This is a genomic window from Achromobacter sp. SX5 (assembly GCF_056711425.1).
The window spans coordinates 4,153,445-4,211,115 of record NZ_CM160041.1 but is presented as its reverse complement, the minus strand read 5'-3'; the positions used below and the strand labels follow the sequence as shown (position 1 = coordinate 4,211,115).

The window sequence follows — 57,671 nt, the reverse complement described above, 5'->3', positions numbered from 1 at the left end:
TCACGACGGACAGGCAGATCGCGTCGGAGGCGGTGGCGGATCGCGCAGGCGCTGGCGCTTCGGAAAACAATGCGTGCATGGGAGCAATCGATAATGCGATGCACCACTCTAATCGGCCGCCCGCGACAACATACGGTCCGCAAAATTACATTTCTGTCTGGTTCGAGACGCGCGCGCCCCAGGCCTTTCCGCCCAGCACTTCCACCGCCTCGAGCGTCATGAGGCCGATGTCCGTGACCTGCTCCAGCGAGGCGGCGAAGGCGCGCAGCTTCGCCTCGGTGTCGACGATCTCCACCACCACCGCGCGGTCGTTTTCCAGCACGTGTCTGCGGTGGATCTGCGCGGCATGGCCGAAGCCCAGCAGGGCTTCCAGCACGGTCACGCCGCCCAGCCTGGCGTCGCGCGCGGCCGAGGCGATGTATTCGAACACCCGCCGGTCGCCCACGTAGGCGGATTCGTCGGTGTAGATGCGCAGCAGTTTCATGTCGGATGCGTTCACAATGCTTCTCCCGGTTGCGGCCGGACCGTGCCGGCGGGCCCGCCTTCCTCTTCCTTCTTCGATCCCAGCACCACCCTGGCGATGGCCGGCAGCACCAGCAGCGTCAGGATCGTCGCGGCGATCAGGCCGCCGATCACCGTCGTCGCCAGCGGCTTCTGCACTTCCGCCCCGGTGCCCATGGCCAGCGCCATGGGCACGAAGCCGATGGCCGGCACGAAGCCCGTCATGATCACCGCGCGCATTTTCTCCTTCATGCTTTCGCGGATGGCGTCGGCCAGCGGCAGCCCGGCTTCGGTGTGGGTGCGCACGGCCGACATGACGACCAGGCCGTTGAGCACCGCCACGCCGGCCAGGCAGATGAAGCCCACCGCCGCGGAGACCGAGAAATTGATGCCCGTCAGCGCCAGGGTGTAGACTCCGCCGGCCAGGCCCAGCGGCACGGCCAGGAACACGGCCAGCGCGCGGCCCAGTCCGCCCAGGGCCATGTAGAGCAGTCCGAAGATGGCCAGGAAACATATCGGCACCACGATGGACAGCCGCTGCGAGGCCGCCTGCAGGCTTTCGAACTGGCCGCCCCATTCCAGGTAATAGCCGGCGGGCAGCTGCAGCTGCGCGATCTTGGACTGCGCTTCCTGCACGAAAGAACCGGCGTCGCGGCCCGCCAGGTTGACCTGCACCACCACGCGCCGCTTGCCGTTCTCGCGGCGAATCTCGTTCAGCCCTTCGGTCAGGCGGATCTGCGCGACCCGGGCCAGCGGCACCTGGCGGCGCAACTGGCCTTCGGTTTCGGGCAGCAGGATGGGCAGCGACTGGATGTCGTCCAGGTTCTTGCGGGTCGCTTCGGGCACGCGGACCGTGATGTTGAAGCGCCGGTCCCCTTCGTACAGCAGGCCGGACGGACGTCCGCCCAGGGCAGCGGCGATGGTGTCCGAGACGTCCTGGATGGTCAGGCCGTAGCGCGCGATCTCCGCGCGGTCGAGCTTGATGTCCAGCGTCGGCGCGCCGCCCACCTGGTCGGCCTTGACGCTGCCCGCGCCGGGAATGTCCTGCAGCACGCGCACCATGTCATTGGCGGTCTGCTGCATCTTGTCGAGATCGTCGCCGTAGAGTTTGATCGCGATGTCGCCGCGCACCCCCGCGATCAGCTCGTTGAAGCGCAGTTCGATGGGCTGGCTCACTTCGTACAGATTGCCCAGCTGGCCGCCGGCGGCCTTCTCGATGCGCTCGATCACCTGCGCCTTGGTGGTGACGCCGTCGGGCCAGGCTTCCTTGGGCTTGAGGATCACGAACGCGTCGGAGACGTTGGGCGGCATCGGGTCGGTCGCGACTTCGGCCGTGCCGGTCTTGGAGAACATCAGTTCCACCTCCGGCAGCTGCTTGATCGCCGTCTCCACCTTGCGCTGCATGGCGAGCGACTGCTCCAGGCTTACCGACGGCACGCGGGTCGAGGCCAGGGCCAGGTTCTTCTCGTCGAGCTTGGGGATGAACTCCGAACCCAGCAGGCCGAAGGCGGGTATGGCCGCCAGGAAGAACGCCAGCCCGGCGAAGATGAACGGCCAGGGGCGCGCGATGGCCCGGTCCAGCAGCGGCAGATAGCGCGCCTTGGATTTGGCGATGAGCCAGACTTCCTTTTCCGCCACGCGGCCGCGGATCAGGATCGCGACCAGCGCGGGAACCAGCGTGATCGACAGGATGAACGCCGCGATCAGCGCCAGCATGATGGTGATCGCCATCGGGGAGAACGTCTTGCCCTCGACCCCGGTGAACATGAGCAGCGGCGCGAAGGTCAGCAGAATGATGAGCTGCCCGAACACCGTCGGCTTGATCATCTCCTGGGCCGCGCGCATGGTCTCTTCCAGGCGCTCGCGCAGGTACAGCAGCCTGCCTTCCTGCTCCTGCCTGTGCGCCAGCCTGGCCAGGCTGTTCTCGATGATGATGACCGCGCCGTCGACGATCAGGCCGAAGTCCAGCGCGCCCAGGCTCATCAGGTTGCCGGGCACCTTGAACGCGTTCATGCCCATCGCCATCATCAGGAACGAGAACGGGATCACCAGCACCGCGATCAGCGCCGCCCGCCAGTTGCCCAGCAGCAGGAACAGCGAGGCCGCGACCAGGATCGCGCCTTCGGTCAGATTGCGCTCCACGGTGGCGACGGTGGCCGACACCAGCTTGGCGCGGTCCAGCACGATTTTCACCTCGACGCCGGGCGGCAGGCTCTTGGCGATCTGGTCGAGCTTGGCCGAGACGTCCTCGGCCACCACGCGGCTGTTCTCGCCGATCAGCATGAGCACCGTGCCGATGACCGCTTCTTCGCCGTTCATGCTGCCGGCGCCGGTGCGCAGGTCGCCGCCGATCTTCACGTCGGCGATCTGCCCGACCGTGATCGGCACGCCGCCGCGCGTGGCGGCCACGGCGCTGCGGATCTGGTCCACCGAACGCACGCGCGCATCGACGCGCACCAGATAGGCTTCGCCGCCGCGGTTGTAGTAGTTGGCGCCCACCGCCAGGTTGGCCCGTTCCAGCGCCTCGCCCAGCTCGCTGTACGAGATGCCGTAGCTGGCGAGCCGGGTCGGATCGGGCTCGACCACGAAGGTCTTGGCGTAGCCGCCGATGGAGTCCACGCTGGCCACGCCGGGCACCGCCTTGAGCTGCGGGCCGACGATCCAGTCCTGCACGGTGCGCAGATACCCGGCCTGGCCGACCTCGTCGGTCAGCAGATCGCCCTCGGGCGTCAGATATGCGCCGCCGGGCTGCCATCCGGGCTGGCCCGCCACCGCCTCGGCGCCGGCGCCGTCGGGATTGCTGTAGCCGACGGTGTACATGATGACTTCGCCCAGGCCCGTCGTGACGGGGCCGATCTGCGGCTGCACGCCGTCGGGCAGGCTTTCCTGCGCCTTGATCAGGCGTTCGCCGACCTGCTGGCGGGCGAAGTACAGATCGGTTTTCTCGCTGAAGATCGCGGTCACCTGGCTGAAGCCGTTGCGCGAAATCGAGCGGGTCGATTCCAGGCCCGGTATGCCGGCCAGCGAAATCTCGACCGGATAAGTCACCAGTTTTTCGATCTCCACCGGCGACAGGCGCGGGTCCACGGTGTTGATCTGAACCTGGTTGTTGGTGATGTCCGGCACCGCGTCGATGGGCAGCTTGATCAGCTGCCAGACGCCGAGCGCGCCGATGGCGATGAAGATGAACAGGACCGCCCAGCGCGCGCGTACCGATAGGGCCATGAGGCGTGCAATCATGCTTTATTCCTCCTCGCCCGCGCCCTTGGCGAGTTCGGCCTTGAGCAGGAACGCCTGGCCGGTGGCGATGGTCTCGCCGGCGGACAGCCCCTTGGCGACTTCGATGCGGCCGGCGCTGCGCGGCCCGATCGTGACGAAGCGGGCCTTGAAGCCTTCGGCGGTGCGGATGAACACCGCGTCCTTGCCTTCCAGCGTCTGCACCGCCTCCTCGGGAATGACGATGCCGGCGGAAGCCGTCTTCTTTTCTGGAAAGATGCGCACGCGCACCGCCAGTCCGGGCTGCAGCGAGCCGGCCGCGACGTCGATGACGGCGGTCGCCTGGCGGGTGGCGCTGTTGAGCGATGGCGTGACCGAGCGGACCTGCGCCTCCAGCGTGGCGTTGCCGGGCAGTTCGACGACCGCGCGGTCGCCGGCGGCGATGCGTGCGGCGTCGCCGGGCAGGATGGCGGCCTCGACCTGGATTTTCCGGGGGTCGGCGATCCGGAACAGTTCGGCGTCGGGCTGCACGTAGGCGCCCAGGCTCGCGCTTTGCGCGGTGATGCGGCCGTCGATCGGGCTGGCCACGGCCACGCCCTGGCCGTCCTTGGTGACGTTGGCCACTTCGGCTTCGACCTGCGCGCGGCGCGCATCGGCGGCGGCGGCGCGCGCCTCGGCCTGGGCCTGCTCCAGGTCGACCCGCGCCGAGACCTGCTGCTTGTAGAGATACTGCTCGCGCGCCAGATTCTTGCGCGCCAGTTCGGCGCGCGCGTTGGCGGCGGTGCGCGCGGCGGCCAGCTGGGCGGCATCGCGGCTGGCGACCACCGCCAGCGCCTCGCCGGCCTGCACCGGATCGCCCAGCCGCTTGAGCACCTGCGTCACCGCGCCCGCGGCGCGGGCGGTGACGACGGCCTCGCCGCCGGGCTGCGGCGCGACGATGGCCTGCGCATTGATCTCCGATTGCAGGCCGCCGGCGCGCAGCACTTCCGTGGTGATACCTGCCTCGCGTATCGCTTCCTCGCTCATCGCCAGGCTGTCGGCGGGGGCCGGTTCGGCGGCGGCCGCCGCCGCAGCAGCCGGCGCGCTGCCGGCGACGGCCGCGGCGGGCGCCGTATAGCGGGCGAGGGCGAAGCCGCCGGCGCCGGCCAGCAGCACGGCGCCGATCACGCTGCGGATCAGGCGCTTGTCATATGGATTCATTTCCGGTCTCCGAAACAGTTGTGCAGCGGGCGCCATGCTCAGCGGCCGATGATGCGGTCGATCTCCGCGCGGGCGAGAAAGGCCTCGCCCAGCACGTTCAAGTAGGAGATGTTTCCCTGCGTCAGGGTGCGCTGCGCGTCCAGCACTTCCAGGTAGTTCATCTTTCCCGCGGCGAAACCGGTCCGGGCGGCCTCGTACGCTTTCTGCGCGCCGGGCAGCACGGCGTCCCGGTACTCCCTGGCGGACGCCGCGGCCAGGTCGTAGCGCGAGGCCGCCTGCAGCAGCGCCGTGCCCAGACGCGCCTGAGTGTCGCGGTAGAGATCCTGGGCCTTGTAGGACCGCATCGAGGCGGCGTAGACGTTGCCCTGGTTGCGGTCGAACAGCGGCAGCGGAATGGAGACGCCGAACTGCCCGCGGTTGCGCCCCATCTGGTTGTCGCGCGCCACACCCACGCCCACGGTCACGTTGGGAAAGCGCTTGGTCTTTTCCACTTCCAGCTCGGCCCGGCTGAGTTCGACCGACGCGCGGCCGGCCTCCATGCGCGGAGACTGGCCCAGCGAGGCCTGCAGCTCGTCGAGCGACGGCCGGGGCGGCAGGCTGTCCAGGCTGGCCGAGACGCGCTCGAAGTCGGGCGCGCTGTCGCCCCAGTTCAGGGCAAGCGCGCGGCGCGCGTTCTCCCAGTCGTTGCGCGCCTTCTTTTCCGCCAGGCGCGCATTGCTCAGCTCGACCTGCGCGCGGGTTTTTTCCAGCGGCGCGCCCTTGCCGGATTCGACCCGCGCGGCGGCGATGCGCAGCGCGTTCTCGGCGATCTGCCGGGTTTCGTCGGCCACGCGCATGTTCTCCTGGGCCACGGCCACCTCAAAAAATGCCGTCGCCACCGCGGCGCGCAGATCGGATTGCGCGGCCTGCACGTCCAGCCTGGACATGTCGCGGGCGAGGCTGGCGGCCTTCACCCGCGCGCCGCGCTTGCCGCCGGTTTCTATCGGAATGTTCAGCATCGTCGTGGTGGTGCGCGTCGCGCGCTTCTGATCGTCCACGTTGATGTCGATGCTGGGGTTGGGTATGAGCCCGGCCTGCGTCACCAGCCCGTCGGCGGCGCGCGATTCATTGCGCGCGGCGGCCAGCATGGGATTGCGTTCCAGGGCCCGGTCCATCGCCTGTTGCAGCGTGATGGCGCCGCCCTGATCCGCCGCCGCGGCCGCGGCTGAAAGCGCGCAAAAAACGGCGCCCGTCATGAATTTCCTGATACGTGGGGAAAGCATAGTTACGTTCCGCTGGAACTGCAGACCGCTGGTACTGTATCGAAGCGTTCCCGTCAGAATGTCGACGTCAGCATGACAAATTTGTCGGATGTTCGTGGCCCTGGCGGACGCTGACCGATTTGTAATCTGGTGGAACGGCGCCTGACGCGATTGCGTCTGTAAGATGTCGGCAATCGATGAGGACTGTTCATGATTCATCCCCGCCGATCGTTGCGGCGTTGGCTTTCGCGCTGGCTGGTGTTGCAGACTTTCGCCGCGCTGGGGCTGGTGTGCGCGGTGGTCTATATCTCCGTCGACCTCAACCTGATGTTGCGCCAGAGAATTCACCTCGAAGAAAGAAAAGAGGTGATCGTCCACCTGGTCCAGGAATTCGATTCCTACGGCGACCTGTCCAGCCTGAAGCACAAGCTGGAGGATTTCTTCTATGGCAAGTCCGAACTCAGCCTGCGGCTGAACGTCAATGGCGAACTCGTCACTTACGGCCCGGACGTGTCGCTGCTGGACGCCGGGGATCTCAAGCTGACCCGCTTCACGCTGGCCATGCCCGGCCGGCCCGACATGCGCATGGAGGCGCAACTGCTGCTGGACGCGTCATCCGACCGCCATCTGCTGTCGATGCTGGCATGGACCCTGTTCGCCTGCGCGCTCGGGGGCGCCCTGATCGTGTCGGTGATCGCCGACGTGCTGGTGCGCCGCGCCCTGGACCCGCTGCGCGACGTGGGCCGCCAGGCCGAACAGCTGTCGCCCGACCGCATAGGCGAACGGCTGGACGAGAGCGGCCTGGCCGAGGAGCTGCAGCCGCTGGTGCGGCAGTTCAACCAGGTGCTGCAGCGCCTGGAACGCGCCTACGTGCAGATGGAAGGATTCAACGCGGACGTGGCGCACGAGCTGCGCACGCCGCTGGCGACGCTGGTGGGCCAGACCGAACTCGCGCTGTCGGCGCCGCGCTCCAGCGAAACGCTGCGCGAGATGCTGGGCTCCAACCTCGAAGAACTGCAGCGCATGTCCGGCATCATCAACGACATGCTGTTCCTGGCGCAGGCCGACGGCGGTGCGACGGCGCGCTCGCGTCAGCCGGCGGACCTGCGCGAACTGGTGCGGGAAGTCCTGGCCTACCACGAGGCCGAAGCGCTCGACGCCGGCGTGAGTTTCGCCATCGTGGGCGACCGGAGCGCGGAGGTGGACCGGACCCTGTTCCAGCGCGCGGTCTCGAATCTGGTGTCGAACGCCGTGCGCTACGCCTATCCCGACACGCAGGTCGAAGTCCATATCCAGGACATCGGCGACAGCCAGGTCCGCATCGCGGTGAGGAACATCGGCGATCCGATAGACGCCGAGCATCTGCCGCGGCTGTTCCACCGTTTCTATCGCCTGGACTCGTCCAGGGCCAGCGATACCGTGCATCACGGGCTGGGCCTGGCGATCGTGGCGGCCATCGCCCGCATGCACGGCGGCCAGTCGTATGCGGCGAGCGACGCCGCCGGCACTACCATCGGCTTCAGCGTCGACCTCGGGCGCTAGCGGACGGCGCGGTCCGAACCTTGCAGCGACATTACATTTTTCGCGGCGCAGCGTGTCATATTCGTAATGCACATGTCTGCCTTTTGACGCTGGCGCGGGAATAAAGTTTTCAGTACCGACTATCGGCGTGGGCGCGCATCGCGCCGGCGCCGGCGTCGCGCCATTTCGGAACTATTCAGGCCGACCGGATGAAAATACTGATAATCGACGACGAGAAAAAACTAGCGGACATAGTAAGACGCAGCCTGATGGAGAACGGCTACCTCGCCGATATCGCGCTCGATGGCACCAGCGGCCTGCAGCTGGCGTATGAAGTGCAGTACGACCTGATCATCCTGGACATCAATCTTCCCGACATGGAGGGGTTTGAAGTCCTGCAGCGCATTCGCCAGAACGATGCCGTGATGGTCATGATGCTGACCGCGCGATCCAGCCTGGAGGACCGCGTTCGGGGGCTGGAGCAGGGCGCCGACGATTACCTGCCCAAGCCGTTCGCGCTGTCCGAACTGCAGGCCCGCGTGCTGGCCCTGCGCCGCCGCGGCGCCAGCGTGGAGAACGGGCGCGGCCCCAACGTGCTGCGCGTGGCCGACCTGGAGCTGGACCTGCTGCGGCGGCGCGTGATGCGCGCCAACGCGCGCATCGACCTGACGGCAAAGGAGTTCTGTCTGCTCACCATACTCATGCGGCGCCAGGGCGAAGTGGTGTCGCGGCTGGTGCTGGCCGAGCAGGTCTGGGACATGAATTTCAGCAGCAACACCAACGTCGTGGAGGTGGCGGTGCGGCGCCTGCGCTCCAAGATCGACGATCCCTTCGACACGCGGCTGCTGCATACGGTGCGCGGCATGGGCTACACGCTCGAACACCGCTCGGACTGAACGGGAGCGGCGCGAGGCCGCTCCCGGTTTGCTGCTTAGAACGAGTGGCGCATGCCCACCAGCGCTTCGGTGGCCTTGGCGTCGCTCAGGAACGCGAAGTTCTTGGTGTACGAACCCACGGCATACAGGCTGGTGCGCTTGGACAGGCTGTAGGTATAGCCCAGCGCGAACGTATTCGACGTGGAGTCGCCGCCGGTCAGGTCGCGGCCGTTCGGATCCACGCGCTGCCACGATGCGAACATGCCGCTGGAGGCGCCGGTGGGAACCGACACGGCGAGCAGGTACGAGTTGGTGTTGAAGTTGTTGAGGAAAGCGTTCGACGGCGTTCCGCGGAAGCCGTTGATGGCGGCCCCGGACGGCAGCCCTTTGCCTGCGAACCAGCCGTCGGTCGCGCGTTCATAGGCCGCGGCGATTTTCAGCGCCTCGAAGTCATAGGACGCGCCCACGGTGTACGCGCGCGGCGTGGCGCTGGTCTGGGCCGAACTCAGCTTGTTGGAGGGATTGAGCTGCTCGTACGAAACGAATGCCATCAGCGGGCCGTTGTTGTAGCTCAGGCCGCTGGTGATCGCGCGGGTATTGTCGGCGGTGGCGAAGCCGGTCTGGGCCGCGGTCTGGTCGTTGGCGTTGAAGGCATAGCCGGCGGAGAAGCGGAAACCGCCGCCGAAGCTCGAGGACTCATACAGGGCCAGGTTGTCGTAGCGGACCCAGTACGAACTGCTGAAACCCAGCCCGCCGCCGGTATTCAGCTGGGTGAAACCGCCGCCGAAGTTCGAGCCGAACATGCCGGCCATCATGCGCGTGGCCACGTTGTACTGGCGGCCGAGGCGGAATTCGCCCCAGTCGGCGCTGCCCAGGCCGATCGTGGCGTTACGGCCGAACAGGCGGCCGCCCTGCGACGAACTGCCGTTGGTCGAATCGAAGCCCGACTCCAGCTGGAACGAGGCATACAGGCCGCCGCCCAGGTCTTCCTTGCCGCGCAGGCCCCAGCGCGAACCGGCGGTCTGGCCGGTGGTGGCGCCGAAGCGGCTGGCCTTGAAGTCGCTGCTCACCCCGGTGACCGGGTTGGTGTACGAACCGTCCACCTTGGCGAAGCCGATACCGGTATCGATCTTGCCGTAAAGCGTGACCGACGTTTCCGCGTGCGCCGCCGCGGTCGAGAGCGTGGCCGCCGTAGCGGCCAACAGGATGGTCTTTTTCACGATTGCTCCTTGATAGATTTGGGCTGCTTGCTTGCGCCAGGCCGGCAGAAGGAGCGTCGGGAAAAAGAAGAGCTGTCATTCACGATGCAACTGCCCGATCCACCGGCCTTGGCTTTTGCCAGTGTGGGTAGCGGCATTCGTCAATCAGCCGACATGGGAATTACATATTTGTTCCGATATGGTTATCTTGGCCGCGGAGCATATCCGACGCCATCGTCTAAGTCCTTGTTTTTGCAGGGGAGCCAGGCGACCCGTCGGGAATGGGCGCGAGCGTCCGATATTCAAGCCGCTGTAAGAGCAGGGCAGTTTTACTGTCGCAAATCCACCACGAACAAATAATCCCGCGCGGCCCGATCATGACCAAAAAGTAATTTCCCCGTCGGGATTTTGGCAGAACCGGATAGGTAGACTTTTTCCTACGCGCTGTCGTCGGCCTGATATCCGGACCGATGACGGATGATGAAACTGCCTACAGGAATGCCCTATGAAAAACTCTCTGAATATGCTGCTGGCCATTATCGCGATCGCAGCCGCGCCGCAAGCCATGGCCCAGTCCGCGCCCCGCGCCGTGGTTCAGGATGCCGCCCGCTCCGCGCCCCAGCGCGAACTCTCCCGCGCCGAAGTCCAGGCCGACCTCGCCCTCTGGAAACGCGCCGGCGTGGCGGACTTCTGGAACCGCGAGCTGACGCCCGATATCTATAGCAGCGAATACCGGGCGGCTTATGCGGAGTACCTGCGACTGCGTTATGGGCCGGCATATCAGGAAGAACTGCAGCGGCTGCAGTAATGCATTTTGATTGAGTGAATGAAAAAGGGCGGACCGGTTATGCGGTCCGCCCTTTTTTAAATCTCAGGAGTGAATATTATTCGTCCAGCTTGCGAGCCGATTCCAGCGCTCCCGCCGCGGCCTCATAAATTCCGCCGTCACGGCGGCCCACGACCAGGACGACTATGTCCGGCGGGATTGCATTATCCCTCACCAGATATACCAATCTATAGCCGACGCCGCGCAGCTTGATCTTGTAGCAACCAACCAAGGGCGGATGAAGTTGCGACCCAGGCAACCGGGGAGTGTCCAGCAGTTCTTCAGAGCCGCTTTGAACAGGGTTTTGATGGAGCCATCCAACGCGTCCCATTCCTGCCTTGCCTCTGGAACAAAGAAAAGCCTGTATGCCGCTTACAGCTCGTCAAGGCTGACTTCGACGGCCCAATCGACCGATTTCAGGCGCGAGCGAACCAACGATTCGAGCTGGCGCCCATCGTACAGCTCAGCCATCTGCGCCATGAGTTCCGGTGAAACAGTGTAGAAGGCCGGACGATTGTGGTTTAGCACCGCCACCGGCTGCCCCTGGGCATCTTCGACCACCTTGCCGGGATTCTGTTTGAACTCGGAGATACTGACGGTCAGCAAGCTATGGATGCGTTCCATGCGTCACCTAAATAGGACTAAATTTAGAGCTACTTTGGCTGAAGAAGCGTGTAATTCCGAGCATGAGAGGGGAAGGCATGGGAGTGGCAGCGTGTATGGATCCTGCGGGCTGACGTGCCCCCGGAATGTCCGTACAGATACCAAAACGTCGGTTGCGCCATGTGGCGACAACTGAGACAGTTTTAGACAGAAAAGGGCGGATCGGTTAACCCGTCCGCCCCTGTCCTGTACTGTCTAATGCTTGCTAATTTGGTGGAGCCGGGGGGAATTGAACCCCCGTCCGCAAGCCCTCCGCAACCAGTTCTACATGCGTAGTCGATCTATTTGGTTTTAACCCTGGACTTAGCCAACCGACAGGCCGGACCAGAGCGATTCACGTAATTTAAATTTGAACCGTGTGACCCCAGTTCAAACCGATTCCTTGTAAATGTCGCTGCTGCGGTTCGAGGGTTGCCCCCCTAGGAAGTTGCCTTCCTCCGCCTGACCCAAGGACAGATCAGTGCAGCGGCTCACCGCTTAAGCGGCGAGAGCGAAACGCTCGTCGTTGGCGTTTGTAGTGTTCCAGTGGATTAACGAGCGAACTGGTGCTCGGCATGCCCTGAGTTGTTTCGCGACCCACGTCGAATCCGGATCGGCCCCAAGTAAGACCTATTGTACTGGGAAATCCCATAGCCTGCACGGTTTCCCGTGCAGGCGTGGCCCGGGGGAGACAGCGCCGGTCAGGCCGGGTTCGGGCAGGCGGCCTTGGCCGCCGGGCGGGCGCGGGAGGCGGCCATCAGCAGCAAAGCCAGACCGACCGAAAGGCCGACGATGGCGGCGGCGGCCCAGCCCAGGGCGCCCAGGCCGTACTGGTCGATGACGTGGCCGCCGACCACGGCGCCCAGGCCGATGCCGATGTTGGCGCCCGAGATATTCAGGGACGCGGCAAACGCCGGCGCTTCGGGGGCGGATTTCATCAGCCGCACGTGGCAGACGATGAAGAGCGCCGCCTGCGCGATGCCCCAGACGCCCAGCGCCACGGCCAGCAGGCCGTGCGAGGCCATGACCGGCGCCAGCGCGGCCAGGCCGGCGGCCATCAGGCTGGAGAAGAGGGCGGTGGCGCCCAGCGGGCTGCGGTCCACCAGGCGGCCGCCCAGGGTGTTGCCGACCAGGCCGACCGCGCCGAACGCCATCATGGTCCAGCCCACGATCTGGCCGTTGAAGCCGGCCAGCCGCTCCAGCATGTCGGCCAGGTAGGTGTAGGCGGTGAACATGCCGGTGAAGACCAGCAGCGAAAGCAGCACGTGGCCGACCACGATGGGGCGGCGCAGGATGCGCAGCTGCGTAATGAGCCGGACGCCGTCGCCGTGCACCCGGATGCTGGGGAAGGCGAAAAGCAGCAGCACGGCCTTGGCGAAGGCGACGGCCGACAGCACGGCGAAGGCGGCGCGCCAGCCGAAGGCGTCGGAGATGAGCACGCCGATGGGAATGCCGAACACCGTGGCGGCCACGATGCCGAAGGCCACCGTGGAAATGGCGCGTCCGGCGCGGGCCGGGCCGACCAGCTCGACCGCCGTGGCGCTGGCCAGGGACCAGAACACGGGCAGCGCCAGCGCCGGGACGAAGCGGGCGACGGCCATGACCCAGATGTTGGGGGCGACCGCCGCCAGCGCGTTGGACAGGCCGAAAAGCAGCAGCACGCCGATGAACAGCCGCTTGCGCTCGATGTTGGCCATGAGCGCGGTCAGCAGCGGCCCGGTCGCGGCCACGGTGAAGGCGAACAGCGAGACCAGCAGGCCGGCCTGGGACACGGTGACGTCCAGGTCGCGGGCCAGTCCCGGCAGCAGTCCGACGATCAGGAATTCCGTCGTCAGGATGGTGAAGCCGGCGGCGGAAAGCAGCAGGATGGGCAATAGCATGGGCGTTCTCGGGCGCGACGCACCGCGGCGCGCGGACAGGCGATGGTGAAGGGAGGGCGGCGCCGCGTCGGAGATTGCGGCGAAGGCTTCGGGTAGACCCTGATGCCGTGCATGGATCACACTTTAAGTGACCGGGCTATCAGGATAAAGATGGCGATTGCGGAAAGATTATTCCGTCTACCAGACTAATTCGCCTGACCGGCGCCGGGACCGGGACGGGCGCGGCCCGTCCCTTCGGGCGGCCCTAGCGCAGGTCGCTGGGCAGCAGGGGCTCGATGGCCGGCCACAGCTCCGCGGGGGAGTGGGCGCAGGTCTCGGCTTCCCAGGTCGTGATGTTGTCGTCTTCGCCGACGTAGCCGTAGGCCGCGGCGACGGCGGGCATGCCGGCGGCGTGCGCGGCCTGGATGTCGCGCAGGTCGTCGCCGACGTAGACGCAGCGGTCCACGGCAAAGCCGGCCTCGCGCGCGGCGTGCTGCAGCGGCAGGGGATGGGGCTTGGCGTGCGCCGTGGTGTCGCCGCAGACCAGCACGGCGCTGTCGCGCGTCAGGTCCAGGTGTTCGACGATGGGCAGAGTCAGGTAGGTGACCTTGTTGGTGACGATGCCCCAGGACAGGCCGCGGCGGCGGATATCGGCCAGCAGCTCGCCGATGCCGGGGAACAGCTTGCTGTGGACGGTGGAGCCGGCCGCGTAGTCTTCCAGGAACTGCAGGCGGGTGGGCTCGTAGTCGGGATCTCCGGGCTTGAGGCCCAGCGCCACGCGCAGCAGGCCGCGCGCGCCCTGCGAGGCCACCGGACGCAGCAGTTCGTAGGCCATCGGTTCCAGACCCTTGCGGGTGCGTTGGCGGTTGGCCGCAGCGGCGAGGTCGGGGGCGGTGTCGGCCAGCGTGCCGTCGAAGTCGAACAGGATCAGGGCGCTCATTTGCGGGTAGCCATCAGGTAGTTGACCGAAGTATCGGATGACAGGGAGTAGATCTGGGTGATCGGGTTGTATTCCATGCCGCGCATGCCGACCGGCTCCAGGCCGGCGCCGCGCGCCGCCGCCGACAGTTCGCTGGGCTTGATGAACTGCTCGTAGCTGTGGGTGCCGCGCGGCAGCAGGCGCAGCACGTATTCCGCGCCCACGATGGCGAACAGGAAGGATTTGGGGTTGCGGTTCAGGGTGGAGAAGAACACCCAGCCGCCCGGTTTGACCAGGGTCGAGCACGCGCGCACGATGGAGGCCGGGTCCGGCACGTGTTCCAGCATTTCCATGCAGGTGACCACGTCGTAGTGGCCGGGCCGTTCGGCCGCCAGCTCTTCGACCGGGACCTTGCGGTATTCCACTTGCACGCCGGATTCCAGGCCGTGCAGGCGCGCCACCTTCAGGGATTTGTCGGCCAGGTCGATGCCGGTGACCGCCGCGCCGCTTTTGGCCATGGACTCGGACAGGATGCCGCCGCCGCAGCCCACGTCCAGCACGGTCTTGCCTGCCAGGCTGCCCGCGCACTCCTGGATCCATTCGAGCCGCAGCGGATTGATGGCATGCAGCGGCTTGAACTCGCTTTCGGGGTCCCACCAGCGGCTGGCCAGGGCGCCGAACTTGTCCAGTTCGGCCTGGTCGGCGTTGACGGCGGGGCGGGCGGTGTCGTGGGTTTGCGTGGTCATGGGCAGTCCAGCGTAAGGCGACGCTATATATAGAGGGGCTCCTGCGCGCCTGGCGAGGAGGGGCGCCGCACCGCTGCACCAAAAGGGTGCGCAGGCGACGAAAAAAAGGCCTCGCTATGCGAGGCCCCTTTATTGTAGCTAGTCCGGCAATTACTTGCGGCTACCCACGATTTCGATCTCAACGCGACGGTTCTGGGCGCGGCCTTCCTTCGTCTTGTTGGAAGCGATCGGGTTCAGCTCGCCCTTGCCTTCCGTGTAGATACGGTTGGGGTCGATACCCTTGCTGACCAGGTAGCTCTTGACCGAAGCGGCACGACGCTCGGACAGCTTCTGGTTGTAGGCTTCGGTGCCGATCGAGTCGGTGTGGCCCACAGCGATGATGGTTTCGAGGTCGATGCCGTTGGCTTGCTGGGCGACTTGGTCCAGCAGCTGGCGGCCTTCGGGCTTCAGGGTCGACTTGTCGAAGTCGAAGAACGTGTCGGCGTTGAACACGACCTTGGCCGCCATCGGGGCGGGCTTCGGCTTCTGTTGCGCAACCGGAACGCCGTCGCAGCCGGGGATGCCGGTGGCCGGGGTCCAGAACGCATCGCGCCAGCACAGTTCGTTCGTGCCGTTCTTCCAAACGTCACCGAACGGATTGCGCCAGTTGTCCACCGTGTCGGGATAGGTCTGGGCCGAGGCTACACCCGAGGCCGTGACGGCGGCGAAGGCGAGCGCCAGAGCGAATTTGGAGGGTTTGTTCATGTTTCTCCTCGTTGAGCTTGAAGCTGGATAAGTGACTCGCAGCGAACCCCCGCCGCATATCAGGAAAACGGGGCCAGTATAGCAACGCCAAGAGCTGGTTCAAAGGAATAGCTACTGGGTTTCCTGCGTGCTGGAAACAATCTTAAGGCATTTGGGGGGCTTTGGCTTCCCTGGACAGGCGCATTGACGCTGGATATGACGTTTTCGGCGCTCCATCGGTTTTCCATGTTGGTTTTTGACAACAGGCCCGCAGGGCGCGGGCGGACGCGCCGGCGGCCGGGTCTGGATGTCGTCCGGCCGGGCCCGCCGGCGAGCGCCCCGGGGCGCTCCTTCTGACCGCTCGGTGAATCGAATGATAGAATTTCCTGTTTACCCGGCCCGGGTTCCTCCTTACACGATTCTGTCGTTATATATATGGATTCCTTTGCCAAGGAGACGCTTCCGGTATCGCTGGAAGAAGAGATGCGCCGCAGTTACCTCGATTACGCGATGAGCGTGATCGTGGGTCGGGCGCTACCGGATGTGCGGGACGGCCTCAAGCCCGTCCACCGGCGCGTGCTCTACGCGATGCACGAACTGAACAACGACTGGAACCGCGCCTACAAGAAGTCGGCGCGTATCGTCGGGGACGTCATCGGTAAGTACCACCCCCACGGCGACCAGTCCGTCTACGACACCATCGTCCGCATGGCGCAGGATTTCTCCATGCGCTACATGCTGGTGGACGGCCAGGGCAACTTCGGCTCGATCGACGGCGACAACGCCGCGGCGATGCGTTACACCGAAATCCGCCTGGCCAAGATCGCCCACGAGCTGCTGGCCGACATCGACCAGGAAACGGTGGACTTCGGCCCCAACTACGACGGCAGCGAACAGGAACCGCTGCTGCTGCCGTCGCGCCTGCCCAACCTGCTGGTCAACGGCAGTTCGGGCATCGCGGTGGGCATGGCCACCAACATTCCGCCCCACAACCTGCAGGAAGTGGTCGACGGCTGCCTGTACTGCCTGCGTAATCCGGCGTGTTCGGTCGACGAGCTCATGGAGCTCATCCCGGCGCCCGATTTCCCCACCGGCGGCGTCATCTACGGCATGTCGGGCGTGCGCGAAGGCTACCGCACCGGCCGCGGCCGCGTGGTCATGCGCGCCAAGACCCACTTCGAGGACATGGAGAAGGGCAACCGCCAGGCCATCGTGGTCGACGCGATTCCCTACCAGGTCAACAAGAAGACGCTGCAGGAGCGCATCGCCGAGCTGGTCAACGACAAGAAGATCGAAGGCATCTCCGACATCCGCGACGAGTCCGACAAGGACGGCATGCGCCTGGTCATCGAGCTCAAGCGCGGCGAGGTCCCCGAGGTCGTCCTGAACAACCTCTACAAGAACACGCAGCTGCAGGACACCTTCGGGATGAACCTGGTGGCGCTGGTCGACGGCCAGCCGCGCCTGCTCAACCTGAAGCAGATGATCGACTACTTCCTGCAGCACCGCCGGGAAGTGGTCACGCGCCGCACGGTGTTCCAGCTGCGCAAGGCCCGCGAACGCGGCCACGTGCTGGAAGGCCTGGCCGTGGCGCTGGCCAACATCGACGACTTCATCGCCATCATCAAGGCTGCGCCGACCCCGCCGGTCGCGCGCCAGGAACTGATGGCGCGTTCCTGGGATTCGTCGCTGGTGCGCGAGATGCTGTCGCGCGCCGACGGCGACACGCCGGGAGGCCGCGCGGCCTTCCGCCCGGACGACCTGGGCGCCGAATTCGGCCTGCAGGGCGACGGCCTGTACCGCCTGAGCGATACGCAGGCCCAGGAAATCCTGAACATGCGCCTGCAGCGCCTGACCGGGCTGGAGCAGGACAAGATCGTCGGCGAATACAAGGACATCATGTCCACCATCGCCGATCTGCTCGACATCCTGGCGCGCCCCGAGCGCATCACCACCATCATCGGCGAGGAACTGCAGGCCATCAAGGCCGAGTTCTCGACCGGCGCCAAGGACTCGCGCCGCTCGGAAATCGAGCTCAACGCAACCGAACTCGACACCGAAGACCTGATCACGCCGACCGACATGGTCGTGACCCTGTCGCACGGCGGCTACATCAAGAGCCAGCCGCTGTCCGAATACCGCTCGCAAAAACGCGGCGGACGCGGCAAGCAGGCCACGGCCATGAAGGAAAACGACTGGATCGACCAGCTCTTCATCGCCAACACGCACGACTTCCTGCTGTGCTTCTCCAACCGCGGCCGGGTGTACTGGCTGAAGGTCTGGGAAGTGCCGCAGGGCACGCGCAATTCGCGCGGCAAGCCCATCGTCAACATGTTCCCGCTGGCCGACGGCGAGAAGATCACGGTGGTGCTGCCGGTCAAGGAATTCAGCGAAGACCACTACGTGTTCATGGCGACCTCGCGCGGCACGGTCAAGAAGACGCCGCTGTCGGACTTCTCCAATCCGCGCAAGGCCGGCATCATCGCCGTGGACCTGGACGACGGCGATTACCTGATCGGCGCCGACCTGACCGACGGCAAGCACGACGTCATGCTGTTCTCCGACGCCGGCAAGGCCGTGCGCTTCGACGAGAACGACGTGCGCCCGATGGGCCGCAACGCCCGCGGCGTGCGCGGCATGATGCTGGAAGACACCCAGACCGTGATCGCGCTGCTGGTCGCGGGCGACGAAACCCAAAGCGTGCTGACCGCCACCGAGAACGGCTACGGCAAGCGCACCCCGATCACCGAGTACACGCGCCACGGCCGCGGCACCAAGGGCATGATCGCCATCCAGACCAGCTCGCGCAACGGCAAGGTGGTGGGTGCGGTGCTGGTCATGCCTTCGGACGAGATCATGCTGATCACGACCGGCGGCGTACTGGTGCGCACGCGCGTCTCGGAAATCCGTGAAATGGGCCGCGCCACGCAGGGCGTCACCCTCATCAACGTCGACGACGGCAGCTCGCTGTCGGGCGTGCGCCGGGTCGTGGAAAGCGACGCGGACGATGACGGCGACCTCGACGAGGACGGCCAGGGCACGGATGGCGGCGACGGCAACGGCGCAGCCGACACGACGGATTCGACCGAACCTACGGAGCAATAATGGCCCGCCCCTGGAACTTCTCGGCAGGCCCCTCGGCCTTGCCCGAGGTGGTGCTGCAGCAAGCCGCTGCGGAAATGCTGGACTGGCACGGCAGCGGCATGTCCGTGATGGAAATGAGCCATCGCGGCAAGCACTTCGTGCAGATCTGCGATGAAGCCGAATCGGACCTGCGCGACCTGCTGCAACTGCCGGCGGACTACGCCGTCATGTTCATGCAGGGCGGGGGTTCCGGGGAAAACGCCATCGTGCCCATGAACCTCATGGGGCGCCGCGGCACGCCGGCGGCCGACTTCGTGGTCACGGGCCACTGGTCCAAGCGTTCCTACAAGGAAGCCGGCCGCTACGGCAGCACGCAGCTTGCGGCCAGCAGCGAGCAGGCCGTCGAGCTCGACGGCCGCGAGCAGGCCCCGCTGACCTGGGTGCCGCCGGTCGAGACCTGGCAGGTGCGCAAGGATTCCGCCTATCTGCACCTGTGCAGCAACGAGACCATCGGCGGCGTCGAATTCATGGACTGGCCGGACACCGCCGCGCTGGGCGCGCCCGACGTGCCGCTGGTGGTGGACGCCTCTTCGCATTTCCTGTCGCGTCCCATGGACGTGACGCGCTGCGGCCTGCTGTATGCGGGCGCGCAGAAGAACGCCGGCCCGGCGGGCGTGACCGTCGTCATCGCGCGCCGCGACCTGATCGGCCATGCCCTGCCGATCTGTCCGTCCGCGTTCGACTACGCCAACGTGGCCGCCGAGCACTCGCGCTACAACACGCCGCCCACTTTCGCGATCTACGTCGCGGGCCTGGTGTTCAAGTGGGTCAAGGCCAACGGCGGCGTGGCCGGCATGGAAGCCGCCAACAAGGCCAAGGCCGACCTGCTGTACGGCTACCTGGACAGCACCTCGTTCTACCGCAATCCTGTACACGCGCCGGTGCGTTCGCGCATGAACGTGCCGTTCGTGCTGCGCGACGAATCGCTCAACGAGGCCTTCCTGCAAGGCGCGGACGCCGCCGGCCTGACGCAGCTGAAGGGCCACAAGAGCGTGGGCGGGATGCGCGCCTCCATCTACAACGCCGTGCCCCTGGCCGCCGTGCAGGCGCTGGTCGAGTATCTGAAGGAATTCGAGCGCCGCTATGGATGATGAACTGCAAAGCAAGCTGCTTCCGCTGCGCCAACGCATCGACGCGCTGGACGCGCAGATCCTCGAATTGCTGACGCAGCGCGCGCGCGCCGCGCTCGAAGTGGGCGAGGCCAAGCACGCCGCGCACGCCGACGGCCCGGTGCTGCGCCCCGAGCGCGAGGCCGACGTCATCCGGCGCCTGCAGCAGACCAACCCCGGCCCGTTCCCGAACGCGGGCGTGGCGGCCGTGTGGACCGAGATCATCTCGGCCTGCCGCGGCCTGGAACGCGGCATGACGGTCGCCTTCCTGGGGCCGCAGGGCTCGTTTTCCGAACAGGCGGCGATGGAGCATTTCGGCCATGCCGTGCAGCAGCTGCCGTGCGCGTCCTTCGATGAAGTGTTCCGCGCCGTCGAGGCCGGCCAGGCCGACGTGGGCATGGTGCCGGTGGAGAACTCCACCGAAGGCGCCGTCAACCGCAGCCTGGACCTGCTGCTGAACACGCCGCTCAAGATCCTGGGCGAGCGTTCGCTGGTGATCCGCCATTGCCTGATGTCGCAGTCCGGCAGCATGGACGGCATCAAGACCATTTCCGCGCATCCGCAGGCGCTGGCCCAGTGCCAGGGCTGGCTGACGCGCCACTATCCCGGCGTGCCCCGCGTGGCCGCGTCCAGCAATTCCGAGGCCGCGCGCGCGGCCGCGTCCGACCCCTCCATCGCCGCGATCGCGGGCGAGGTGGCCGCGCCCGCCTGGAACCTGAAGATCGCCGCCGCCGGCATCCAGGACGACCCGCAGAACCGCACCCGGTTCCTGGCCATCGGCAATATCGAGCCGCTGGTCAGCGGCCGCGACAAGACCAGCCTGATCCTGGCCGTGCCCAACCGCGCCGGCGCGGTCTACGAAATGCTGGCCCCGCTGGCGGCCAACGGCGTGTCGATGACGCGTTTCGAATCGCGTCCGGCCCGCACCGGCCAGTGGGAATACTATTTCTACGTCGACGTGCTGGGCCACCGCAACGATCCGAACGTCGAACGCGCGCTTGCCACCCTGCAGGCGCAGGTCGCCTACCTGAAAGTGCTGGGTTCCTACCCGGCGTCGTGAGCCTCCACAACATGACCACCGCATCCAAGCCCCTCGCCGCCCCGGCGCACGTCAGCGCCATCGCCCCCTACCAGGCGGGCAAACCCATCGAAGAACTGGCCCGCGAGTTCGGGCTGGATCCGGCCGGCATCGTCAAGCTGGCGTCCAACGAAAACCCGCTGGGCATGCCCGGCTCGGCGCGCGAGGCCATGCTGGCCGCGGCCGAATCGCTGGCGCGCTACCCCGATCCCAACGGCTTCGATCTGAAGGCCGCGCTGGCCGAGCGCTACGGCGTGCCGATGAACTGGATCACGCTGGGCAACGGCTCCAACGACATCCTGGAAATCGCCGCGCTGGCGCTGCTGGAGCCGGGCGCTTCCGCCGTGTACGCGCAGCACTCGTTCGCGGTGTACCGCCTGGCCACACAGGCGCGCGGCGCGCGCCACATCGTGGTGCCGGCCAGGGACTACGGCCACGACCTGGACGCGATGTTCGACGCCATCGCCGACGACACCCGCCTGGTGTTCATCGCCAACCCGAACAACCCCACCGGCACCTTCGTGCCGGGCGAGCAGGTCGCGGCCTTCCTCGAACGCGTGCACGCCGCCCACGGCGAGCGCGTCACGGTGGTGCTGGACGAGGCCTATAACGAATACCTCGATCCCGAGTTCCGTTTCGACAGCACCGAGCTGGTGCGCCGCTATCCCAACCTGATCGTCTCGCGCACCTTCTCCAAGGCCTACGGCCTGGCCGGCCTGCGCGTGGGCTTCGCGGTGGCGCAGCCGGCCCTGACCGACCTGCTCAACCGCGTGCGCCAGCCGTTCAACGTCAACACGCTGGCGCAGGCCGCCGCCGTGGCCGCGCTGGGCGACGCCGCCTACCTGCAGCAGGCCTACTCCCTGAACAAGGCCGGCAAGGCGCAGCTGTGCGCCGCGTTCGAGGCCCTGAAGCTGCGCTACGTGCCCAGCTACGGCAACTTCGTGCTGGTGCACGTGGGCGATGCGCCGCGCATCAACCTCGAACTGCTCAAGCGCGGCGTGATCGTGCGCCCGGTGGCCGGAGACGGCTTGCCCGAGTGGCTGCGCGTGTCCATCGGCTTGCCCGAAGAGAACCAGCGTTTCATCGACGCGCTGGGCGCCATCCTGTCAGCATGAACGACGCTGCACTGTCTTCCGATCAGGGGGCCGCTGGCCCCCTGATTCCTGTATTGGCCGTCGTCGGCGTGGGCCTGATCGGCGGTTCGTTCGCCGCGGCGCTGCGCAGCGCCGGGCAGGTCGGCGTGGTGCTGGGGGCGGGACGCAATCCGCAGTCGCTGGCGCGCGCGCGCGAACTGGGCCTGATCGACGAGGCCGTGTCGCTCGAAGAGGCGGCCGCGCGCGCCGACCTGATCCTGCTGGCCACGCCGGTGGGCGGCCTGGCCGACGCCTTGTCGCGCATGCGCGCGCACCTGCGCGCCGGCGCCGTGCTGACCGACGCCGGCAGCACCAAGGCCGAGGTGGCCGCCGCGGTGCGCGCCGCGCTGGGCGAGCGGGCCGCGCAGTTCGTGCCCGGCCATCCGATCGCCGGCGCCGAACGCACCGGACCGGAAGCCGCGCAGGCCGACCTCTATCGCGATCGCACCGTCATCCTGACGCCGCTGCCCGGGAATTCCGCGGCCAGCGTCGATCTGGTGCGCCGCGCCTGGCTGGCCTGCGGCTCGCAAGTGATCGACATGGACGCCGACGCGCACGACCGGCTGCTGGCCTCGGTCAGCCATCTGCCGCACCTGTTGTCGGCGGTCTACATGAACCAGGTGGCCACGGCCGCCGACGCCGCCACCCGCCTGGACCTGGCGGGCAGCGGCTTTCGCGATTTCACGCGCATCGCGGCGGGTTCGCCGGAGATGTGGCGCGATATTTTCCTGTCCAACCGCGACGCGATGCTGGCCGAGCTGGCCGAGGTCCGCGCGGTGCTGGACCGGGCCGAGCACGCCATCGCCGCGGGCGACGGCGCGGCCTTGTCGACGCTGCTGGAGACGGCAGCGCGGGCGCGCCGCAACTGGCGCAAGGAGTAGCTGACATGGGCGCTTTGCCTTATCTGGATCTGCCCCGGGTGCGCCAGGCGCGGGGCGAAGTGGCCCTGCCGGGCTCCAAGAGCATTTCCAACCGCGTGCTGCTGCTGGCCGCGATCGCCGAAGGCGGCACGGCCATCACCGGGCTGCTGGATTCGGACGACACCCGCGTGATGCTGGCCGCCCTGCGCCAGCTGGGCGTGCAGGTCTCGGACCTGGACGCCGGCCGCGTCACGGTGCAGGGCGTGCCGCGCTTTCCGGTCGAAAGCGCCGACCTTTTCATGGGCAACGCCGGCACCGCCATCCGTCCGCTGACCGCGGCGCTGGCGCTGATGGGCGGCGACTACCGGCTCTCGGGCGTGCCGCGCATGCACGAGCGTCCCATCGGCGACCTGGTCGACGCCTTGAACGCGCTGGGCGCGCGCATCGATTACCTGGGCCAGCCGGGCTATCCGCCGCTGCGCATCGGCCGCGGCAAAATCGCCGGCGACGCGGTGGCGCGGGTGCAGGGGTCGGTCTCCAGCCAGTTCCTGACGGCGCTGCTGATGGCCGCGCCGCTGCAGGCGCGCGCCAGCGGCAAGCCGGTGGCGATCGAGGTCATCGGCGAGCTGATCTCCAAGCCCTATATCGAAATCACGCTGAACCTGATGGCGCGCTTCGGCGTGCAGGTGCGGCGCGAGGGCTGGAGCCGCTTCGTCATCGAGGCGGGCGCGTCCTACCGCAGCCCCGGGCAGATCGCGGTCGAGGGCGACGCGTCCACGGCGTCCTACTTCATGGCGCTGGGCGCGATCGGCGGCGGTCCGCTGCGCGTGACCGGCGTGGGCGCCGACAGCATCCAGGGCGACGTCGCGTTCGCCGACACCCTGGCCGGGATGGGCGCCCAGGTCAGCTACGGCCCCGGCTGGATCGAAGTGTCCGGCGCGCGCGTGGCCCGGGGCGAGCGCCTGAAGGCCTTCGACACCGATTTCAACCTGATCCCCGACGCCGCCATGACCGCGGCCGCGCTGGCGCTGTACGCCGACGGCCCGTGCCGGCTGCGCAACATCGGCAGCTGGCGCGTCAAGGAAACCGACCGCATCCACGCCATGCAGACCGAGCTGGCCAAGCTGGGCGCGCAGGTGGAATCGGGGCCGGATTGGCTGCGGGTCACGCCGCCGGCCGTCGACGGCTGGCGCGACGCGCACATCGGCACCTGGGACGACCACCGCATGGCGATGTGCTTCTCGCTGGCGGCGTTCGGCCCCGCGGCCGTACGTATTCTCGACCCCGGCTGCGTCAGCAAGACCTTCCCGGGTTACTTTGATGTCTACGCGGGCCTGGTTGCGGCCTAGCGACAATTACTCCATGACTTCGACTTCCTCCGAACTCTCCACCGCCGTTCCCGTCATCACGATCGACGGCCCCACCGCGTCCGGCAAGGGCACCGTGGCCCACCGGGTCGCCAAGGCCCTGGGCTGGGAAGTGCTGGACAGCGGCGCGCTGTATCGCCTGACCGCCCTGGCCGCGATCGAGCGCGGCCTGTCGGCCGACGACGAGCCCGCCGTGGCGCGCGCGGCCGAGACGCTGGACGTGCGTTTCGACGGCCCCCATATCTACCTGGAGGGCAGGGAGGTCGGCCACGACATCCGCCGCGAGGAAGTCGGCAATTTCGCCTCGCGCGTGGCGGCGTTCCCGGGCGTGCGCCAGGCGCTGCTCGAGCGCCAGCGCGCCTTTCGCCGGGCGCCCGGCCTAGTGGCCGACGGGCGCGACATGGGCACGGTGGTGTTTCCCGACGCGCCGCTGAAAGTGTTCCTGGTCGCCGACGTGGTCGCGCGGGCGCAGAGGCGCTGTAAGCAGTTGATCGAAAAGGGAATTTCTGCTAATCTAGACGACCTTTTGCGGGATATGCGCGAGCGCGACGCACGGGATACCGGGCGGGCGGCCGCGCCATTGGCTCCCGCAGCGGATGCACGCGTACTGGATTCGTCGAATCTGACGATTGCGGAAACGGTGCAGGCAATACTGGATTTCTGGGGCGCCACGGCGTCCGGATCTGAATAGATTTGTTTTTTAGGCCCTGCTCAAGCCAGGCGACACCCCCACGGGCCACCCCGCAAGGGTAAGCCAGCAGGCAGGTATTTTGACTCCACTGTGGCGGGCAATCCGCTGCGGTGTGTTTTTAACGGCCATTGCGGCCCAATGGATTTCAACCCCATGTCTTCCGTTTCCACTACCGCCACCGGCGGCGAAAGCTTCGCCGACCTTTTCGCACAAAGCCTCAAGAGCCAGGACATGAAGTCCGGCGAGGTCATCAGCGCCGAAGTCGTGCGCGTCGACCACAACTTCGTCGTCGTCAACGCCGGCCTGAAGTCCGAAGCGCTGATCCCCCTGGAAGAGTTCCTGAACGACCAGGGCGAACTCGAAGTGCAGCCCGGCGATTTCGTCTCGGTGGCCATCGATTCCCTGGAAAACGGCTACGGCGACACCATCCTGTCGCGTGACCGCGCCAAGCGCCTGTCGGCCTGGCTGCAACTGGAAAAGGCCCTGGAGAACGGCGAACTGGTCACCGGCACCATCACCGGCAAGGTGAAGGGCGGCCTGACCGTCATGACCAACGGCATCCGCGCGTTCCTGCCGGGTTCGCTGGTGGATCTGCGCCCGGTCAAGGACACCACCCCGTACGAAGGCAAGACCCTCGAATTCAAGGTCATCAAGCTCGACCGCAAGCGCAACAACGTCGTGCTGTCGCGTCGCCAGGTGCTGGAAGCCAGCATGGGCGAAGAGCGCCAGAAGCTGCTCGAAACCCTGCACGAAGGTGCCGTGGTCAAGGGCGTGGTCAAGAACATCACCGACTACGGCGCGTTCGTGGACCTGGGCGGCATCGACGGCCTGCTGCACATCACCGACATGGCCTGGCGCCGTGTGCGTCACCCGTCCGAAGTCCTGCAAGTGGGTCAGGAAGTCGAAGCCAAGGTCCTCAAGTTCGACCAGGAAAAGAGCCGCGTCTCGCTGGGCGTCAAGCAGCTGGGCGAAGATCCGTGGGTCGGCCTCGCTCGCCGCTACCCGCAAGGCACCCGCCTGTTCGGCAAGGTCACCAACCTGACCGACTACGGCGCGTTCGTTGAAGTCGAAGCCGGCATCGAAGGCCTGGTGCACGTCTCCGAAATGGACTGGACCAACAAGAACGTCGATCCGCGCAAGGTCGTGACCCTGGGCGAAGAAGTCGAAGTCATGGTCCTGGAAATCGACGAAGACCGTCGCCGCATTTCGCTGGGCATGAAGCAGTGCCGCCAGAACCCGTGGGAAGAGTTCGCCACCAACTTCAAGCGTGGTGACAAGGTCCGCGGCGCCATCAAGTCGATCACCGACTTCGGCGTGTTCGTCGGCCTGCCCGGCGGCATCGACGGCCTGGTCCACCTGTCCGACCTGTCGTGGACGGAAGCTGGCGAAGAAGCCGTGCGCAACTTCAAGAAGGGCGACGAGATCGAAGCCGTGGTCCTGGGCATCGACACCGACAAGGAACGCATCTCGCTGGGCATCAAGCAGCTGGAAGGCGACCCGTTCAACAACTTCGTCGCCACTTTCGACAAGGGCGCCGTGGTTCCGGGCACCATCAAGTCGGTCGAAGCCAAGGGCGCCGTCGTGACGCTGTCCGTGGACGTCGAAGGCTACCTGCGCGCTTCCGAGATCTCCTCGGGCCGAGTCGAAGATGCCACCACCGTCCTGAGCGTCGGCGAAAACATCGAAGCCATGATCGTCAACATCGACCGCAAGACGCGTTCGATCCAGCTGTCGATCAAGGCCCGCGACAACGCCGAGACCGCCGAAACGATCCAGCGTATGTCCGATGCCAGCGCCTCGTCCGGCACCACCAACCTCGGCGCGCTGCTGAAGGCCAAGCTGGACCAACAGCGCAACGACGGTTAATTCGTGACCAAGTCGGAGCTGATCGCCGCCTTGGCGGCCCGCTATCCTCAGCTGGCCGCCCGCGACACCGATTACGCGGTCAAGACCGTGCTCGATGCGATGACCCAGGCCCTGGCCTCGGGCCAGCGCATCGAGATCCGCGGTTTTGGCAGCTTCTCGCTGTCGCAGCGGTCTCCCCGAATCGGGCGCAACCCGAAATCCGGCGAACAGGTGCTGGTGCCTGGCAAACAGGTGCCGCACTTCAAGGCGGGCAAGGAATTGCGCGAGCGGGTGGACTTGGCCGGCGGCAACGATGAGGACGCTCAATCCTCCGGATCGAGTGAACCGATGCCGTCGATGGTGAGTCTGCACGCCATGCATTGACGGCACGGCTGAAAGGCTGCCTTCGGGCGGATCGGACCGCGAACCAAGCCCCTTGAGCAATCAAGGGGCTTTGTTTTTGCGGGCCGGGTTTTTTCTCGCGGCGGGCGGGAGACGTCGCTTACAATTGAAAGTCTCGATTTCTAAGGAGCATGCGCCATGCGCTACCTCGTCTGGGCCCTGCGATTGCTCGTGTTCGTTGCGGTATTGATGTTCGCCTTGAAAAACACCGATCCGGTCGCCGTGAAGTTCTACGCCGACTACGTGGTGCAGGACGTCCCGCTCATCGTCGTGATGCTGGTGGTTTTCGTGCTGGGCGCCTTGTTCGGCCTGCTGCTGACCGTGCCCGCCGCCGTGCGCCGCCGCCGCGAGGCCATGCGCCTGCGCCGCGAGCTCGACCGCGTCCAGGCCGCCGTCAACGGCACCACGCCGGCCGTGCCGCCCGAAGCCGTCGCGCCGATGTCGCCGCTGTAATGCCGTTGCCCATCTCGTTTTCCGTACCGACCTGCCGCAAGGGCCTGAACAGTGGATTTTGAACCTTGGTGGTTGATTTTCGTGCCGGTGCTGTTCGCGCTGGGCTGGCTGGCCGCGCGCTTCGACATCCGGCAAATGCTGCGGGAAACCCGCAGCCTGCCCGACTCCTATTTCCGCGGCTTGAACTTCCTGCTCAATGAAGAGCCGGACCGCGCCATCGACGCCTTCGTCGAAGTCGCCAAGCTCGACCCCGAAACCACCGAGCTGCACTTCGCGCTGGGCAGCCTGTTCCGCCGCCGCGGCGAGATGGAACGCGCCATCCGCGTGCACCAGAGCCTGCTCAACCGCTCCGACCTGCCGGCCGCCGAGCGCGAACACGCCCAGCACGAACTGGCGCAGGATTTCCTCAAGGCCGGCATGCTGGATCGCGCCGAAAGCGGTTTCGAGCTGCTCAAGGACACCCGCTACGCCTTGCCGGCGCTGCGCTCGCTGATCCGCATCTACGAATCCGAGCACGACTGGCCGCGCGCCATCGAGGCCGTCAAGACGCTGCAAGGCCTGGTCGACGAGCCGGTGCCGCAGATCGTGCACTACTACTGCGAGCAGGCGCAGTCCGCGCTGGCGGCCAAGCCGGCCGACATCGACGCCGCCCACAAGGCGCTGGACGCGGCCGACCATGCGCTGTCGGGCATAGACGCCGCCTCCAGCCGCGGCGCCATGGTGCGCACCGCGATGCTGCGCGCGCGCCTGGCCCTGACCGAACAGGACCCCAAGCGCGAGCGCCTGTACCTGGAATCGGTCATGAACGACGCCCCCGAATACGCGGGCCTGGTCGCCGAGCAGGTGCTGGCCAACTACCGGGCCGCCCACCAGGAACAGGCCGGGCTGGACGTGCTGCTCAAGCAGTACGCGCGCCATGCCTCGCTGGACCTGTTCAACGTGCTGTTCCGCGAGCTGCGCGTGCAGCAGGGAGCTACGCCGGCCTGGACGTTCGCGCGCGGCGCGCTGCGCAGCCATCCGTCCCTGCTGGGCCTGGACCGCCTGCTCGAGGCCGAACTGGCCAATGGCGAGGGCGACGCCGACCACGGCCCGGTGCCGGGCGCCGACCTGACGCTGCTGCGCAGCCTGATCCACAAGCATACGCAGCGGCTCGACCGCTACGCATGCCGCAGTTGCGGTTTTCAGGCGCGTCGTTTTTACTGGCAATGTCCCGGCTGCAACGCCTGGGAGACCTACGCGCCGCGCCGCCTGGAAGAACTCGAATGAAATCTTTTCCCGCCGAAGCCATCTCGCACAGCCGCGTGCTCGTGGTGGGCGACGTGATGCTGGACCGGTACTGGTTCGGCGAGGTCGAACGCATCTCGCCGGAAGCGCCGGTGCCGGTGGTGCGCGTGGCGCGCCGCGAAGACCGCCTGGGCGGCGCCGCCAACGTCGCGCGCAACGTCGCGGCGCTGGGCGGCCACGTGACTCTGGTGGGCGTGCTGGGCGCCGACGAAGCCGGCGACAGCGTGCGCCGCCTGTCGACCGAGGCCGGCATCCAGGCCGACCTGATCGCCGACCCGTCGCTGCACACCACCTTGAAGATGCGCGTGCTGGGCCGCCAGCAGCAGCTGCTGCGGGTGGACTTCGAACAGCACCCCGAACAGGCCGCGCTCGACAGCGTGGACGCCGCGCTGGCCCGGCACCTGGCCAACCACGACATCATCGTGCTGTCCGACTACGCCAAGGGCGTGCTCACCCGGGTCGAGTCGCTCATCGCGCTGGCGCGGGCCGCGGGCATCCCGGTGCTGGTGGACCCCAAGGGCGACGACTACAGCCGCTATCGCGGCGCCACCCTGGTCACGCCCAACCGCTCGGAAATGCAGCAGGCCGTGGGCCGCTGGAATTCCGAGGCCGAACTCACCGATCGCGCGCAGCGGCTGCGCGCCGATCTGGACCTGGAAGCCCTGCTCGTGACGCGCTCCGAGCAGGGCATGACTTTGTTTACCGATGCGGGACGCGACCACATCGACGCGCAGGCGCACGAGGTGTTCGACGTGTCCGGCGCGGGCGACACCGTGCTGGCCACGCTGGCCGTGTCGCGCGCCATCGGCCTGCCGTGGGCCGATGCCATGGGCTGGGCCAACCGCGCCGGCGGCATCGCCGTGGGCAAGCTGGGCACGTCCGTCGTCACCGCCGCCGAACTGGCTGGAGAATCCTCATGATCGTCGTTACCGGAGCCGCGGGCTTCATAGGCAGCAACCTGGTGCGCGGGCTCAACCGCCGCGGCATCGAAGACATCATCGCCGTCGACGACCTCACCGAAGGCGACAAGTTCGTCAACCTGGTCGACTGCAAGATCGCCGACTACCTGGACAAGGACGACTTCCGCCGCCGCGTGGCCGACGGCAGCATCGGCGAGGTCCGCGCGGTCCTGCACCAGGGCGCCTGCTCGGACACCACCGAGCGCAACGGCCGCTACATGCTGGACAACAACTACCGCGTCACGCTGGAACTGTTCGAGTTCTGCCAGGCGCGCCGCATTCCCTTCCTGTACGCCTCGTCGGCCGCGGTCTATGGCGGCTCTTCGGTCTACGTGGAAGCCCCCGCCAACGAAGGCCCGCTGAACGTCTACGGCTATTCCAAGCTGCTGTTCGACCAGGTCCTGCGCCGGCGCATGGACAGCCTGACGGCCCAGGTGGTGGGCCTGCGCTACTTCAACGTTTACGGCCCGCACGAGCAGCACAAGGGCCGCATGGCCTCGGTGGCCTTCCACAACATGAACCAGTTCCTGGAACACGGCCACGTGCGCCTGTTCGCGGGCTGGGACGGCTACCCCGACGGCGGCCAGAGCCGCGACTTCATTTCCGTCGAGGACGTGGTGGCGGTGAACCTGCACTTCCTGGACCATCCGGAGCAGTCGGGCATCTTCAACTGCGGCACCGGCCGGGCGCAACCGTTCAACGACGTGGCCGCCGGCGTGGTCAACGCGCTGCGCGCCGAACGCGGCGAGGCCGAACTGCCGCTGGCGCAGCTGGTCGAGCAGGGCCTGATCCGCTACATCCCGTTCCCCGACGACCTCAAGGGCCGCTACCAGAGCTACACCCAGGCCGATGTCTCGCGCCTGCGCGCGGCCGGTTTCCAGGCGCCCATGCGCGACGTTCGCACCGGCGTGTCGGAGTACGTGCGGTACTGGCGCAACCTGACGCGCTAGCGCCCGGGCGCGGGGCATCGCCCCACGCAGACCACATCCACCCGCGGGTTTCCGGGGTGGATGTTTTCATTCACGGCGAACTCCTGGCGACGGGCCGCGCGGCATGATCGCTGCGTGGCTCGACAACCGTCGCGCCCGGTCCTTCAGGAGACTCGCATGAACCCGTTCCTACATTCCGTCACGGCGCGGCCGTCGCCGTCCACGCAATGGCGCAGCGCCGCCCGGCCCGGGCGCCAGCGCCAGGCCGGCGGCCAGCCGTGCGCCGCGCAGCCGCGCCCGTTGCGGCAGGCGCTGGGCGCGCTGCTGCTGACCGCGGGGCTGGGCCTGGCGGCCTCGCCGGCGCAGGCGGTGGACGTGAACCAGGCCAGCGTGCAGCAGCTCGAGGGCGTGCGCGGCATCGGCCCGCGCACCGCCGAAATCATCGTCCAGGAACGCGAGCGCGGCGGCAAGTTCGAATCGCTCGACGACCTGGCCGAACGCGTGCGCGGCATCGGCGCGAAAAAGGCGCAGGCCCTGAAGGCCGCGGGCCTGCAGGTGGGCAAGGCGGCCGCGGCGCCGAAGCCCGCCGCCGCAAGGCCGGCGCCGGCCCGCGCCAAACCCTGACGCCGGCGTCCGCGCCGGTGGCCCTGGCGGCAGCGCGGATTTAGCCGCCGCGCGCCGCCGGGCGGAGTTATCATCATCCGCATGACTACTACCTATCCCACTATCGAGCAAACCGTCGGCAACACGCCGCTGGTGCGCCTGCAGCGCATCCCCGGAGCCGCGGGCGCCGCGCGGGGCAACGTCATCCTGGCCAAGCTGGAAGGCAACAACCCCGCCGGCTCCGTCAAGGACCGTCCCGCGCTGTCCATGATCAAGCACGCGGAAGAGCGCGGCGACATCAAGCCGGGCGACACCCTTATCGAAGCCACCAGCGGCAATACCGGCATCGCGCTGGCCATGGCGGCCGCCATGCGCGGCTACCGCATGATCCTCATCATGCCGGACAACCTGTCGTTGGAGCGCCGCGCGGCGATGACCGCCTATGGCGCAGAGCTGATCCTGACGCCGGCCGACAAGGGCGGCATGGAATACGCCCGCGACCTGGCCACCGAAATGCAGGCCGACGGCCGCGGCCTGGTCCTGGACCAGTTCGCCAATCCGGACAACCCCCGCGCCCACATCGAAACCACCGGCCCCGAAATCTGGAACCAGACCGAAGGCCGGGTCACGCATTTCGTCAGCGCCATGGGCACCACCGGCACCATCATGGGCGTGTCCACCTACCTCAAGTCGCGCAATCCCGCCGTGCAGGTCGTGGGCGCCCAGCCGGCCGAAGGCTCGTCCATTCCCGGCATCCGCAAATGGCCCGAGGCCTATCTGCCGAAGATCTTCGATCGCAGCCGGGTGGACGCCTACGAATCCATCGCGCAAACGGAAGCCGAGGTCATGGCCCGCCGCCTGGCCGCCGAAGAAGGCATCTTCGGCGGCATCTCGTCGGCCGGCGCCCTGGTCGCCGCGCTGCGCGTGGCCGAGCGCGTCAACGACGCCACCATCGTGTTCATCGTCTGCGACCGCGGCGACCGCTACCTGTCCACCGGCGTTTTCAACTGATCTTTCCCGGGCTTATTCGGGCTGGATGCCGGCGTCCTGCATCACCTTGATCCAACGCTTGCTTTCGGCGAGGTTGAAGGCTTCGGCTTCCTGATAGCTCATGGCGCTGGGCAGCGTGCCCTGCGACTTCAAGGCCTCGATCACCTTGGGCGACTGCGAGGCTTCGATCATGACCTGATTGAGCTTGGCGATGATCGGTTCCGGCGTGTCCTTCGGCGCCCACATGCCGTACCAGGTGACGATGTCGAAGCCGGGCAGCACGGTTTCCGCGATGGTCGGCACCTCGGGCAATTCGGCCAGGCGCGTCTTGGTCGTGACGGCGATCGGGCGCACCTTGCCGCTCTGGATGAGCGGCAGGGCCGGCGCCAGCGGCGCGTACATCAGATCCACATGGCCGCCCGCGACGTCGGTCAGCGCCGGGCTGCTGCCGCGATAGCCGACGTGGGTGATCTTGGCCTTGGTGGAAGTATTGATCAGTTCGCCCGCCAGGTGGGGCAGGGTGGCGACGCCGGGCGAGGCGAAGCTCAGCGAGCCGGGCTGGGCCTGGGCCTGCTTGATCAGATCGCCGAAGGTCTTGAATCTGGAATCGGGCGGAACCACGGCCACCATCGGCACCGTGCCCAGCACGCCCACCATCCGGAAGTCCTGGATCGGGTCAAAGGACAGGTTCTTGAACTGGGCCGGGTAGATGCCCTGGACGGACGGGTTCATCAGCAGGGTGTAGCCGTCGGCGGGGGCCTTGGCCACCTGGGCCGTGCCGATGGTGCCGCTGGCCCCGGCGCGGGTTTCGATCACCAGCGGTTGCCCCAGGATTTCACCCATCTGGACTGCGATCAAACGGCCGACGACGTCGGTGGGGCCGCCCGCCGCCCACGGCATGATCACGCGTATCGGCTTGTCCGGATAAGCGGCCTGCGCATAGGCGTTTGCAACCGGCAGGGACGCCATGACGGCCGCCGAGCATGCCGCGGCCAGGAAAGTGCGTTTGTTCATCTACTGTCTTCTCCTACAAAAGTGAGATTGGCCGAGGGCAGGGCCGCGCGCAGCAGCGTCTTTACCTCGGTCAGCCGTTGACCCGTGATGGCTTCGTTCTTTTGCATCCTGCCCAGCGGGCCGGCCACCACGATTGCAAACGGTTGTTCGTATGCCCGGAATCCGAGCGAAATGGACATGACGTCCTCGACGTTTTCGCCGACGGAGCGCTGCCAGCCGCGAGCGATGCCCGCTTCCAGGTCGCGGTCGAAGGCCTCCCGGCTGGTCAGCGTGCTGTCGGTATAGGCAGCAAAACCGCTATAGGTCTTGAACCATTTCTGCCGCTCGTCGGCGGACAGCACCGATAGCAGGGCCTTGCCGGAACTGGTGGCGTGCACCGCCTTGAAACCGCCGGGTTGATGGGAAAAGCGGATCGTCTGCTTGGATTCGGCGACGATCAGGTAAACGACCTTGTCGTCGGCGAGCTTGGCCAGCAGCGCCGTCTCTCCCGTGATGTCGCGCACCTGGGCCAGTACCGGCTCGATCACCGCGTTCAACGGGTCGCTCTGGCAGATCAGGGTCGCCACGTGGATGAGCTTCTGCGTCGGGTAATAGCCATGCTTTTTGCCGATTTCATACAGATAGCCGCGCGCCACCATGGTCTTCAGCAGACCGTGGCAACTCGAGAGCGGAATCCCCATCTGCGTAGCGATCTCGCTGTACAGCAAGGGCTTCTGCGCTTCGGCAAACAGATTCAAGACATCCAGCACACGGCCAGCAGTCTTCACATCCATGATGGTAGTATCCTATACGTGATAAATTTATGTCAAATTGCTAATTGCCAAGGAGGTGCGACGCATGAGGTGGAAGAACCGTCCCGAAGGATCGAACTGGGGAGATTTCGGGCCTGACGACCAGCGAGGCTGCCTGAATTACATCACTCGCGAGAACGTGCTGAGCGGCATGCGCGAAGTCCGCGAGGGCCTGAGCTTCTGCCTGTCGCTGCCGCTGGATTACCCGGGCGGCAATGGCGTGAACGTGCGCCGCCATCCGCCCAAGCTGCGTCCGACCGAAAGGGATGGCGACCAGTATCTGAACTTCCCGCTGGGGCGCCTGCGCCCGGGCTGCGTCGACGTGCTCAGCGACGATATCGTCGAGATGAGCCTGCAGTATTCGACGCAATGGGATTCGCTGGCGCACGTGGGCGCGCTGTTCGACGCCAATGGCGACGGACTGCCCGAGCGCGTCTACTACAACGGCTACCGGCCCAATGAACACGTGGTGGGGCCGGTGGACTACGACGTCGATAACGGTTTCGCCAAAATCGATCTGGGTCAGGGAACGGCCTCCAACGCCAAGAAACTGGACATCACCCAGCTTGCCGAATCATGCGTGCAGAGCCGCGGCGTGATGGTGGACCTGGCGCGCCACTACGGCCGCGAGCAGAAATCCGTGGGCTATGACGAGCTGATGCGGATACTGGACGCCGACCGGATCGAAATCGAGCGCGGCGACATCGTGCTGTTCCACACGGAATTCGGCGACGCCCTGCTGGAAAAGCGCCGCGAGCCCGATCCGCATACGCTGCATGAAATATGCGCGGGCCTGGACGGCAGCGACGAGAAGCTGTTGCAGTGGATCACCGACTCGAAGGTGGCGGCCATGGCGTCGGACAACCATGCGCTGGAAATCTATCCCACCAAAAAACCCAACGCCTGCTGCGCGGCGCTGCCGCTGCATCACCATTGCATTTTCAAGCTCGGCATGCCCATAGGCGAGATGTGGTATCTGGGCGAGCTGGCGCGCTGGCTCGCCGCCAACGGCCGCAATCGTTTCCTGCTGACGGCGCCGCCGCTGAACCTGCCGGGCGCCGTGGGTTCGCCCGTCACGCCGGTCGCGACGGTCTAGGAGAGGGGCCGCGCGATCGCGGCCCCCGCTCATCACCGCCCCACGCGCGCCTCGATCTCGTCGGCCAGGTCGGCCACCGAGGTGGCGTAGAAATAGCTGCGGTTGTACTTGGTCAGCGCGAAGAAGTTGGGCGTGCCCACGCGGTACTGCGCGGTGCCGCGGGCTTCTTCCACCAGGTCGACCACGCCCAGCGGCTGGCTGGTCCAGCGGTCGGCGGAGGCGCCGGGGCGCAGGCGCGCGCCGGCGGCGGTCAGCGAGTTCCAGCTTTGCTTGGGTTCGAGGCCGCCGTCGACCAGCGGCGCGGGATCGACCGGCAGGATCACGGGAGCGAACACCGGCAGGCCGCGCTGCCAGCCGTGCTGGGACAGGAAGCTGCCCACCGACATGATCGCGTCGCGGGTGTTGTTGCTCAGGTCGATATGGCCGTTGTCGTCGCCGTCCACGGCGTAATGCATCACGCTGGTGGGCATGAACTGCGGCATGCCGATGGCGCCCGCGTACGAGCCGCGGGTTTCCAGATCGAGCTTGTCCTGCATGGCCAGCGTCAGGAAGTCGGCCAGCTGCCCGCGGAACATGGTGGCGCGTTCGGGCTTGGCCGGATCGGGATAATCGAAAGCCAGCGTGGTCAGGGCGTCCAGCACGCGGAAATTGCCCATATTGCGCCCGTACAGCGTTTCCACGCCGATGATGGATGCGATGATGGGCGCAGGTACGCCGAAGCGCTGCGCGGCCTGGTTGAGCAGGTCGCGGTTTTCGTTATAGAAGTCCACGCCCCAGCCGATGCGCTTGGGTTCCACGAAGCGCGAGCGGTACGTCAGCCAGCTGCGCCAGATTTTCTTGCCCGGGGGCGACGGCGCAATCAGGCGCGCCACCGTGGCGTTATAGCGCGAGCCCTCCAGCGCGGCGACCATGGGCGCCAGCGGCAGCTGGCGCTCGGCGGCCAGGCTTTCCACGAATGAACGGACTTCCGGGCGCAGCGCGCCGTTGGCGCCGAGGGCGGCGGGGCCGTCGTCGGCCAGTCCGAAGCCTGGAGTCGGCGCACTGGGTCCGATGCGGATGGGAGCGGGAGAGGACGAGGCCGCGGCGGATGGCGAGGCCGGGGCGGTAGCGGTGGGGGCGGTGGTGGTACAGCCCGCCAGCAAGGCGCAAAGGGTTCCGAGTTGCAGTATTCGCCGACAGATGAACATAATCTTCCTTATGGAGACCATGTATCTTACCCACCCGGCATGCCGCTTGCATGAAATGGGCAGTTGGCATCCCGAAAGCCCGCAGAGGCTGGACGCCATTTCCGACCAGCTGCTTGCGAGCGGATTGATGCCTTATCTGGACGACCGCCAGGCCCCGCAGGCGTCGCGTCACGACGTGCTGCGCGTGCATACCGTCCAGTACCTGAACAGTCTGCGCGAAAACACGCCCGAACAAGGGTATTTCCCGATAGATCCCGACACGCTGATGAATCCGCACACCTACGAGGCCGCGCTTTACGCCGCGGGCGCGGGGGTGGCGGCGGTGGATGCGGTGATGGGCGGCGAAGCCCGCACGGCGTTCTGCGCGGTCAGGCCGCCCGGCCACCATGCCTGCCGTTCGCAGGCCATGGGATTCTGCTTTCTCAACAACGTCGCCATTGCGGCGCAGCATGCGCTGGAATTCCACGGCCTGGCGCGCGTGGCCATCGTCGATTTCGACGTCCACCACGGCAACGGCACCGAAGAAGTCTTTGCCGGCGACGAGCGCGTCCTGATGTGCAGTTTCTTCCAGCATCCGTTCTTTCCGAACAGCGGCGCGGACCACCCGGCCGCGAACATGCTGAACGTGCCCGTGCCCGCGTACACGGCGGGCGCCGCCGTGCGGGCCATCGTCAGCGACTCCTGGCTGCCCAGGCTGGAGGCGCACCGGCCCGAACTGATCCTGGTGTCGGCCGGCTTCGATGCGCACCGCGAGGACGACATGGGCCAGATGGGCCTGGTCGAAGCCGACTACGCGTGGATCACCGACAGGCTGGTCGAAGTGGCCGAGCGCCACTGCCAGGGGCGGATCGTCAGCACGCTGGAAGGCGGTTACAACTTGTCAGCTTTGGGGCGCAGCGTCGTCGCGCACATACGAGCCCTGGCTAAGCTGTAGAATCAGGAAAAAATTGTGCACTGCAATCCCGGCGCAAGCCGGGGCAACTATTTCATTTTCATTTTGGAGACAGCGGGATGAAGGTATTGGTACCTGTCAAGCGCGTGGTTGACTACAACGTCAAGGTGCGCGTCAAGTCTGATCAAACCGGCGTGGACATCGCCAACGTGAAGATGTCCATGAATCCGTTCGATGAGATCGCCGTCGAGGAAGCGACGCGCCTGAAGGAAAAGGGCGCGGCGGCCGAGGTGGTGGCGGTGTCTTGCGGCGTTGCGCAATGCCAGGAGACGCTGCGCACGGCCATGGCCATCGGCGCCGACCGCGGCGTGCTGGTGCAGACCGACGCGGAGCTGCAGCCGCTGGCGGTGGCCAAGCTGCTGCGCGCGCTGGTCGACAAGGAGCAGCCGCAACTGGTGATCCTGGGCAAGCAGGCCATCGACGACGACGCCAACCAGACGGGCCAGATGCTGGCCGCGCTGCTGGGCTGGCCGCAGGCCACGTTCGCCAGCAAGGTGGAGCTGGCCGACGGCAAGGCGACGGTGACGCGCGAAGTCGACGGCGGGCTGGAGACGGTGACGCTGAAGCTGCCGGCCATCATCACGACGGACCTGCGCCTGAACGAGCCGCGCTACGTGACGCTGCCCAACATCATGAAGGCCAAGAAGAAGCAGCTGGACACGGTCACGCCTGAAGAGCTGGGCGTGGACCCGGCGCCGCGGCTGAAGACGCTGAAGGTCAGCGAGCCGCCCGCGCGCAAGGCCGGCATCAAGGTGGCCGACGTTGCGGCCCTGGTGGACAAACTCAAGAACGAAGCGAAGGTGGTTTGAACATGACGACGCTGGTTATTGCAGAACACGATAACGCCCAGCTGAAGGGCGCAACCCTGAACACCATCGCCGCGGCCGCCAAGATCGGCGGCGACGTGCATGTGCTGGTGGCCGGCGCCAACGCGCGCGCCGTGGCCGAGCAGGCCGCTGCCGCCGCCGGCGTGTCCAAGGTGCTGCTGGCCGACGCCGCGCAGCTGGCCGACGGGCTGGCCGAGAACCTGGCCGCGCAGGTGCTGGCGGTGGCCTCGGGCTACAGCCACATCCTGTTCCCGGCGACGGCCTCGGGCAAGAACGTGGCTCCGCGCGTGGCGGCCAAGCTGGACGTGGCGCAGATCTCCGACATCATCGGCGTGGAATCGGCCGATACGTTCCAGCGCCCGATCTACGCGGGCAACGCGATCGCCACGGTGCAGTCGGGCGACGCGGTCAAGGTGATCACGGTGCGCACGACCGGCTTTGACGCCGTCGCCGCGCAAGGCGGTTCGGCCGCGATCGAAGAGGTGGCGGCGGTGGCCGATTCGGGCCTGTCGAGCTTCGTGGGCCGCGAAGTGGCCAAGAGCGACCGTCCGGAACTGGCCGGCGCGCGCGTGGTGGTGTCGGGCGGCCGCGGCCTGGGCAGCGCCGAGAACTTCAAGATCCTGGACCCGCTGGCCGACAAGCTGGGCGCGGCGCTGGGCGCGTCGCGCGCGGCGGTCGACGCCGGCTATGCGCCCAACGACTGGCAGGTCGGCCAGACCGGCAAGATCGTGGCCCCGCAGCTGTACGTGGCGGTGGGCATCTCGGGCGCCATCCAGCACCTGGCCGGCATGAAGGACTCCAAGGTCATCGTGGCCATCAACAAGGACCCGGAAGCGCCGATTTTCGGCGTGGCCGATTACGGCCTGGTCGGCGACCTGTTCCAGGTCGTGCCCGAACTGACCAGCGCGCTGTAATGGTTTAGATCCGGGTTTGAAACCGGTGTGCATCCGGTTTGAATCCGGTTTAATCCCGCGTTATCCAAAACCCGCCGGCGTGCGCGCCGGCGGGTTTTCTGTTTTTGGAGACACCCGTTCACCGCTATTTAATCGGAACGCTATAAATCTTTTGCTTTATTGCAAGATTCTGATAATGTTTCCGACGCGCAGCAAGATTCGCGCAAGTGCTTGGCCTGTACAGAACGAAGGAGATTCGGGATGGAATGGTTTTTTGACACTTTGCGGAAATATCCGGAGCTCGCGATATTCCTGACCTTGGGCCTGGGTTACTGGATAGGCGCCAAGAAGATATTCGGGTTTAATCTCGGCGCGGTCACCGGAACGCTGCTGGTGGGCGTGCTGGTCGGGCAGCTCGATATCACTATCGCTCCCATCGTCAAGCAGGTTTTCTTCCTGCTTTTTCTTTTCGGGCTGGGCTATGGCGTCGGCCCGCAATTCTTCCGCGGCATGAAAAGCGATGGCCTGCCCCAGGTCATATTCGCGGTCGTCATTTGCGTCGTCTGCCTGCTGGTCACCTGGGGCACCGCGGTGGCTTTCGGTTTTGACGCCGGCACCGGCGCGGGCCTGCTGTCGGGCGCGCAGACGATCTCGGCGGTCATGGGCGTGGCCACCGACACCATCAACGGCCTGAACGTGGACGCCGCGACCAAGAAGCAATGGATCGACAGCATCCCCGTGGCCTACGCGGTCTGCTACATCTTCGGCACCGTGGGCAGCGCCTGGATACTGGCCTCGCTGGGCCCCAAGCTGATGCGCGTGGACATCGTGAAAGAATGCAAGGAGTACGAGGCCAAGATGTCCGGCGGCGCCGATTCCATGGAGCTGTCGGGCTACCGCAAGTTCACGGCGCGCGCCTACAGGCTGGAGCGCGAGGATTGCGTGGGCAAGACGGTGGGCGAGCTGGAGTCGCGCTTCGTCGATGCGCGCGTCTTCGTCGAGCGCATCCGCCGCGGCGACCAGATCCTGGATTGCGATTCCAAGACCGTGCTGCAGGCCGGCGACGTGCTCGGCGTGACCGGCAGGCATGATGCGCTGGTGCAGCAGGCGCCGGGCATCATCGGCGGCGAGGTCGAGGACCGGGACGTGATCAACCTGCCCGCCGAGATCGTCGAGGTGGTGCTGACCAACAAGAACCTGGCCGGCAAGACGGTGCAGGAAATCGCCGAGCACGACGCCGTGCGCGAACTGGGACGCGGCGTGTTCCTGCGCAAGGTGGTGCGCGGCGGCCACGAGATGCCGGTCAACTGGGGCCTGAAGCTGGACCGCGGCGACCGGCTGTTCCTGCTGGGCGCCAAGCGCGACGTCGAACGCGTGGTCGGCAAGGTCGGCTACGTGGATCGCGCCACCGACCAGACCGACATGGTGTTCGTGGGCTTCGGCATTCTGCTGGGCGGCCTGTTCGGCTCGCTGGTGCTGACCGTCAAGGGGATACCCATCACGCTGTCGACCTCGGGCGGCTCGCTGATCGCCGGCCTGGTCTTCGGCTACCTGCGCTCGGTGCATCCGACCTTCGGCCGGGTGCCGGAGCCGGTGCACTGGTTCCTTACCTCCGTGGGGCTGACGACCTTCGTGGCGGTGGTCGGCATCTCGTCCGGACCGGGCTTCGTCCTGGGCTTCCAGCAACTGGGCGCCAAGCTCTTCGTCGCCGGCGTGATCGCCACCAGCGTGCCCATGATCCTGGGCGTGCTCATCGCCCGCTACATCTTCAAGTTCCACCCGGCCATCGCGCTGGGCGTCTGCGCCGGCGCCCGGACCACGACGGCTGCCATCGGGCAGATTACCGAAACGGCCAAGAGCCAGGTGCCCGCCCTCGGCTATACGGTGCCCTACGCGATCGGCAACACGCTGCTGATCATCTGGGGGATCGTCATCGTCATGCTCATGACCTAGCGGCTCGTCCGCGGGCCGCCAGGCCCGCGGACCGCTGCCCAAGGCTGGCGGGCGCAACGGCCCGCCACGCAGCCAACGCCCGTCACCACGCAAACCAGGAGTACTGAACCATGGCTTCCACCGCGCCTCTCACCGTCAGTCTGGCCTCGGCACTGAAAACCACCCGCTCGCACCAGCGCGACCTCGAACAGCTTTCGCCGTTCGAACTGAAGGACTACCTGATCACGCTGGCCAAGGACAGCCAGCAGCTGTCGGCGGCGACCATGCTGAACGCCGGCCGCGGCAATCCGAACTGGATCGCCACCGAGCCGCGCGACGCCTTCTTCCTGCTGGGCCGGTTCGCGATGAAAGAGGCGCGCCGGGTGCGCGACGAAGGCATCCTGGCGGGCATGCCGGACAAGCAGGGCTGCGCCGGCCGGCTGCGCAAGTTCCTGTCCAAGCACAAGGGCGAGGACGGCCGCGACTTCCTGGCGGGCGTGCTGGAATACGGCGTGAAGGTCAAGGGCTTCGATGCGGACGAATGGGTCCACGAGCTCACCGACAGCATCATCGGCGACCACTACCCGGTGCCGCCGCGCGCGCTGGTGCACATGGAGCAGATCGTGCACGACTACCTGATCAAGGAAATGTGCGACGGTCGCCCGCCCAAGGGCAAGTTCGACCTGTTTCCGGTCGAGGGTGGCACGGCGGCGATGTGCTACATCTTCGATTCGCTGCTGCAGAACGGGCTGCTCAAGCAGGGCGACACCATCGCGCTGTTCCTGCCCACGTTCACGCCCTATATCGAAATCGCGCACCTGGAGCGCTTCCAGTTCAAGATCGTGCCCATCAACGCCAGCAGCATGCGGGCCGACGGCACGCATGACTGGCATTACCCGCCCGAGGAAATCGCCAAGCTGGAGAACCCCAAGATCAAGCTGGCGGTCACGGTCAATCCCAGCAACCCGCCGTCGGTGGCCTTCAGCCCGGTCGAAATGAAGCAGATCGTGCGCCTGATCCGCAAGAACCCCGACCTGGTGCTGGTCACCGACGACGTGTACGGCACCTTCGTGCCGAACTTCCGCTCGCTGATGGCCGAGGTGCCGCACAACACGATCTGCGTGTATTCGTTTTCCAAGAACTTCGGCTGCACCGGCTGGCGCCTGGGCGTGATCGCGACCCACGAAACCAACATCATGGACCGCCGCATCGCCGAACTGCCGGCGTCGTGGAAAAAGCGCCTGCACAAGCGCTACAGCGCCATGACGATGGAGCCGGAGAAGCTCAAGTTCATCGACCGCATGGTCGCCGACAGCCGCAACGTGGCGCTGAACCACACGGCCGGCCTGTCCCTGCCGCAGCAGGTCCAGATGGGCTTTTTCGCGTTGTCCCACCTGCTCGACCTGAAGGACGCCTACAAGCACCTGACGATGGAAATCGTGCGCAAGCGGCGCGACGCGCTGTGGCAGGGCCTGGGCATTCCCATGCCGCCGGAAGATCCGACGCGCGCCTGGTATTACGTGGAACTGGACTTCATGGTCTGGGCCAAGGTGATGTACGGCGACGGCTTCTGCAAGTACATGGTCAACAATTACGAGCCGGTGGACTTCCTGTTCCGCCTGGCCGAGAAGACCGGCGTGGTGCTGATGGACGGCGGCGGTTTCGGCGGCCCGCCCTGGTCGATCCGGATCTCCCTGGCCAACCTCGACGACGGCGACTACGCCAAGATCGGCAAGCACATGGTGGCGGCCGCGACCGAATACGTCGACGCGTGGAAGGCCTCCGAGCTGGTGCGTTCGGGTCCGACCGCGGGCAAGGGCCAGAAGGTCAAGGCCGCGGCCGGCAAGAAGGCGGCCGGCAAGAAGGCCGGCGCGGCCGTGGCGCGCAAGGCGGTCAAGCAGGCGGTGCAGCGCGCGGATACGGCGGCCAAGTCGGCCAGGAAGGGCGCCGGCAAGTAGGCGGTCACGGCAACCCCAGGGTGATATGAACATATGACTTGCAGCGTCGGGTTTTTCAATAGCGTCCCCATCGCAGTGCTGTTCGTGACGGTGGGTTTGGGATACCTGATCGGCAAGCTCCGGATCGGCCCGATCCAGCTGGGCGGGGTGTGCGGAACGCTCATCGTCGCCCTGCTGATCGGGCAGACCGGCTGCCAGATCCGCGGCGACCTGAAGGAAGTCGCGTTCGCGCTGTTCATCTTCGCCATGGGGTACTCGGGCGGTCCGCAGTTCTTCGCCAACCTGAACCGCTCCAGCCTGCGCTTCATCGCGCTGCCGCTCATCGAGGCCGTGCTGGTGCTGACCATCGTGCTGGCGGCGGTGCCGCTGTTCGGCCTGGACGCCGGCACGGCGGCCGGGCTGGCGGCCGGCGCGGCCACCGAATCGGCCGTGGTCGGCACGGCCGCCGAGGCGCTCAAGCACCTGGGCCTGGCCGACGCCGACGTCCAGCGCATGGAAGCCAACATCGCCACCGCCTACACGCTGACCTATCTGGTGGGCCTCATCAGCATCGTGTTCTTCACCAGCCAGGTCGCGCCGGCGCTGCTGCGCATCAACCTGCGCGAAGCGTCCAAGGCGATGGAGGAAAAGCTGGGCGTGGCCGCCGGCGACGGCGAGGACGCCAATATGCCCACGCTGCCGCGGCTGGTGGGCCGCGCGCACGTGGTCAAGGACGCCGGCGGCATGAGCGTGGCCGAGGTGGAGGCCAGGCTGGGCGGGCGCACCGCCGTCAGCCGCATCCTGCGCGACGGGGCGGCGGTGGACGCGTCGCCCGAGGACGTGCTGGCGGTGGGAGACATCGTGGTGGTGCTGGGCATGCGGCGCTTCGTGCTGGGCGCCGGCGGCGTCATCGGCCCCGAGATCCAGCTGCCCGAGGCGCATGCCGACGACCTGCAGCTCAGCGAACTGGCGGTCATCGTCAACAAGAAGGCGGTGAACGGACACACCGTGGGCGAACTGGCCCGACGGCCGCGCGCGCAGCGGGCGCGCGGCGTGTTCCTGCAGTCCATCGTGCGCTCCGGCCATTCCCTGCCGATCACGCCGTCCACCGTGGTGCAGTACGGCGACCTGATCACGCTGGTGGGCGCCGAACCCGAACTGTCGGCGGCCGGCGCGGCGCTGGGCAACGAGCTGCGCCGCAGCGGCGTGACCGATCTGGTGTTCCTGGCTTTCGGCATACTCGCGGGCCTGCTGATCGGCAGCCTCAGCGCAAACCTGTGGGGCATTCCGGTATCGCTGGGCAGCGGCGGCGGGGCGCTGGTCAGCGGCCTGGTCTGCGGCTGGATCAACGCCAAGCGGCCGGCGCTGGGCCACATGCCGGACCACGCGGTGCAATTGCTCAAGGACCTGGGGCTGGCGATCTTCGTGGCTTGCGTCGGCCTGTCGGCCGGGCCGGAGGCGGTGAAGCTGATCCGCGAGCACGGCGCGGTGCTGCCCGTGATCGGCCTCCTGGTGTCGCTGGGCCCGGCATGCCTGTCGCTGTGGGTGGGCCACAAGATCCTGAAGATAGAAGGGCCGCTGCTGGTGGGGGCCATCGCCGGCCAGCACGTCAGCACGCCGGCCATCAGCGCCATCCTGAATTCCAGCGGCAGCGCGGTGCCGCTCCTGGGCTACACCGTGACTTACGCCATCGCCAACGTGCTGCTGCCGGTGCTGGGGCCCATCATCGTGTCGCTGGCCCACCACCTGGGCTAGCCGTTACCGCAGCAAGGTGCAGCCCTGCCACGCCTGATCCTCGATCAGGCGTTTTATTTCGTCCTGGCACAGCTCGATGACCCGGTTGACCGCGGGCGAGGGCGGCAGGCTTGCGCTGGCGCACAGCACCAGTTCGCGCGACAGCGCCCGGTCGAGCGCGTGCGCGACGATGGAGCCTTCCGCGATCTCGGGCTGCGCGGCCGAGCTGGGCAGGATGGTGGCCGCCATCGCCTCGCGCACGGCGGGGATCAGGATGGCCGAGGTGCTGGCCTCGGCGAACAGGTTGCAGGTCAGGCCGGCGGTCAGGAAGGCGTGGTCCAGCCGCGCGCGCAGCGTGTTGGGCAGGCTGGGCAGCACCAGCGGCAGCGCGGCGAAGTCCTCGATGGCCAGGGTGCGGCGCGGCAGCGCCACGCTGGCGTGCGCCAGCAGGAACAGGCGTTCGCGCAACAGCGGCGTGCGCAGGAGGCCCTGCATGGGCTGCTGGTCCGGCGACAGCGAAAAGTCGATGCGTCCTTGCAGCACCAGCTTGGTCAGGTCGGCGCTGGGCACGTCGACGATCTCCAGCACCACCGAGGGCAGCTCCGCCTTGACCCGGCGCATCAGCGGCAGGGCCAGCATGCGCGCCGTGCTGGAGGCCAGCCCGATCGAGACCGTGCCGGTGATCTGGTCGGCGGTCCGCGACAGCAGGCTGCGCGTGCTGTCGACCTGGCGCAGGATGATCTGCGCGTGGCGGTACAGCAGCAGGCCTTCGGCGGTGGGCTGCACGCCCTTGGCGCCGCGCACCAGCAGCGCCACGCCCAGGTTCTCTTCGAGCAGCGACATCTGCTGGCTTAGCGCGGGCTGCGCCACGTGCAGGCTTTCGGCGGCCCGCGTCATGTTCTGCAGTTCCACCACGCGGACGAAATACTTCAGCTGACGCAGATTCATGGAATAAGAAAAACTTATGGATGGATCGGAAAATAGTATTTTCTATGCCTTTGCGGCGCTGCCTAGAATGGGCCTCACATCAGAGGAGGACGACCGACATGAGTCTGCCATTGGCCGGGCTGAAGGTGCTGGATCTGACCCGGGCGCTTTCCGGGCCTTTCTGCACAATGATTCTTGGAGACCTGGGCGCCGAGGTCATCAAGGTGGAACCCATGCCGGCGGGCGAGATGGCGCGCCAGTGGGGGCCTTTCGATGATGACATAAGTGTTTATTATCTTAGCGCCAACCGCAGCAAGCAAGGGATAGGCGTGGACTTCCGCAAGCCCGAGGGGCTGGCGCTGCTGCGCAAGCTGGCCCTGGCCTCCGACATCGTGGTCGAAAACTTCAAGGTCGGCACCATGGACGCGATGGGCCTGGGCTATGACGCGCTGGCCGAGGAGCATCCCGGCCTGATCATGGCGTCGATCTCCGGCTTCGGCAGCAAGGGCCCGGCGCGCGACTGGGCCGGGTTCGACCAGGTGGCGCAGGGCTATTCCGGCTTCATGAGCCTGACCGGCACGCCCGAGTCCGGCCCGATGCGGGTCGGCGTCGCCATCGGCGACCTGACCGCGGGCATGTGGCTGGTCATCGGCATCCTGTCGGCCGTGGCGCAGCGCGCCGCCACCGGGCGCGGACAGCACGTCCAAACCTCGCTGCTGGCGGGGCTGATGGCGCTGCTCAGCGTGCAGGGCCAGCGTTATCTCAGCAAGGAGGAGGTGCCGCAGCCCTGCGGCAACGTGCATCCCGTCATCGCGCCCTACGGCACTTTCGAGACCGCCGACGGTCCGCTCAACCTGGCGCCGGCCACCCAGGCCATGTGGGTCAAGCTCTGCGCCATTCTGGACCTGTCCCATCTGACGTCCGACCCGCGCTTTCTCACCAACGCCGAACGCATGCAGCACCGCTACGAGCTGAAGCTGGAACTGGAGGCGGGGCTCAAGCGCAAGACGCGCATGGAATGGACCGCGCTGATGATAGACGCCGGCATTCCGGCCGGCCCGATCAATACCCTGGAGGACGTGTTCGCGGACCCGCAGGTGCAGGCTTGCGGATTGGTGCGCACGCTGGCGCATCCGGTGCTGGGCGAACTGCGGCAGGTGGGCCTGCCGCTGGAGCTGGGCGGCGCGCAGGCCGCCGCCGACCGCGCGCCGCCCGTGTTCGGCCAGCACACGCGCGACGTGTTCGCGCGCTATGGCATGGACGGCGCCGAAATCGACAGGCTGCTGGCCGATGGCGTGGCCTACCAGGCGGAGGCGGCATGAACGCGCCCGGCGAGACGCCCAGCCTGTCGGTGGACGGGCACGTCGCCACGCTGCGCCTGCGCCGGCCCGGCCACGCCAACCGGCTGTCCCCGCGCGACCTGGAGGTGCTGAGGGACCATCTGGCGACCGTGAACGCCGACGACGCCGTCCGCGTGCTGCGCATCCAGTCCGACGGCAAGTACTTCTGCAGCGGCTACGACATTGCTTCCCTGGCCTCGGACAGCGCGCCCAGCTCGCTGTACTTCGGGCAGACCATGGACCTGATCGAAGCGGCCCGGCCCGTCACTATCGCCGCGGTGCAGGGCGGGGCGTATGGCGGCGGCACCGACCTGTGCCTGGCCTGCGATTTCCGCATCGGCACGCCGCAGGCCGATATGTTCATGCCGGCCACGCGGCTGGGCCTGCATTTCTATCCCGGCGGCATGTCGCGCTACGTCACGCGCCTGGGCGTGGACCAGGCCAAGCGCCTGTTCCTGACCGCCGAGCGCATCCAGGCCGACGAAATGCTGCGCATCGGCTTTCTGACCGAGCTGGTCGACGAGGATCGCCTGCAGCAGCGGCTGGACGCGCTGAGCGCGCAGATCGCCGAGATGGCGCCGATACCGCTGTTCGGCGTCAAAGCCCAGCTCAACCGGATCGCGCGCGGCGAGATCGACGTGGCCGCCATCGAGGAGGCGGTGCTGCAGTCCGAGCGCTCGCGCGACCTGGCCGAAGGCGCGCTGGCCTGGCGCGAAAAGCGCAAGCCGCGCTTCACCGGCCGCTGAAGCGGCCGGCGCATCAACAGAGGGCCGCAAGACAAGCGGCTCCGACATCCACAAAGGAGACTTCGATGAAACCCGCCATCACCGCCTGCGGCGCCTTGCTTGCCGCCGTTGTTTCGTTGTCCGCCATGCCGCAGGCCGCGCAGGCCGCCGCGCCGTATCCGTCCAAGCCGCTGACCCTGGTGATCGGATTCCCGCCCGGCGGCGGGGCCGACCAGGTGGGGCGCGTCTACGCGAACGCGCTGGCCCGCCAGCTCAAGCAGCCCGTCGTCATCGAAAACCGTCCGGGCGCCGGCTCGACCATCGGCGCCAGCCTGGCCGCGCGCGCCGCCGCCGACGGCTATACCCTGTACCTGGGCAATTCCAGCGTCATGGGCAGCGACAGCGCGCTGTACAAGGTGGATTACACGCCCGACGACTTCGTGCCCGTGGCGCAGCTCACCACCGGCCCCATGGTGCTGATCGCCAACGCCAAGCTGGGCTTCAAGAGCGTGCAGGACCTGATCGACCGCGCCAAGAGCAAGCCGGGAACCATCAACGTGGCCTCGTCCGGCAACGGCATCATCACCCATCTGGCCGCGGTCGAATTCATGTCGCTGACGGGCGTGAAGCTGATGCACATTCCGTTCAAGGGCGGCGCGGCCGCGGCGCAGTCGGTGGCCGCGGGCGACACCGACGTCTCCTTCGCCACGGCGCCCTCGGCCAAGGCCGTGATCGACAGCGGCAAGGTGGTGGCGCTGGCGGTGACGTCGGGTCAGCCCTCGCGCCTGCTGCCCTATCCGCCGATCGCCGCGACCGTGCCCGGTTACGAGCTGTCCAACTGGTGGGGCGTGTTCGCGCCCAAGGGCACGCCGCCGCAAGTCCTGGAAACGCTGTTCAAGGCCAGCAACGAAGTGCTGGCGCTGGCCGAGGTGCAGCAGGGCATGGCGGCCGGCTACGAGGAAGTCACGCCGTCGGCCTCGCTGGAAGCCTTCGGCGCCTTCGCCCGCAAGGAGGGAAGCAAGGGTTTAAGATTGGCCAAACAAAGCTTGGACAGCGCCAATTGATGGAGACACCATGCCCTACGCAACCCCATTGCAGGACTTCCGTTTCGCCCTGCGCGAACTGGCCGGACTTGAAGAGGTCCTGAAACTTCCCGGCTTCGAAGAGGTCACGCCCGATCTGGTCGACGCCATCCTCGAAGAGAACGGCCGCTTCGTGGAACAGGCGATCGCGCCGCTGAACGTGCCGGGCGACACCCGCCCGCCGGTCTGGCAGGACGGCCACGTCGCCGCCACGCCGGGCTATGCGCAGGGCTTCAAGGATTACGCGGCCGGCGGCTGGCAGGGTCTGCAGCATCCGGCGGCCTGGGGCGGGCAGGGGCTGCCCAAGCTGGTGGCGGCGGCGCCGGGCGAGAACATCCAGGCGGCCAGCCTGGCGTTCTCGCTGTGCCCGATGCTGACCGACGGCGTCATCGAAGCCCTGCTGACCGTGGGTTCGGAGGCGCAGCGCCAGCAGTACGTGCCCAACCTGATCGGCGGCAAGTGGACCGGCACCATGAACCTGACCGAGCCGCAGGCCGGCTCGGACCTGGCCCAGGTCGCCACCCGTGCGGTGCCGCAGCAGGACGGCAGCTACCGGCTCAGCGGCCAGAAGATCTTCATCACCTACGGCGAGCACGATCTGGCCGAGAACATCATCCACCTGGTGCTGGCGCGCATGCCGGACGCGCCGGCCGGGGTGAAGGGCATTTCGCTCTTCATCGTGCCCAAGTTCCTGGTCGAGCCCGACGGCTCGCCCGGCAAGCGCAACGACGTGTGGTGCGCCTCGCTGGAGCACAAGCTCGGCATCCACGGCAGCCCCACCGCCGTGCTGCTGTACGGCTCGGGCAAGGGCGACGTGGGCGAGGGCGCGATCGGCTACCTGGTCGGCGAGCCCAACCGCGGCCTGGAATACATGTTCATCATGATGAATGCCGCCCGCTATTCGGTGGGGCAGCAGGGCATCGGCGTGTCCGAGCGCGCCTACCAGCACGCCCTGGCCTATGCGCGCGAGCGCGTGCAGGGCCGCGCCGTCGAAGGCTCGCCCGGCCCGGTCGCCATCGTGCGCCATCCCGACGTGCAGCGCATGCTGATGACCATGAAGGCGCTGACCGAGGCGGCCCGCGCCATCTCTTACGTGGCCGCCGCCGCGCACGACAAGGGCACGCATCATCCCGACCCGGAGCAGCGCGCGCGCAACCGCGCCTTCTACGAATACCTGGTTCCCATCGTCAAGGGCTTCTCCACCGAGAACGCGGTCGAGATCGCGTCGCTGGGCATCCAGGTGCATGGCGGCATGGGCTACATCGAAGAGACCGGGGCCGCGCAGTTCTACCGGGACGCGCGCATCCTGCCGATCTACGAGGGCACGACCGCGATCCAGGCCAACGACCTGGTCGGACGCAAGACGCAGCGCGACGGCGGCGCCGCCGCGCATGCCGCCATCGCGGCGATGCGCGAGACGTTGCGCGCGCTCAGCGCCGAGGCCGCGTCGGCCGCGGCGCAGGACCGCGCCGGCCTGGGCCTGCTGCGCGATAACTTCGACGCCGCGATCCAGGCGTACGAGGCCGGCGTCGCCTTCATCCTGGAGCAGTCGGCGGCCAATGTGCGGGCGGCCTATTCCAGCAGCGTGCCCTACCTGATGCTGGCCGGCGTCACGCACGGCGGATGGCAGATGGCGCGCGCCGTGCTGGCCTGCCGCCGGCATCTGGCCGGCGGCTCCACCGACCCGTTCCATGCCTCGAAAATCGCCACCGGCCTGTTCTACGGCGCGCATATCCTGCCGCGCGCGCTGGCATTGTCGGCGGCGGTGCGAGCCGGGGTCGTGGCCGACGCCTGTGGCGCCAGCCTGAATATTGCATAAGGTTATATGTCTTGCGTATTTCCCCGACTGCGGGTTTGATGGAAGAATCGTCTTCCGGGAGACGATCAGCCTGCGCCGCCCGTTTCGGCGGGCGGCCAGCCCCCACTGAATCCGCATACAGGAGATATCATGAGTCAACTACGCCTGGGCGATACCGCCCCCGATTTCGAACAGGAATCCTCGGTCGGCCCGATCCGCTTCCATGAGTATCTGGGCAACAGCTGGGGCGTCCTGTTTTCGCATCCGGCCGACTTCACGCCGGTCTGCACCACCGAGCTGGGCTACACCGCCAAGCTGGCCGATGAATTCGCCAAGCGCAACGTCAAAGTGCTGGCCCTGTCGGTGGACGACACCGACTCGCACACGCGCTGGATCGAAGACATCAACGATACCCAGTCCACCACGGTCAACTTCCCGATCCTGTCGGACAAGGACCGCAAGGTATCCGAGCTCTACGACATGATCCACCCGAACGCCAACGCCACCCTGACCGTGCGTTCGGTGTTCATCATCGACCCCAACAAGAAGGTGCGCCTGATCATCACGTATCCGGCCAGCACCGGCCGCAACTTCAATGAGATCCTGCGTGTCATCGATTCGCTGCAGCTGACCGACAGCCACAGCGTGGCCACGCCGGTGAACTGGGAAAACGGCGACGACGTGATCATCGTTCCGTCGCTGCAGGACGAGGCCGTGATCAAGCAGAAATTCCCCAAGGGCTACAAGGCCGTGCGTCCCTACCTGCGCATCACGCCCCAGCCGGACAAGTAATTCCGGGTTTCATGCCCGGCGCGAACCGCCGCCTTCTCCTTGTGGAAGGCGGCGGTTTTTTCTATGCACGCCGCATGCGCGCAGACATATAGGACGCAATAAAGACGACGGTGCCAGCAAAACGAACTAGCGTTTCTTCGCAGAGATTCATCGAAGCGCTTTTCAATCAAGGGCATCCGTGCGCACCAATAATCCGAAGCGGACGCGCGTCCGGCACGAGGGTTGGCGCAAGGCGCTGTCGGCGGCACTGACGGCGCTGTGCGTTTCCTCCGCGGCCGCGCAGCAGGCCCCGGCCGGGGCCGGCATCGACGCCACCGGCATCCAGCGGCGCCAGCAACAGGAGCTGGATGTCCAGCGCGCCCGCGCGCAGCAGCGTCCCGACGTGCTCTCGGCGCCCGGGGAAGGGCGCGCGCAGCCGCTGGTATTGCCGCGCGAGACTCCCTGCTTCCTGTTGCGCCAGGTCGCCTGGGACGGCCCCGAGCCGCCGTCGCAACTGCGCCGGCTGGCCGCCGCCGTCATCGGCGCCTGCGTGGGCGGGCAGGGCCTGAAGGCGCTGCAAGAGCACCTGCATGCGCGCCTCGTCGAACAAGGTCTGGTCACGGCCCGGGTGCTGCTGCCCGAACAATCGCTGGCTGGCGGCACGCTGACCCTGCGCTACCTGCGCGGGCGCATCGCCGCGGTCCGCAGCGAGGGCGCCGTGGGCTGGTGGCGCACCGCCATGCCCACCGGACCCGGCGGGCCGTTCAACCAGCGCGACCTGGACCAGGCGCTGGAGAACATCCGGCGCCTGCAGGGCCAGGCCGACGCCGTCATCGACGTGGCGCCCGGCGCCGAGCCGGGCGATTCCGACGTCCTCATCAAACCGGGCAGCGGCAAGCGCTGGCACGCCTACCTGGGCGGCGACAACGCCGGCATGGAATCCACCGGGAAGAACCAGATCAACGCCGGCCTGACGCTGGATTCGCCGCTGTTCCTGTACGACCGCCTGTCCGTCTCATGGAACGGCAACGCAGGCCTGCGCCGCGACGACGCGCTGACGCGCGCGGCCTCCATCGACTACAGCGTGCCTTTCGGCTACTGGGCCTTCTCCATCGCGGCCAGCCGCTCGCGCTATCGCCAGACCGTGGCGGGTTTCGACGCACCCATCGTCTACGGCGGCAGCACCCAACGGCTGGACTTCGGCGTGTCGGTGGTTGCCTATCGCAGCAGCCGCTACAAGGGCACCGCGGCGCTGAAGCTGCTGCGCAAACGGGTCGGCAGCCGCGTCAACGACGTCGACATCGCGGTGCAACGCCGCGACGTCGCGGGCTACGAGTTCAGCTACGGACACCGCCAGTACCTGGGCCGCGCCGTGCTTGACGTGGGCGCCGGCGTGCGCGGCACGCTGCCCCGATTTTCCAGGCAGCCCGGCCAGGTCTACGGCGATCCCGCCTGGACCGGCCGCAGCGCCGTTCTCAGCGCCAGCGCCGGCCTGTATCTGCCGTTCGACGCGGCGGGCCGGCAGTGGGTCTACCAGCTCAACTGGCAGATCCAGCATGCCAGGACGGCGCTGGTCCCCGCCGACTATTTCACCATCGGCAACCGCTATGCCGTGCGCGGCTTCGATGGCCAGTCGACGCTGGCCGCCGAAGATGGCTGGAGCCTGCGCAATGACCTTTCGCTGCAGCCCGGCGGCGCCTGGCCGCAGCTGTACGCCGGCCTGGACGCCGGCCGCGTGGGCGGCCCGTCCGCCGCGTCCCTGTCCGGCCGCACCCTGGTAGGCGCCGTCGCCGGCCTGCGCGGACGCTTCGCCATGCCTTACCTGAAAGCCAGCTACGACCTGTCGGCGGGCTGGCCGCTGAAGAAGCCCGCAAACCTCAAGACGCGCCGCACCGTGCTGGCGGCCTCGCTGATGCTGGAGTTCTAGCACAGGGCGAGGCCGCGCCGGCCGTGGGGTTGCATCGATCATCGGGAGTCGCCGCAACATGTCCAAGCTCCGTCGCGCCATCGTCTGGCTGATCCTCTACACGCAGGTCTGGACGCCCGTGCTGGCGCAGGCCCTGCCCATCGCCGTGGACCGCGGCGCGCCGGGTCCGCGCCCCGTGATCGGCGTCAGCCGGGGCGTACCGGTGGTGCAGATCGCGCCGCCGTCCGCAGGCGGCGTATCGGACAACCGCTACACGCAGTTCAACGTCGGCGCCTCCGGCGTCGTGCTGAACAACAGCGGCGGCGCCAGCAGCACGCAATTGGCCGGGCAGATCGGCGGCAACCCCATGCTGGGCAACCGCCACGCGGCCACCATCCTGAACCAGGTCACCGCGCCCAATCCCTCGCAACTGCTGGGCACGCTGGAAGTCGCCGGCCGGCGCGCCAATGTCATTGTCGCCAACCCGGCCGGCATCACCTGCAAGGGCTGCGGCTTTCTGAACGCCGGGCGCGCCACGCTGGCCACCGGCAGGCCGACGGTCGGCCCGGACGGCGGCATCGGCCTGGACGTGGCGTCCGGCACGCTGCGCGTCGAAGGCGAGGGCCTGCTCGGGTCCAACCTGAAACAGCTCGACCTGATGGCGCGGTCGCTGGAGGTCCGCGCCGGCATCTGGGCCGGGCAGCTGAACGTCACGGCGGGCGCGGCGCGCGTGGACTACGGCACGGGCGCGGTCACGGCGCGTCCGGGCGAGGGCCCCGCGCCGGCCCTGGCGGTGGACACGGCGGCGCTGGGCGGCATGTACGCCAACAGCATCCGGCTGATCGGCACCGAGGCCGGCGTGGGCGTGAACGTGGGCGGCAATCTGGTGGCGCTCACGGGCCCGCTGGAACTGAACGCGGCCGGCGACGTAACGATCGCATCCGGCGGCACGCTGCAGTCCGCGCGCGAGCTGCGTGTGACGGCCGCGGGCGACCTGTCGGTCGAAGGCCGCGCGCAGGCCAAGGCGTCGGCGACGCTGCGTGCGGGCGGCAAGGCCTCGGTATCGGGCGAGGCCTGGAGCGATGCGGACCTGGACATCCAGGCCGCGGGCGACCTCCGTCTGGACGGCAGCGCGCTGGCCGACGGCGGCGCCTTGCGCCTGGCCAGCGGCGGCGACCTGTGGCTGGCCGAAGGCAGCCGGGTCTGGGGGCGCGGCGTCCAGGCCACCGCCGGCCGCGGCCTGAGCGCCGACGGCAGGATCGGCGCGGCCGGCAGGCTCGACCTGTCCGCGGGAGGCGACGCGCGCATCGGCGCGGCGGGCGCGCTCGACGCGATGGACACGGCCCGCCTGCGCGCCGATGGCGACGTGACCGTCGCCGGTCAGCTGCGCGCCAATGGCGGCGCCGAGGTCAAGGCGGGCGGCGCGCTGCGCGTGCAGGGCCTGATCGGCTCGGCGCAGGGAACGCTGAACCTCGCGGCCGGCCAGGACCTGAAGCTGGGCGAACGCAGCCACGTCTGGGCCGATGGCGCGCTCGACGCGCGCGCCGGCAATGACATCGAAACCGGCGGCACGCTGGCCGCGGGCGCCGCGATGACGCTGGCGGCCGGCCGCGACCTGCGGCTGGGCGGCACCGTCGCCGCGCTCGGCAAGCGCGGCCCCGGCAAGCTGGCCGCCTCCAGCGGGCGGGATCTGCGCGTCAGGCAGGACGCGCAGGTGCAGGCCGCGGACACGATGGATCTAGTCGCCGGCCGCGACCTGGCCGTTGCCGGCACGGTGACCTCGATCAAGGCGCTGATGCTGGCCGCGGCGCGCAATGCGCGCGTGGACGGTACGGCGGCCAGCGATGCGGCCTTGATGCTGACGGCCCGCGGCATCACGGTCGGCGGCCAAGGGCGCATGCTGGCGGGCGAATCGCTAGGGCTGGATGCGGGCAAGGCGCTCGTCAACAACGGCCTGATCGCCTCCAACGGCCGCGCGGTCCTGAACGCCGGCGCCACGCTGACCAATACCGGCACGGCGATGGCCGGCGGCGATCTCGACGCCCGTGCAGGGCAGGCACTGGACAACGCCGGCCGCCTGGTCGCCGGCGTGGACGCCAAGGGCAAGCTGAGCCGGCCGGGCAGCGTGACGCTATCGGCGCAGACCATCGCGCATGCCGGCGTCACGCTGGCCGGCAAGGACGTGAAGGTGGCTGCCAAGGCGCTGAAGCTGGCGGGCGAACTCAGCGCCACCGGCGACGCCAGCGTTGAAGTGGACGACGAACTGGACAACGCCGGCGGCCTGATCGAGGCCGGCGGCATGCTGGCCGTGTCGGCGGCCAAGCTGATCAATCGCGCCGCACCGCCTGCCACCGACGCGCCGGCGCGCGGCCTGCAAGGCAAGGCGGTCGAGATACAGGCCGACGAGGTCGACAACCGGGGCGGCCTCATCCACGCCGCCCAGGACCTGAAGCTGCGGGTCCGCAAGCTCGACAACCGGGCCGACGGCGAACTGCTGGCCGGGCGCAACAACAACCTTGACGTTTCCGGCGCGCTGACCAACGACGGCCTGATCGACGGCGCCGCAACGGACATCACGGCGCCAGAGCTCATCAACCGCGGCCGCATCTACGGCGACGCCGTGTCGATCGGCGCGAAGAGCCTGCTCAACGACGCCACGGCCGTCATCGCCTCGCGCACCGACCTGGACCTGGGCGTCACCGAGCTGACCAATCGCGAGCACGCGCTGATCTACGCGGCCAGGGACCTGCGCATCGGCGGCGCGCGCGACGCCAAGGGCCGCGCCACGGGCCAGGCGCAATCGCTGCTGAACGCCTCGGCCACCATCGAGGCGGCGCGCGACGCCGATATCTCGGCCGTGCAGCTGCGCAACCGCAACGACCGCTACGCCAGCGAGACGGTGACCGTGTCGTCCACGCCCAAGGTGTATTACTCGCCGGCCGGCACGACCGACATGTACGACGCGCAGGACCACTGGCTGTGCGATGAGGTCACACCCATGTGCGGCAAGGACCCGGCGTGGCTGAGCGACGATCCCGAGCGCCGGTTCCTGCTGCCGTCCGAGCAGTATCCGGCCGAGCGCTACGGCCCGCCCTTTTTCTACAAGGCGGGCATGAAGGACACGTCCCGCGAGAACGTGCCGATCTGGCTGTCCTATACCCCCCCTAACAAAGGCTGCGAGGGCACGGAAACAGAGACATGCTGGTCGTACCCGGAAGAGTTTCGCTATGCCAGGGACGACCGCGTCTGGGGCATATTCGGGGTGACGCCGCCGTCCGGCCCGATGCCCAGATGGTACGAACCAGAGTACTCATGCGAATGGCCCAGCAAAGCGTGCCGCGAGCAGGCCGAACGCCGCGAGGAGTACGAAGCCGCCTACGCAGAATACAAGGCCCGGCACCTGGAGCTGGACAGGCACATCCGGGCCTTCAACCGCGACTTCGCCCGACGCCTGGTCGGCAGCTTCACCTACTACCGGGTCACCGAGACCGTCACCGAAACGCGCACCACTTCGTCCGATCCGGCCCGGATCCTGGCCGGCGGCGCGATGCGGCTGAACGGCGAGGTCATCAACGATAAAAGCCGGATCGCCGCCGGCGGCGATCTGGCGGTGGAAGGACCGGCGGTCCGCAACATCGGCGCCAGCGGCCAGCGGGTCGTCACCCGCGAGGGCACAGCCACCTACACCCAGCCGCGCCGGCGCCACCGCCGGGAAACCACGGTCCCCTACGTCGCCACGCTGTCCAGCGAGTCCGTGGAGGTGCCGGTGGGCACGGTCGGCGGCCACGCCCAGGTCGATCTGCGCGGCCGCGCGCCCGCGCCGGTCGAGGTGCGTAGCGTCTCGGGCTCGGCCGGCATCCCCGACAGCCAGCTGTTCACCGTGGACGGCCGCCCCGACGCGCCTTACCTCGTGGCTACCGACAAGCGATTCGCGGGCCGGGACCCGGCCGTGTCCAGCGACTATCTGCTGGAGCTGCTGCGCGGGGCCGGCGCAGCGGGGCCGGACGCGCGCTTCCTCACGCCCTCGGGCCAGCCGCGGCGCCTGGGCGACGGCCTGCATGAACAGCAGGCCGTGTCCGACCAGATCCTGGCCACCACCGGCCAGCGCTTCCTGGAGAACTACGGCAGCCAGGACGCGCAGTACAAGGCCCTGCTTGCCGCCGGCGCCCGGTTCGGGCGCGAACACGGACTCAAGCTCGGCGTCGCGCTGACCGAGGCGCAGCAGCGCCAGTTGACGACCGATCTGGTCTGGCTGGTCGAACAGACCGTGACACTGCCCGACGGCACCACCCGCACGGTGCTGGCGCCGAAGGTCTACCTGCTGGTGCGCGAGGGCGACCTCAAGGGCGACGGCACGCTCATGGCGGGCCGTACGGTCCGTATCGCCGCGGACGGCGAGGTCGCCAACAGCGGCACGCTCGCCGCGCGCGAGGCCACCGTCGTC

47 protein-coding genes and 1 other RNA gene (2 of these 48 running past the window's edge) are annotated in these 57,671 nt (G+C 67.4%); 32 read left to right on the top strand and 16 right to left on the bottom strand.

What is annotated here, in order from left to right:
- From AC1M14_RS19750 to AC1M14_RS19730, 5 genes are all read right to left on the bottom strand, one after another.
- Positions 1 to 79, bottom strand: partial view of a glycosyltransferase family 2 protein gene (locus tag AC1M14_RS19750; protein WP_111826660.1) — the 5' end (the start) only. 962 nt of this gene lie to the left of the window's left edge; 79 of the gene's 1,041 nt are visible here — the first part of the coding sequence; it begins with the start codon at positions 77 to 79; the stop codon falls past the left edge of the window.
- Between the two features lie 66 nt (positions 80 to 145).
- Positions 146 to 499, bottom strand: a complete 354-nt coding sequence (locus tag AC1M14_RS19745) for a DUF190 domain-containing protein (RefSeq protein WP_246842517.1) — start codon at positions 497 to 499, stop codon at positions 146 to 148.
- Complete coding sequence (locus AC1M14_RS19740) at positions 496 to 3,741, bottom strand: efflux RND transporter permease subunit (RefSeq protein ID WP_479730306.1); 3,246 nt, start codon at positions 3,739 to 3,741, stop codon at positions 496 to 498. Before AC1M14_RS19740 ends, AC1M14_RS19745 begins: the two co-directional genes overlap by 4 nt.
- Before the next feature lie 3 nt (positions 3,742 to 3,744).
- The gene (locus AC1M14_RS19735; RefSeq protein WP_479730305.1) at positions 3,745 to 4,917 is read right to left on the bottom strand and encodes an efflux RND transporter periplasmic adaptor subunit; all 1,173 of its coding nucleotides are present in this window, start codon (positions 4,915 to 4,917) and stop codon (positions 3,745 to 3,747) included.
- A gap of 38 nt (positions 4,918 to 4,955) precedes the next feature.
- On the bottom strand, positions 4,956 to 6,152 hold the full coding sequence (locus AC1M14_RS19730) for a TolC family protein (RefSeq protein WP_246842518.1): 1,197 nt from the start codon (positions 6,150 to 6,152) through the stop codon (positions 4,956 to 4,958).
- A gap of 216 nt (positions 6,153 to 6,368) precedes the next feature.
- On the opposite strand from AC1M14_RS19730, the gene AC1M14_RS19725 reads away from it, so the two are divergent.
- Positions 6,369 to 7,700, top strand: coding sequence for a heavy metal sensor histidine kinase (locus AC1M14_RS19725; protein ID WP_479730304.1), 1,332 nt, complete (start codon positions 6,369 to 6,371; stop codon positions 7,698 to 7,700).
- Positions 7,701 to 7,888: 188 nt separating this feature from the next.
- Complete coding sequence (locus AC1M14_RS19720; protein WP_111826665.1) at positions 7,889 to 8,575, top strand: heavy metal response regulator transcription factor; 687 nt, start codon at positions 7,889 to 7,891, stop codon at positions 8,573 to 8,575.
- A 35-nt stretch (positions 8,576 to 8,610) separates the two neighbouring features.
- Here AC1M14_RS19720 and AC1M14_RS19715 read toward each other — a convergent pair whose 3' ends face one another.
- Positions 8,611 to 9,774 (bottom strand): porin, encoded by a 1,164-nt coding sequence (locus AC1M14_RS19715; protein WP_111826666.1) that lies wholly within the window; start codon positions 9,772 to 9,774, stop codon positions 8,611 to 8,613.
- A 484-nt stretch (positions 9,775 to 10,258) separates the two neighbouring features.
- On the opposite strand from AC1M14_RS19715, the gene AC1M14_RS19710 reads away from it, so the two are divergent.
- Positions 10,259 to 10,561: a DUF4148 domain-containing protein gene (locus tag AC1M14_RS19710; protein WP_111826667.1), complete on the top strand. Its 303-nt coding sequence runs from the start codon at positions 10,259 to 10,261 to the stop codon at positions 10,559 to 10,561.
- 390 nt (positions 10,562 to 10,951) lie between these two features.
- Here the strand turns inward: AC1M14_RS19710 and AC1M14_RS19705 are convergent, their stop codons facing one another.
- From AC1M14_RS19705 to ompA, 6 genes are all read right to left on the bottom strand, one after another.
- Positions 10,952 to 11,203: a type II toxin-antitoxin system prevent-host-death family antitoxin gene (locus tag AC1M14_RS19705; protein ID WP_479730303.1), complete on the bottom strand. Its 252-nt coding sequence runs from the start codon at positions 11,201 to 11,203 to the stop codon at positions 10,952 to 10,954.
- Between the two features lie 250 nt (positions 11,204 to 11,453).
- Positions 11,454 to 11,842: a transfer-messenger RNA gene (ssrA, locus tag AC1M14_RS19700) on the bottom strand.
- An 80-nt stretch (positions 11,843 to 11,922) separates the two neighbouring features.
- The gene (locus AC1M14_RS19695) at positions 11,923 to 13,101 is read right to left on the bottom strand and encodes an MFS transporter (RefSeq protein ID WP_102774896.1); all 1,179 of its coding nucleotides are present in this window, start codon (positions 13,099 to 13,101) and stop codon (positions 11,923 to 11,925) included.
- Between the two features lie 244 nt (positions 13,102 to 13,345).
- The gene (locus tag AC1M14_RS19690) at positions 13,346 to 14,020 is read right to left on the bottom strand and encodes an HAD-IA family hydrolase (RefSeq protein ID WP_102774895.1); all 675 of its coding nucleotides are present in this window, start codon (positions 14,018 to 14,020) and stop codon (positions 13,346 to 13,348) included.
- Complete coding sequence (gene ubiG, locus AC1M14_RS19685) at positions 14,017 to 14,745, bottom strand: bifunctional 2-polyprenyl-6-hydroxyphenol methylase/3-demethylubiquinol 3-O-methyltransferase UbiG (RefSeq protein WP_102774894.1); 729 nt, start codon at positions 14,743 to 14,745, stop codon at positions 14,017 to 14,019. Before ubiG ends, AC1M14_RS19690 begins: the two co-directional genes overlap by 4 nt.
- A gap of 150 nt (positions 14,746 to 14,895) precedes the next feature.
- Entirely contained in the window at positions 14,896 to 15,489 is a 594-nt protein-coding gene (ompA, locus tag AC1M14_RS19680; RefSeq protein WP_102774893.1) for an outer membrane protein OmpA, read from the bottom strand.
- 414 nt (positions 15,490 to 15,903) lie between these two features.
- Between ompA and gyrA the strand changes: the two genes are divergently transcribed.
- The 15 genes from gyrA (at position 15,904) to cysM (ending at position 32,336) form a co-directional block, all read left to right on the top strand.
- Positions 15,904 to 18,573 (top strand): DNA gyrase subunit A, encoded by a 2,670-nt coding sequence (gyrA, locus tag AC1M14_RS19675; protein ID WP_102774892.1) that lies wholly within the window; start codon positions 15,904 to 15,906, stop codon positions 18,571 to 18,573.
- Positions 18,573 to 19,703, top strand: coding sequence for a 3-phosphoserine/phosphohydroxythreonine transaminase (gene serC / locus AC1M14_RS19670; protein WP_168202252.1), 1,131 nt, complete (start codon positions 18,573 to 18,575; stop codon positions 19,701 to 19,703). The genes gyrA and serC overlap by 1 nt, the downstream gene beginning before the upstream one ends.
- Positions 19,696 to 20,781 (top strand): prephenate dehydratase, encoded by a 1,086-nt coding sequence (pheA, locus tag AC1M14_RS19665; RefSeq protein WP_479730302.1) that lies wholly within the window; start codon positions 19,696 to 19,698, stop codon positions 20,779 to 20,781. Before serC ends, pheA begins: the two co-directional genes overlap by 8 nt.
- Positions 20,782 to 20,792: 11 nt before the next feature.
- A complete protein-coding gene (hisC, locus tag AC1M14_RS19660) occupies positions 20,793 to 21,914 on the top strand; it encodes a histidinol-phosphate transaminase (RefSeq protein WP_111826702.1) in 1,122 nt (373 codons plus the stop codon).
- Positions 21,911 to 22,813, top strand: a complete 903-nt coding sequence (locus tag AC1M14_RS19655) for a prephenate dehydrogenase (RefSeq protein ID WP_479730301.1) — start codon at positions 21,911 to 21,913, stop codon at positions 22,811 to 22,813. Before hisC ends, AC1M14_RS19655 begins: the two co-directional genes overlap by 4 nt.
- 5 nt (positions 22,814 to 22,818) lie before the next feature.
- Positions 22,819 to 24,141: a 3-phosphoshikimate 1-carboxyvinyltransferase gene (aroA, locus tag AC1M14_RS19650; RefSeq protein WP_479730300.1), complete on the top strand. Its 1,323-nt coding sequence runs from the start codon at positions 22,819 to 22,821 to the stop codon at positions 24,139 to 24,141.
- A gap of 13 nt (positions 24,142 to 24,154) precedes the next feature.
- Positions 24,155 to 24,850, top strand: a complete 696-nt coding sequence (gene cmk, locus AC1M14_RS19645) for a (d)CMP kinase (RefSeq protein ID WP_479730299.1) — start codon at positions 24,155 to 24,157, stop codon at positions 24,848 to 24,850.
- A gap of 153 nt (positions 24,851 to 25,003) precedes the next feature.
- Entirely contained in the window at positions 25,004 to 26,716 is a 1,713-nt protein-coding gene (gene rpsA, locus AC1M14_RS19640; protein ID WP_168202253.1) for a 30S ribosomal protein S1, read from the top strand.
- A 3-nt stretch (positions 26,717 to 26,719) separates the two neighbouring features.
- Positions 26,720 to 27,079, top strand: a complete 360-nt coding sequence (locus AC1M14_RS19635) for an integration host factor subunit beta (RefSeq protein ID WP_013392394.1) — start codon at positions 26,720 to 26,722, stop codon at positions 27,077 to 27,079.
- A gap of 156 nt (positions 27,080 to 27,235) precedes the next feature.
- On the top strand, positions 27,236 to 27,550 hold the full coding sequence (locus tag AC1M14_RS19630; protein ID WP_102774885.1) for a LapA family protein: 315 nt from the start codon (positions 27,236 to 27,238) through the stop codon (positions 27,548 to 27,550).
- Between the two features lie 51 nt (positions 27,551 to 27,601).
- Positions 27,602 to 28,816 carry a lipopolysaccharide assembly protein LapB gene (gene lapB, locus AC1M14_RS19625; RefSeq protein ID WP_479730298.1) on the top strand — a complete coding sequence of 405 codons (1,215 nt, stop codon included), beginning with the start codon at positions 27,602 to 27,604 and terminating at the stop codon, positions 28,814 to 28,816.
- Positions 28,813 to 29,754: a D-glycero-beta-D-manno-heptose-7-phosphate kinase gene (gene rfaE1 / locus AC1M14_RS19620; protein WP_102774883.1), complete on the top strand. Its 942-nt coding sequence runs from the start codon at positions 28,813 to 28,815 to the stop codon at positions 29,752 to 29,754. The genes lapB and rfaE1 overlap by 4 nt, the downstream gene beginning before the upstream one ends.
- Entirely contained in the window at positions 29,751 to 30,743 is a 993-nt protein-coding gene (rfaD, locus tag AC1M14_RS19615; protein ID WP_479730297.1) for an ADP-glyceromanno-heptose 6-epimerase, read from the top strand. The genes rfaE1 and rfaD overlap by 4 nt, the downstream gene beginning before the upstream one ends.
- Positions 30,744 to 30,899: 156 nt before the next feature.
- A complete protein-coding gene (locus tag AC1M14_RS19610) occupies positions 30,900 to 31,346 on the top strand; it encodes a ComEA family DNA-binding protein (RefSeq protein WP_479730296.1) in 447 nt (148 codons plus the stop codon).
- Positions 31,347 to 31,427: 81 nt separating this feature from the next.
- Complete coding sequence (cysM, locus tag AC1M14_RS19605) at positions 31,428 to 32,336, top strand: cysteine synthase CysM (RefSeq protein WP_102774880.1); 909 nt, start codon at positions 31,428 to 31,430, stop codon at positions 32,334 to 32,336.
- A gap of 12 nt (positions 32,337 to 32,348) precedes the next feature.
- On the opposite strand, the gene AC1M14_RS19600 is transcribed toward cysM, so the two are convergent.
- Positions 32,349 to 33,329: a tripartite tricarboxylate transporter substrate binding protein gene (locus tag AC1M14_RS19600; protein ID WP_209166651.1), complete on the bottom strand. Its 981-nt coding sequence runs from the start codon at positions 33,327 to 33,329 to the stop codon at positions 32,349 to 32,351.
- Positions 33,326 to 34,102 (bottom strand): IclR family transcriptional regulator, encoded by a 777-nt coding sequence (locus AC1M14_RS19595; RefSeq protein ID WP_209166652.1) that lies wholly within the window; start codon positions 34,100 to 34,102, stop codon positions 33,326 to 33,328. Before AC1M14_RS19595 ends, AC1M14_RS19600 begins: the two co-directional genes overlap by 4 nt.
- A gap of 64 nt (positions 34,103 to 34,166) precedes the next feature.
- On the opposite strand from AC1M14_RS19595, the gene AC1M14_RS19590 reads away from it, so the two are divergent.
- Complete coding sequence (locus AC1M14_RS19590; protein WP_209166653.1) at positions 34,167 to 35,216, top strand: cyclase family protein; 1,050 nt, start codon at positions 34,167 to 34,169, stop codon at positions 35,214 to 35,216.
- Between the two features lie 32 nt (positions 35,217 to 35,248).
- On the opposite strand, the gene mltB is transcribed toward AC1M14_RS19590, so the two are convergent.
- Entirely contained in the window at positions 35,249 to 36,403 is a 1,155-nt protein-coding gene (mltB, locus tag AC1M14_RS19585; RefSeq protein WP_479730295.1) for a lytic murein transglycosylase B, read from the bottom strand.
- A 10-nt stretch (positions 36,404 to 36,413) separates the two neighbouring features.
- Here mltB and AC1M14_RS19580 point away from each other — a divergent pair, with 10 nt between their 5' ends.
- From AC1M14_RS19580 to aspT (AC1M14_RS19555), 6 genes are all read left to right on the top strand, one after another.
- Entirely contained in the window at positions 36,414 to 37,337 is a 924-nt protein-coding gene (locus AC1M14_RS19580) for a histone deacetylase family protein (RefSeq protein WP_210405811.1), read from the top strand.
- Between the two features lie 77 nt (positions 37,338 to 37,414).
- Positions 37,415 to 38,164 (top strand): electron transfer flavoprotein subunit beta/FixA family protein, encoded by a 750-nt coding sequence (locus tag AC1M14_RS19575; RefSeq protein WP_479730273.1) that lies wholly within the window; start codon positions 37,415 to 37,417, stop codon positions 38,162 to 38,164.
- Positions 38,165 to 38,166: 2 nt separating this feature from the next.
- Positions 38,167 to 39,096: an electron transfer flavoprotein subunit alpha/FixB family protein gene (locus AC1M14_RS19570; RefSeq protein ID WP_102774877.1), complete on the top strand. Its 930-nt coding sequence runs from the start codon at positions 38,167 to 38,169 to the stop codon at positions 39,094 to 39,096.
- Positions 39,097 to 39,336: 240 nt separating this feature from the next.
- A complete protein-coding gene (gene aspT, locus AC1M14_RS19565; RefSeq protein WP_102774876.1) occupies positions 39,337 to 41,028 on the top strand; it encodes an aspartate-alanine antiporter in 1,692 nt (563 codons plus the stop codon).
- 110 nt (positions 41,029 to 41,138) lie between these two features.
- Positions 41,139 to 42,965, top strand: coding sequence for a bifunctional aspartate transaminase/aspartate 4-decarboxylase (locus AC1M14_RS19560; protein ID WP_479730294.1), 1,827 nt, complete (start codon positions 41,139 to 41,141; stop codon positions 42,963 to 42,965).
- A gap of 33 nt (positions 42,966 to 42,998) precedes the next feature.
- Positions 42,999 to 44,699 (top strand): aspartate-alanine antiporter, encoded by a 1,701-nt coding sequence (gene aspT, locus AC1M14_RS19555; protein ID WP_479730293.1) that lies wholly within the window; start codon positions 42,999 to 43,001, stop codon positions 44,697 to 44,699.
- 3 nt (positions 44,700 to 44,702) lie between these two features.
- Here aspT (AC1M14_RS19555) and AC1M14_RS19550 read toward each other — a convergent pair whose 3' ends face one another.
- Positions 44,703 to 45,626: a LysR substrate-binding domain-containing protein gene (locus AC1M14_RS19550; protein ID WP_111827288.1), complete on the bottom strand. Its 924-nt coding sequence runs from the start codon at positions 45,624 to 45,626 to the stop codon at positions 44,703 to 44,705.
- Between the two features lie 98 nt (positions 45,627 to 45,724).
- On the opposite strand from AC1M14_RS19550, the gene AC1M14_RS19545 reads away from it, so the two are divergent.
- The 7 genes from AC1M14_RS19545 to AC1M14_RS19515 all read left to right on the top strand — a co-directional run.
- Positions 45,725 to 46,927: a CaiB/BaiF CoA transferase family protein gene (locus AC1M14_RS19545; protein ID WP_111827289.1), complete on the top strand. Its 1,203-nt coding sequence runs from the start codon at positions 45,725 to 45,727 to the stop codon at positions 46,925 to 46,927.
- Complete coding sequence (locus tag AC1M14_RS19540) at positions 46,924 to 47,691, top strand: enoyl-CoA hydratase/isomerase family protein (RefSeq protein ID WP_479730292.1); 768 nt, start codon at positions 46,924 to 46,926, stop codon at positions 47,689 to 47,691. The genes AC1M14_RS19545 and AC1M14_RS19540 overlap by 4 nt, the downstream gene beginning before the upstream one ends.
- 65 nt (positions 47,692 to 47,756) lie before the next feature.
- The gene (locus AC1M14_RS19535; protein ID WP_479730291.1) at positions 47,757 to 48,734 is read left to right on the top strand and encodes a tripartite tricarboxylate transporter substrate-binding protein; all 978 of its coding nucleotides are present in this window, start codon (positions 47,757 to 47,759) and stop codon (positions 48,732 to 48,734) included.
- A 10-nt stretch (positions 48,735 to 48,744) separates the two neighbouring features.
- Positions 48,745 to 50,571: an acyl-CoA dehydrogenase gene (locus AC1M14_RS19530; protein WP_111827291.1), complete on the top strand. Its 1,827-nt coding sequence runs from the start codon at positions 48,745 to 48,747 to the stop codon at positions 50,569 to 50,571.
- 129 nt (positions 50,572 to 50,700) lie between these two features.
- Positions 50,701 to 51,342, top strand: coding sequence for a peroxiredoxin (locus AC1M14_RS19525; protein WP_102774868.1), 642 nt, complete (start codon positions 50,701 to 50,703; stop codon positions 51,340 to 51,342).
- A 178-nt stretch (positions 51,343 to 51,520) separates the two neighbouring features.
- On the top strand, positions 51,521 to 53,248 hold the full coding sequence (locus tag AC1M14_RS19520) for a ShlB/FhaC/HecB family hemolysin secretion/activation protein (RefSeq protein ID WP_479730290.1): 1,728 nt from the start codon (positions 51,521 to 51,523) through the stop codon (positions 53,246 to 53,248).
- 58 nt (positions 53,249 to 53,306) lie between these two features.
- Positions 53,307 to 57,671, top strand: the 5' portion of a protein-coding gene (locus AC1M14_RS19515) for a two-partner secretion domain-containing protein (protein WP_479730289.1). The gene runs 3,795 nt beyond the window's last position; the window shows 4,365 of its 8,160 coding nt (coding positions 1-4,365); the start codon lies at positions 53,307 to 53,309; the stop codon falls past the right edge of the window.

What these genes read in the sequence shown, in the direction of transcription:
- AC1M14_RS19740 (WP_479730306.1), bottom strand. Translation starts at nt 3,741, where the DNA reads ATGATTGCACGCCTCATGGCCCTATCGGTACGCGCGCGCTGGGCGGTC.
- AC1M14_RS19735 (WP_479730305.1), bottom strand. Translation starts at nt 4,917, where the DNA reads ATGAATCCATATGACAAGCGCCTGATCCGCAGCGTGATCGGCGCCGTG.
- AC1M14_RS19730 (WP_246842518.1), bottom strand. Translation starts at nt 6,152, where the DNA reads ATGACGGGCGCCGTTTTTTGCGCGCTTTCAGCCGCGGCCGCGGCGGCG.
- AC1M14_RS19725 (WP_479730304.1), top strand. Translation starts at nt 6,369, where the DNA reads ATGATTCATCCCCGCCGATCGTTGCGGCGTTGGCTTTCGCGCTGGCTG.
- AC1M14_RS19720 (WP_111826665.1), top strand. Translation starts at nt 7,889, where the DNA reads ATGAAAATACTGATAATCGACGACGAGAAAAAACTAGCGGACATAGTA.
- AC1M14_RS19710 (WP_111826667.1), top strand. Translation starts at nt 10,259, where the DNA reads ATGAAAAACTCTCTGAATATGCTGCTGGCCATTATCGCGATCGCAGCC.
- AC1M14_RS19705 (WP_479730303.1), bottom strand. Translation starts at nt 11,203, where the DNA reads ATGGAACGCATCCATAGCTTGCTGACCGTCAGTATCTCCGAGTTCAAA.
- AC1M14_RS19695 (WP_102774896.1), bottom strand. Translation starts at nt 13,101, where the DNA reads ATGCTATTGCCCATCCTGCTGCTTTCCGCCGCCGGCTTCACCATCCTG.
- AC1M14_RS19690 (WP_102774895.1), bottom strand. Translation starts at nt 14,020, where the DNA reads ATGAGCGCCCTGATCCTGTTCGACTTCGACGGCACGCTGGCCGACACC.
- ubiG (WP_102774894.1), bottom strand. Translation starts at nt 14,745, where the DNA reads ATGACCACGCAAACCCACGACACCGCCCGCCCCGCCGTCAACGCCGAC.
- ompA (WP_102774893.1), bottom strand. Translation starts at nt 15,489, where the DNA reads ATGAACAAACCCTCCAAATTCGCTCTGGCGCTCGCCTTCGCCGCCGTC.
- gyrA (WP_102774892.1), top strand. Translation starts at nt 15,904, where the DNA reads ATGGATTCCTTTGCCAAGGAGACGCTTCCGGTATCGCTGGAAGAAGAG.
- serC (WP_168202252.1), top strand. Translation starts at nt 18,573, where the DNA reads ATGGCCCGCCCCTGGAACTTCTCGGCAGGCCCCTCGGCCTTGCCCGAG.
- pheA (WP_479730302.1), top strand. Translation starts at nt 19,696, where the DNA reads ATGGATGATGAACTGCAAAGCAAGCTGCTTCCGCTGCGCCAACGCATC.
- hisC (WP_111826702.1), top strand. Translation starts at nt 20,793, where the DNA reads ATGACCACCGCATCCAAGCCCCTCGCCGCCCCGGCGCACGTCAGCGCC.
- AC1M14_RS19655 (WP_479730301.1), top strand. Translation starts at nt 21,911, where the DNA reads ATGAACGACGCTGCACTGTCTTCCGATCAGGGGGCCGCTGGCCCCCTG.
- aroA (WP_479730300.1), top strand. Translation starts at nt 22,819, where the DNA reads ATGGGCGCTTTGCCTTATCTGGATCTGCCCCGGGTGCGCCAGGCGCGG.
- cmk (WP_479730299.1), top strand. Translation starts at nt 24,155, where the DNA reads ATGACTTCGACTTCCTCCGAACTCTCCACCGCCGTTCCCGTCATCACG.
- rpsA (WP_168202253.1), top strand. Translation starts at nt 25,004, where the DNA reads ATGTCTTCCGTTTCCACTACCGCCACCGGCGGCGAAAGCTTCGCCGAC.
- AC1M14_RS19630 (WP_102774885.1), top strand. Translation starts at nt 27,236, where the DNA reads ATGCGCTACCTCGTCTGGGCCCTGCGATTGCTCGTGTTCGTTGCGGTA.
- rfaE1 (WP_102774883.1), top strand. Translation starts at nt 28,813, where the DNA reads ATGAAATCTTTTCCCGCCGAAGCCATCTCGCACAGCCGCGTGCTCGTG.
- rfaD (WP_479730297.1), top strand. Translation starts at nt 29,751, where the DNA reads ATGATCGTCGTTACCGGAGCCGCGGGCTTCATAGGCAGCAACCTGGTG.
- AC1M14_RS19610 (WP_479730296.1), top strand. Translation starts at nt 30,900, where the DNA reads ATGAACCCGTTCCTACATTCCGTCACGGCGCGGCCGTCGCCGTCCACG.
- cysM (WP_102774880.1), top strand. Translation starts at nt 31,428, where the DNA reads ATGACTACTACCTATCCCACTATCGAGCAAACCGTCGGCAACACGCCG.
- AC1M14_RS19600 (WP_209166651.1), bottom strand. Translation starts at nt 33,329, where the DNA reads ATGAACAAACGCACTTTCCTGGCCGCGGCATGCTCGGCGGCCGTCATG.
- AC1M14_RS19595 (WP_209166652.1), bottom strand. Translation starts at nt 34,102, where the DNA reads ATGGATGTGAAGACTGCTGGCCGTGTGCTGGATGTCTTGAATCTGTTT.
- AC1M14_RS19590 (WP_209166653.1), top strand. Translation starts at nt 34,167, where the DNA reads ATGAGGTGGAAGAACCGTCCCGAAGGATCGAACTGGGGAGATTTCGGG.
- mltB (WP_479730295.1), bottom strand. Translation starts at nt 36,403, where the DNA reads ATGTTCATCTGTCGGCGAATACTGCAACTCGGAACCCTTTGCGCCTTG.
- AC1M14_RS19580 (WP_210405811.1), top strand. Translation starts at nt 36,414, where the DNA reads ATGGAGACCATGTATCTTACCCACCCGGCATGCCGCTTGCATGAAATG.
- AC1M14_RS19575 (WP_479730273.1), top strand. Translation starts at nt 37,415, where the DNA reads ATGAAGGTATTGGTACCTGTCAAGCGCGTGGTTGACTACAACGTCAAG.
- AC1M14_RS19570 (WP_102774877.1), top strand. Translation starts at nt 38,167, where the DNA reads ATGACGACGCTGGTTATTGCAGAACACGATAACGCCCAGCTGAAGGGC.
- aspT (WP_102774876.1), top strand. Translation starts at nt 39,337, where the DNA reads ATGGAATGGTTTTTTGACACTTTGCGGAAATATCCGGAGCTCGCGATA.
- AC1M14_RS19560 (WP_479730294.1), top strand. Translation starts at nt 41,139, where the DNA reads ATGGCTTCCACCGCGCCTCTCACCGTCAGTCTGGCCTCGGCACTGAAA.
- aspT (WP_479730293.1), top strand. Translation starts at nt 42,999, where the DNA reads ATGACTTGCAGCGTCGGGTTTTTCAATAGCGTCCCCATCGCAGTGCTG.
- AC1M14_RS19550 (WP_111827288.1), bottom strand. Translation starts at nt 45,626, where the DNA reads ATGAATCTGCGTCAGCTGAAGTATTTCGTCCGCGTGGTGGAACTGCAG.
- AC1M14_RS19545 (WP_111827289.1), top strand. Translation starts at nt 45,725, where the DNA reads ATGAGTCTGCCATTGGCCGGGCTGAAGGTGCTGGATCTGACCCGGGCG.
- AC1M14_RS19540 (WP_479730292.1), top strand. Translation starts at nt 46,924, where the DNA reads ATGAACGCGCCCGGCGAGACGCCCAGCCTGTCGGTGGACGGGCACGTC.
- AC1M14_RS19535 (WP_479730291.1), top strand. Translation starts at nt 47,757, where the DNA reads ATGAAACCCGCCATCACCGCCTGCGGCGCCTTGCTTGCCGCCGTTGTT.
- AC1M14_RS19530 (WP_111827291.1), top strand. Translation starts at nt 48,745, where the DNA reads ATGCCCTACGCAACCCCATTGCAGGACTTCCGTTTCGCCCTGCGCGAA.
- AC1M14_RS19525 (WP_102774868.1), top strand. Translation starts at nt 50,701, where the DNA reads ATGAGTCAACTACGCCTGGGCGATACCGCCCCCGATTTCGAACAGGAA.